The 57671-nt window shown below is 63.1% G+C and carries 52 protein-coding genes (1 of these 52 running past the window's edge); 25 read left to right on the forward strand and 27 right to left on the reverse strand.

Going from position 1 to position 57671, the window contains the following annotated elements; genetic code table 11:
- Positions 1-1336, forward strand: a 1336-nt coding sequence (locus J9885_RS09450; RefSeq protein ID WP_246876894.1) for an autotransporter outer membrane beta-barrel domain-containing protein, incomplete at its 5' end; no start/stop codon positions are given.
- Positions 1337-1386: 50 nt separating this feature from the next.
- Entirely contained in the window at positions 1387-1935 is a 549-nt protein-coding gene (locus J9885_RS09455; protein WP_134696838.1) for an NAD(P)H nitroreductase, read from the forward strand.
- A gap of 599 nt (positions 1936-2534) precedes the next feature.
- Here J9885_RS09455 and J9885_RS09460 read toward each other — a convergent pair.
- From J9885_RS09460 to J9885_RS09490, 7 genes are all read right to left on the reverse strand, one after another.
- Positions 2535-3119 (reverse strand): sugar O-acetyltransferase, encoded by a 585-nt coding sequence (locus J9885_RS09460; protein ID WP_210549106.1) that lies wholly within the window; start codon positions 3117-3119, stop codon positions 2535-2537.
- A gap of 58 nt (positions 3120-3177) precedes the next feature.
- Positions 3178-4155, reverse strand: a complete 978-nt coding sequence (locus J9885_RS09465; protein ID WP_210549108.1) for a D-2-hydroxyacid dehydrogenase family protein — start codon at positions 4153-4155, stop codon at positions 3178-3180.
- 155 nt (positions 4156-4310) lie between these two features.
- A complete protein-coding gene (gene eutC, locus J9885_RS09470; RefSeq protein WP_210549110.1) occupies positions 4311-5126 on the reverse strand; it encodes an ethanolamine ammonia-lyase subunit EutC in 816 nt (271 codons plus the stop codon).
- A complete protein-coding gene (locus J9885_RS09475) occupies positions 5127-6518 on the reverse strand; it encodes an ethanolamine ammonia-lyase subunit EutB (protein ID WP_210549112.1) in 1392 nt (463 codons plus the stop codon).
- A gap of 83 nt (positions 6519-6601) precedes the next feature.
- Positions 6602-7987, reverse strand: a complete 1386-nt coding sequence (gene eat / locus J9885_RS09480) for an ethanolamine permease (protein ID WP_210549114.1) — start codon at positions 7985-7987, stop codon at positions 6602-6604.
- 330 nt (positions 7988-8317) lie between these two features.
- Complete coding sequence (prmA, locus tag J9885_RS09485) at positions 8318-9196, reverse strand: 50S ribosomal protein L11 methyltransferase (protein WP_210549116.1); 879 nt, start codon at positions 9194-9196, stop codon at positions 8318-8320.
- A gap of 528 nt (positions 9197-9724) precedes the next feature.
- Complete coding sequence (locus J9885_RS09490) at positions 9725-10741, reverse strand: zinc-binding alcohol dehydrogenase family protein (protein WP_210549119.1); 1017 nt, start codon at positions 10739-10741, stop codon at positions 9725-9727.
- A 99-nt stretch (positions 10742-10840) separates the two neighbouring features.
- Between J9885_RS09490 and J9885_RS09495 the strand changes: the two genes are divergently transcribed.
- Positions 10841-11713: a LysR family transcriptional regulator gene (locus tag J9885_RS09495; RefSeq protein WP_210549121.1), complete on the forward strand. Its 873-nt coding sequence runs from the start codon at positions 10841-10843 to the stop codon at positions 11711-11713.
- Here the strand turns inward: J9885_RS09495 and J9885_RS09500 are convergent, their stop codons facing one another.
- The 12 genes from J9885_RS09500 to torC form a co-directional block, all read right to left on the reverse strand.
- Positions 11714-13138, reverse strand: a complete 1425-nt coding sequence (locus tag J9885_RS09500; RefSeq protein ID WP_210549123.1) for a PTS transporter subunit EIIC — start codon at positions 13136-13138, stop codon at positions 11714-11716.
- An 87-nt stretch (positions 13139-13225) separates the two neighbouring features.
- On the reverse strand, positions 13226-14683 hold the full coding sequence (gene panF / locus J9885_RS09505) for a sodium/pantothenate symporter (protein ID WP_210549124.1): 1458 nt from the start codon (positions 14681-14683) through the stop codon (positions 13226-13228).
- Positions 14673-14936, reverse strand: a complete 264-nt coding sequence (locus J9885_RS09510) for a YhdT family protein (RefSeq protein ID WP_043762296.1) — start codon at positions 14934-14936, stop codon at positions 14673-14675. The genes panF and J9885_RS09510 overlap by 11 nt, the downstream gene beginning before the upstream one ends.
- Before the next feature lie 116 nt (positions 14937-15052).
- Positions 15053-16393 carry an acetyl-CoA carboxylase biotin carboxylase subunit gene (accC, locus tag J9885_RS09515; RefSeq protein ID WP_043762282.1) on the reverse strand — a complete coding sequence of 447 codons (1341 nt, stop codon included), beginning with the start codon at positions 16391-16393 and terminating at the stop codon, positions 15053-15055.
- A 15-nt stretch (positions 16394-16408) separates the two neighbouring features.
- The gene (accB, locus tag J9885_RS09520; RefSeq protein WP_043762281.1) at positions 16409-16870 is read right to left on the reverse strand and encodes an acetyl-CoA carboxylase biotin carboxyl carrier protein; all 462 of its coding nucleotides are present in this window, start codon (positions 16868-16870) and stop codon (positions 16409-16411) included.
- Positions 16871-16906: 36 nt separating this feature from the next.
- Positions 16907-17356, reverse strand: a complete 450-nt coding sequence (aroQ, locus tag J9885_RS09525; protein ID WP_042078169.1) for a type II 3-dehydroquinate dehydratase — start codon at positions 17354-17356, stop codon at positions 16907-16909.
- Positions 17357-17641: 285 nt separating this feature from the next.
- Positions 17642-19588 (reverse strand): acetate--CoA ligase, encoded by a 1947-nt coding sequence (acs, locus tag J9885_RS09530; protein ID WP_043762280.1) that lies wholly within the window; start codon positions 19586-19588, stop codon positions 17642-17644.
- Positions 19589-19757: 169 nt separating this feature from the next.
- Positions 19758-21545, reverse strand: a complete 1788-nt coding sequence (locus J9885_RS09535) for a GGDEF and EAL domain-containing protein (RefSeq protein ID WP_210549126.1) — start codon at positions 21543-21545, stop codon at positions 19758-19760.
- A 106-nt stretch (positions 21546-21651) separates the two neighbouring features.
- A complete protein-coding gene (locus J9885_RS09540; RefSeq protein ID WP_210549128.1) occupies positions 21652-22020 on the reverse strand; it encodes a hypothetical protein in 369 nt (122 codons plus the stop codon).
- A gap of 7 nt (positions 22021-22027) precedes the next feature.
- A complete protein-coding gene (torD, locus tag J9885_RS09545) occupies positions 22028-22696 on the reverse strand; it encodes a molecular chaperone TorD (protein WP_210549131.1) in 669 nt (222 codons plus the stop codon).
- 98 nt (positions 22697-22794) lie between these two features.
- Positions 22795-25287 carry a trimethylamine-N-oxide reductase TorA gene (torA, locus tag J9885_RS09550; protein WP_210549133.1) on the reverse strand — a complete coding sequence of 831 codons (2493 nt, stop codon included), beginning with the start codon at positions 25285-25287 and terminating at the stop codon, positions 22795-22797.
- Positions 25288-25314: 27 nt separating this feature from the next.
- On the reverse strand, positions 25315-26481 hold the full coding sequence (torC, locus tag J9885_RS09555; protein ID WP_139431608.1) for a pentaheme c-type cytochrome TorC: 1167 nt from the start codon (positions 26479-26481) through the stop codon (positions 25315-25317).
- 155 nt (positions 26482-26636) lie between these two features.
- On the opposite strand from torC, the gene torR reads away from it, so the two are divergent.
- Positions 26637-27350 carry a two-component system response regulator TorR gene (gene torR, locus J9885_RS09560; RefSeq protein ID WP_210549135.1) on the forward strand — a complete coding sequence of 238 codons (714 nt, stop codon included), beginning with the start codon at positions 26637-26639 and terminating at the stop codon, positions 27348-27350.
- Between the two features lie 20 nt (positions 27351-27370).
- Here torR and J9885_RS09565 read toward each other — a convergent pair whose 3' ends face one another.
- Entirely contained in the window at positions 27371-27775 is a 405-nt protein-coding gene (locus J9885_RS09565; protein WP_210549137.1) for a GFA family protein, read from the reverse strand.
- 22 nt (positions 27776-27797) lie between these two features.
- The gene (gene torT, locus J9885_RS09570) at positions 27798-28856 is read right to left on the reverse strand and encodes a TMAO reductase system periplasmic protein TorT (RefSeq protein WP_210549139.1); all 1059 of its coding nucleotides are present in this window, start codon (positions 28854-28856) and stop codon (positions 27798-27800) included.
- A 70-nt stretch (positions 28857-28926) separates the two neighbouring features.
- Between torT and torS the strand changes: the two genes are divergently transcribed.
- Positions 28927-31746, forward strand: a complete 2820-nt coding sequence (gene torS, locus J9885_RS09575; protein WP_210549142.1) for a TMAO reductase system sensor histidine kinase/response regulator TorS — start codon at positions 28927-28929, stop codon at positions 31744-31746.
- 28 nt (positions 31747-31774) lie between these two features.
- On the opposite strand, the gene J9885_RS09580 is transcribed toward torS, so the two are convergent.
- A complete protein-coding gene (locus J9885_RS09580; RefSeq protein WP_210549144.1) occupies positions 31775-32062 on the reverse strand; it encodes a hypothetical protein in 288 nt (95 codons plus the stop codon).
- A gap of 339 nt (positions 32063-32401) precedes the next feature.
- On the opposite strand from J9885_RS09580, the gene glyA reads away from it, so the two are divergent.
- The 13 genes from glyA to J9885_RS09645 all read left to right on the forward strand — a co-directional run bounded on the left by glyA (position 32402) and on the right by J9885_RS09645 (position 46386).
- Positions 32402-33655: a serine hydroxymethyltransferase gene (gene glyA / locus J9885_RS09585; protein WP_210549146.1), complete on the forward strand. Its 1254-nt coding sequence runs from the start codon at positions 32402-32404 to the stop codon at positions 33653-33655.
- Between the two features lie 154 nt (positions 33656-33809).
- Positions 33810-34259 (forward strand): transcriptional regulator NrdR, encoded by a 450-nt coding sequence (gene nrdR / locus J9885_RS09590; protein ID WP_005298086.1) that lies wholly within the window; start codon positions 33810-33812, stop codon positions 34257-34259.
- 56 nt (positions 34260-34315) lie between these two features.
- Positions 34316-35425 carry a bifunctional diaminohydroxyphosphoribosylaminopyrimidine deaminase/5-amino-6-(5-phosphoribosylamino)uracil reductase RibD gene (gene ribD, locus J9885_RS09595; protein ID WP_210549148.1) on the forward strand — a complete coding sequence of 370 codons (1110 nt, stop codon included), beginning with the start codon at positions 34316-34318 and terminating at the stop codon, positions 35423-35425.
- Positions 35426-35525: 100 nt separating this feature from the next.
- Complete coding sequence (locus J9885_RS09600; protein ID WP_210549151.1) at positions 35526-36179, forward strand: riboflavin synthase; 654 nt, start codon at positions 35526-35528, stop codon at positions 36177-36179.
- Between the two features lie 135 nt (positions 36180-36314).
- Entirely contained in the window at positions 36315-37424 is a 1110-nt protein-coding gene (gene ribBA / locus J9885_RS09605) for a bifunctional 3,4-dihydroxy-2-butanone-4-phosphate synthase/GTP cyclohydrolase II (RefSeq protein ID WP_043762260.1), read from the forward strand.
- Between the two features lie 248 nt (positions 37425-37672).
- Positions 37673-38143: a 6,7-dimethyl-8-ribityllumazine synthase gene (gene ribE / locus J9885_RS09610; RefSeq protein WP_010675391.1), complete on the forward strand. Its 471-nt coding sequence runs from the start codon at positions 37673-37675 to the stop codon at positions 38141-38143.
- Positions 38144-38157: 14 nt separating this feature from the next.
- A complete protein-coding gene (nusB, locus tag J9885_RS09615; RefSeq protein WP_010675390.1) occupies positions 38158-38571 on the forward strand; it encodes a transcription antitermination factor NusB in 414 nt (137 codons plus the stop codon).
- Between the two features lie 57 nt (positions 38572-38628).
- A complete protein-coding gene (gene thiL, locus J9885_RS09620) occupies positions 38629-39588 on the forward strand; it encodes a thiamine-phosphate kinase (protein WP_210549153.1) in 960 nt (319 codons plus the stop codon).
- Positions 39585-40073, forward strand: coding sequence for a phosphatidylglycerophosphatase A (locus tag J9885_RS09625; protein WP_210549154.1), 489 nt, complete (start codon positions 39585-39587; stop codon positions 40071-40073). Before thiL ends, J9885_RS09625 begins: the two co-directional genes overlap by 4 nt.
- A gap of 724 nt (positions 40074-40797) precedes the next feature.
- The gene (locus J9885_RS09630; protein WP_043762255.1) at positions 40798-42522 is read left to right on the forward strand and encodes an ABC transporter ATP-binding protein; all 1725 of its coding nucleotides are present in this window, start codon (positions 40798-40800) and stop codon (positions 42520-42522) included.
- 58 nt (positions 42523-42580) lie between these two features.
- Positions 42581-44137 (forward strand): ABC transporter substrate-binding protein, encoded by a 1557-nt coding sequence (locus tag J9885_RS09635; protein WP_210549157.1) that lies wholly within the window; start codon positions 42581-42583, stop codon positions 44135-44137.
- Between the two features lie 227 nt (positions 44138-44364).
- Positions 44365-45339 carry an ABC transporter permease gene (locus tag J9885_RS09640; protein WP_043762253.1) on the forward strand — a complete coding sequence of 325 codons (975 nt, stop codon included), beginning with the start codon at positions 44365-44367 and terminating at the stop codon, positions 45337-45339.
- A 105-nt stretch (positions 45340-45444) separates the two neighbouring features.
- A complete protein-coding gene (locus tag J9885_RS09645; protein ID WP_210549160.1) occupies positions 45445-46386 on the forward strand; it encodes an ABC transporter permease in 942 nt (313 codons plus the stop codon).
- Positions 46387-46517: 131 nt separating this feature from the next.
- On the opposite strand, the gene dxs is transcribed toward J9885_RS09645, so the two are convergent.
- Genes dxs through xseB form a run of 3 tightly spaced genes read right to left on the reverse strand, consistent with a single transcriptional unit; the run spans position 46518 to position 49547 of the window.
- Positions 46518-48383 (reverse strand): 1-deoxy-D-xylulose-5-phosphate synthase, encoded by a 1866-nt coding sequence (dxs, locus tag J9885_RS09650; RefSeq protein ID WP_210549162.1) that lies wholly within the window; start codon positions 48381-48383, stop codon positions 46518-46520.
- 21 nt (positions 48384-48404) lie between these two features.
- Positions 48405-49295, reverse strand: a complete 891-nt coding sequence (ispA, locus tag J9885_RS09655; protein ID WP_210549164.1) for a (2E,6E)-farnesyl diphosphate synthase — start codon at positions 49293-49295, stop codon at positions 48405-48407.
- Positions 49296-49547, reverse strand: coding sequence for an exodeoxyribonuclease VII small subunit (xseB, locus tag J9885_RS09660; RefSeq protein ID WP_043762294.1), 252 nt, complete (start codon positions 49545-49547; stop codon positions 49296-49298).
- Positions 49548-49781: 234 nt separating this feature from the next.
- On the opposite strand from xseB, the gene pomA reads away from it, so the two are divergent.
- From pomA to greA, 3 genes are all read left to right on the forward strand, one after another.
- Positions 49782-50540: a flagellar motor protein PomA gene (pomA, locus tag J9885_RS09665; RefSeq protein WP_043762248.1), complete on the forward strand. Its 759-nt coding sequence runs from the start codon at positions 49782-49784 to the stop codon at positions 50538-50540.
- Positions 50541-50550: 10 nt separating this feature from the next.
- Positions 50551-51450 (forward strand): flagellar motor protein MotB, encoded by a 900-nt coding sequence (locus J9885_RS09670; RefSeq protein ID WP_210549166.1) that lies wholly within the window; start codon positions 50551-50553, stop codon positions 51448-51450.
- Between the two features lie 146 nt (positions 51451-51596).
- Positions 51597-52073: a transcription elongation factor GreA gene (greA, locus tag J9885_RS09675; protein ID WP_042078863.1), complete on the forward strand. Its 477-nt coding sequence runs from the start codon at positions 51597-51599 to the stop codon at positions 52071-52073.
- A 47-nt stretch (positions 52074-52120) separates the two neighbouring features.
- Here greA and J9885_RS09680 read toward each other — a convergent pair whose 3' ends face one another.
- Positions 52121-52714 (reverse strand): PilZ domain-containing protein, encoded by a 594-nt coding sequence (locus J9885_RS09680; protein ID WP_210549168.1) that lies wholly within the window; start codon positions 52712-52714, stop codon positions 52121-52123.
- 105 nt (positions 52715-52819) lie between these two features.
- Positions 52820-53116: a ribosome assembly RNA-binding protein YhbY gene (gene yhbY, locus J9885_RS09685; protein ID WP_010675376.1), complete on the reverse strand. Its 297-nt coding sequence runs from the start codon at positions 53114-53116 to the stop codon at positions 52820-52822.
- Between the two features lie 97 nt (positions 53117-53213).
- On the opposite strand from yhbY, the gene rlmE reads away from it, so the two are divergent.
- The 4 genes from rlmE to glmM all read left to right on the forward strand — a co-directional run.
- On the forward strand, positions 53214-53843 hold the full coding sequence (gene rlmE, locus J9885_RS09690; RefSeq protein WP_043762243.1) for a 23S rRNA (uridine(2552)-2'-O)-methyltransferase RlmE: 630 nt from the start codon (positions 53214-53216) through the stop codon (positions 53841-53843).
- Between the two features lie 45 nt (positions 53844-53888).
- The gene (gene ftsH / locus J9885_RS09695) at positions 53889-55841 is read left to right on the forward strand and encodes an ATP-dependent zinc metalloprotease FtsH (RefSeq protein ID WP_210549170.1); all 1953 of its coding nucleotides are present in this window, start codon (positions 53889-53891) and stop codon (positions 55839-55841) included.
- Between the two features lie 84 nt (positions 55842-55925).
- Positions 55926-56771, forward strand: coding sequence for a dihydropteroate synthase (folP, locus tag J9885_RS09700; RefSeq protein WP_210549203.1), 846 nt, complete (start codon positions 55926-55928; stop codon positions 56769-56771).
- 18 nt (positions 56772-56789) lie between these two features.
- Positions 56790-57671 carry the 5' portion of a phosphoglucosamine mutase gene (glmM, locus tag J9885_RS09705; RefSeq protein ID WP_210549172.1) on the forward strand. The gene runs 453 nt beyond the window's last position, so 882 of the gene's 1335 nt are visible here — the first part of the coding sequence; it begins with the start codon at positions 56790-56792; its stop codon lies off the right edge, out of view.

Consider the following 57671-nt stretch of genomic DNA (forward strand, 5'->3'; position numbering starts at 1 on the left):
CCAGGGGGTGATGCCGACGAGGCCGGGCAGTCTGCTACCCGATCGACCGGGGGGGACACAGCCGCCCATCGGCACTGTGCCGCCCCAGGGGACGATGCCGACAAGGCCGGGCAGTCTGTTGCCCGATCGACCGGGGGGAACACAGCCGCCCATCGGCGCCGTGCCGCCCCAGGGGATGATGCCGACAAGGCCGGGCGGTCTGTTACCCGAGCGGCCGGGGGGAACACAGCCACCCATCGGCACGGTGCCGCCCCAGGGGATGATGCCGACGAGGCCGCCCCTGGGGGAGAGGCCCGCTATCAGGCTGCCGGGCAGGGTTGAGCCGCCGGCGGTCTTGCCGGGTCGGGTGACGGCAGGGCAGCAAGCGAGCGAGCGGGCTCTCGACGAGCGCACCCTGTGCGTGATGCCGGACGAGCGGGATAGCCTGCCCGCAGAGCAGCGGGATCACTATCCGGATTGCCCCTTCAGCCGGGCCGAACTGGCAGCGGGTCAGGTAGCGGCCCAAGAGCCGCCTGCCGCCGTGCAACCGGCAGAGCGGCGCTGGAACCTCTGGGCGGATGAGGTCTACTACGACATCTCGGATCACCGCCACGGGCTCGACATCTCGGGCTCGACCAATGTGTTCAGCCTGGGGGCGGACACCCGGCTGGATAACCGCCTCATCCTCGGCTTCAGCGTCTCCCGGGTCGACAGCAGGGTGGACGCTTTCAATGGCGGCATGCAGCTGGCGGCCGGGGGATACAACCTGGGCCCCTATCTGGCGTACCCGCTGTCGGAGAGCTGGATGCTGGACGGCAGCCTGGTCTACGGCTGGATGGACAATACCCAGGAGCTGCTCTTCCTCTCCGGCGATTATGGGTCGACCTCCCTTGGCGGCAGCCTGGGGGCCACCGGCCAGTACTTCTGGTCCGAGACGTCGGTGCGCCCGCGGCTGGCCATCAATTACAGCCATGACCGCAGCGACGGATACCGGATGGAGGGGGATTACCGAGGGCTGGCGGTGCGGCTGGCGCGGGACAGCGACAGTGACAATCAGGGCAACCTGACGGGCACGGTCGAATTCAGCCGCGTCTATTACACCCGCCAGGGCCGGCCGCTGATGCCTTACGGTGAGCTGGGGCTGGATTATGGCTTTGAACGGCCGAACGATGGCTATATCCTGACGGGCGATCTCAGCTCGGCGCGTACCGATCCCCTCAGCGGGACGGTACGATTGGGCGTGCGCACCCTGATCGGCAGCGAGGCCACCCTGACCACCAGTGCCGGGTACACCAGCATAGGGCAGGATGGGCTCAACATCTGGGAGTGGCGCATCAATCTCTCCAAGCCGTTCTGACCCCATAGACAGGGGCGATACCGCCCCTCACGACCAAGAAGGAGCATCGAATGGATGCACTGACGCTACTGCTCAACCGCCACTCCTGTGGCCGCCTGACCGAGCCGGCGCCGAGCGGCGAGGTACTGGACAATATCCTGAAGGCGGGGCTGCGTGCGCCGGATCACGGCACCCTGACCCCCTGGCAGTTCATCCTGTTTGAAGGGGAGGGGCGCGAGCGCCTGGGCACCCTGCTGGCCGACGCCGCCCGTGCCCGTGGGGAGGATGAGGACAGCGTCGAGAAGTCCCGGACTGCCCCCCTGCGTGCGCCTCTGGTCATCGCGGTCGCGACCCGGTATCAGGCGCACCCCAAGGTGCCGAAACTGGAGCAGGAGCTCTCCGCCGGTTGTGCTCTGATGGCGATGCAGATGGCGGCCCAGGCCCAGGGCTTCAACGGCATCTGGCGCTCCGGCTGGTTTATCTTCGATGCGGGGATCAACGCCGGACTGGGGCTGGCACCGGAGGATCAGCTGGTGGGCTTCCTCTACCTCGGTACCCCCATGCTGGAGGCTCGCAAGCTGCGCGAGCTGCCGATGGCGGACTTCGTGCGCCGCTTCTGAGCCATAAAAATGAAAAGAAAGCCCTGATTATTCAGGGCTTTCTTGTTTTCTGATAGTTCCATCAGGCTGTACTGATAAATGGGCGCTTGCCAAGAGGGGAGTGGGGATTAGCCGGACATTTTTTAAATAGTGAGAGGTTCTTCTCAATCCTGGTGGATTACGCTATGTAAAACGTTTGCGCCCCTTTATTATCCCACTGCCAGTTTAGAAGGGGATCCCTTCTAATTTTCTGCGATGAGAGTCGCAATTCCGTAGCACCTTTTTACAGCCCAACGTCTTGATGACATTGGGCTTCATTTTTTTGGGCATTTTTTAGGTACCGGTACCCTCAACCTCTTAGGACCGGAAAGGTCACCTTTTTACAGGTCATCATGGTTTTGATGACATTGAGCTTCATTTTTTTGGGCGTTTTTTAGGTACCGGTACCCTCAACCTCCTAGGACCGGAAAGGTCACCTTTTTACAGGTCATCATGGTTTTGATGACATTGGGCTTCATTTTTATCCGCGCTTCTCAGGTATTGGTACCCTCAACTCTTTAGGATCGGCAAACCCACCTTTTTACAGGCCATCATGGTCTTGATGGCATTGGGCTTCATTTTTATTGGCGCGGCTCGGTGGGGAGCCCGGGCTCAGCGGCCGCCTTGGCGGGCAGTATCCGGGCCGGGTTGCCCACCACCCGGGCGCCGGCCGGCACGTCCTTGCTGACCACGGCCCCCGCGCCGACGATCGCCTCCCGCCCTATAGTCACCCCCGGCAGCAGTATGGCCCCGCCCCCGATCCAGACCCTGTCTTCGATGGTGACCGGCAGCGCCGTCTCCACCCCCAGCAGGCGCTCATCGGCCTCCAGGGCGTGGGCGGCGGTGTAGATCTGCACGTTGGGTCCTATCATGACCCCGGCGCCGATGCGGATCGGCGCATTGTCCAGCAGGGTGGCCCCCATGTTGATGTAGGAGCCCTGGCCAAGGTGGATGTGGCGACCATAGGTGCAGTAGAGGGGCGGGCAGATGAAGGCTCCCTCCGCCAGCTCGCCGACGATCTCCCGCAGCAGCGCCAGCTGCTCATCCTCCTCGTCGCTGCGGTTGAAGCGGCGGTAGAGGCGCGCCGTCTCCCGGCGCAAGAGATCCAGCTTCGGCGCCATGCAGTTGTAAGGCTGGCTGGCGATCATCTTCTCGTATTCGGTCATGGGGGCTCCTTGTCGGTCTGGTGCTGCAGCTTGGCGGCCGGGCCGCCGGATAACCTGGTCAGCCGCCTGTCACGGGCAGCACCAGATTGGTCGGTCTGCCCTCGGCAAAGGCAACCAGGTTTTCAAAGGCGGCACGAAAGTAGAGCTCGTAGCTGCTGCGCTCCACATAGCCCAGGTGCGGCGTGGCCACCACGTTGGGCAACCCCAGCAGGGGCTCGTTGTCCGGCGTGGCGGGCTCGGCGTCGAACACGTCGACTGCCGCCCGCCGGCTCGGGTTGGCGCTCAGCGCCGCATACAAGGCGCCCGGCTCGATAAGCTCCGCCCGGCTCACATTGACCAGCAGAGAGTCCCCCTTCATCTGTGCGAGATCGGCCCGGGTCACGCAGCCGCGGGTCGCCTCACCGAGGCGCAGGTGCAGGGAGAGGACGTCGGCTTGGCGGAAGAAGGCATCCTTGTCGGGAGCGCTGGCATGGCCATCCTGCTCGGCCTGCCGGCGGGAGGCGTCACTGCCCCATACCAGCACCGACATGCCAAAGGCCCGGCCGTAGCCGGCCACCAGCCTGCCAATCTTGCCATAGCCCCAGATGCTCAGGGTCAGCCCCTGCAGGGTGCGGCCAAGACCCAGCGCGCCGGATTGCTGCCACTGTCCCTGGGCGAGGGCATGGCTGTAGGCCGGAAGGTGGCGGGAGGCCGCCATGATGAGGGCCCAGCAGAGCTCGGCCGGTGCCACCGGGCTGCCGACGCCCTCGGCAACGGCCACGCCGTGGCGCTGGCACAGGAGGGGGTCGATATGCTGGCTGACCTTGCCTGTCTGGCTGATGAGGCGAAGGGAGGGGAGGCGCCTGAGCAGGGTCTCGTCGATGCGGGTGCGCTCGCGGATCAGCACCAGGGCCTCTACCCCTTCCAGGCGGGCGGCGAGGCGCGCAGCATCGGGCTCGCCCTGGTTGAGAATGCGAACGTCGTGCCCCGCCAGCAGGGCAAAGCAGGGGAGGTGGCGCACCTGATCCTGATAGTCATCCAGAATGGCGATCTTCATTTTTATCCTCCAGTTTCCAGTCATTGCGTGCCCTTGGCTGGGCGCTGGCGAGAGTCGCCGATGGCTGGATGACGATGCCTGCAGCCGTATCAAGATTCAAGTGGTTCAGATTGGAATCTCACCGTGGACGAGCCCGGGTGGGCCCGTCCGGATGATCAGGTGGGGCGAGAAGCGGGCAGGGCCGCGTCGTGCTCGATCAGCTGGGAGAGTTCGCCGCTCTCATCCTTGAGGGCGACCCCGGTCAGGCGGCGGCTGAAGGCCTGTTCCAGCAACCAGGCCAGCTTGTGCGCCGCCTGGGGGAAATCCAGGCCTGCCGGCCGCACGTTGGAGATGCAGTTGCGCTCGGAGTCCATGCGTCCGACCCTGGGCTGCCAGGTCAGATAGAGCCCCAGGCTGTCGGGTGAGGATAGGCCGGGGCGCTCGCCAATCATCACCAGCACGGCACGGGCTCCCAGCAGCTCGCCCACCTCGTCCCCCAGTGCCACCCTGGCCTGGCTGGCCATGACCAGCGGGGCGCAGGTCAGCCCCAGGCGCCTGAGATGGGATTGCAGGGACTCGACAAAGGGCAGGGCATTCTGGTGCAGGGCGGTGGAGGAGAGACCATCTCCCAGCACGATGGCGAGATCGACCTCGCTCTGCGGCAGTTGGCTCAGCAGGCAGCGACTGGCGTCGTCCAGGCGCCGGCCCAGATCGGGGCGGCGCAGATACTCCTCCCGGGTGCTGGCGGCGCTGTGCACCGCCAGCACCCGGTGCCCTGCGGACTCGAGAGCCTGAGTCAGCCGGGCGACGTCCAGTGGTTGGTGTACCGCATCCCGGGCCTGGGCGTGGGCCAGGCCAAAGGCCAGCAACGCCTCCGTGGGCAGGCTGACGCCGGTGCGTCCCAGGGCGATGCGGGCCGAGGTGTAGCGCTTTAGCTCAAGCCAGGGGTTCAAGTGCACGATGTCGCTCATGTCATGGGGCTCCTTGCTCATTCAGGCCACCTTGCCACGGGGGCCCAAGGTGGTCAGCAGCGGGTGGCGCAGGCCGGCATCGAGCAGCTGGCCATCCGGGTTGGTGAGCTGCATGCGCACCAGCCAGTCGGCAAATTCAGGTGCGTGCTTGAGGCCGAGCAGCTCGCGGATGTAGAGGGCGTCGTGAAACGAGGTGCTCTGGTAGTTGAGCATGATGTCGTCGGCACCGGGGACACCGATGAGGAAGGTGAGGCCGGCGGTGGCCAGCAGGGTAAGCAGGGTATCCATATCGTCCTGATCCGCTTCGGCATGGTTGGTGTAGCAGACGTCACAGCCGAGCGGCACCCCCAGCAGCTTGCCGCAGAAGTGATCCTCCAACCCGGCGCGGATGATCTGCTTGCCGTCATAGAGGTATTCCGGCCCGATGAAGCCCACGACGGTATTGCACAGCAACGGCTTGAAGTGGCGAGCCACCCCGTAGGCCCTCGCCTCGCAGGTCTGCTGATCCAGCCCGTGGTGGGCATTGGCCGAGAGGCAGCTGCCCTGGCCCGTCTCGAAGTACATGACGTTGTTGCCCAGGGTGCCCCGTCCCAGGCCGAGGGCCGCGTCATGGGCCTCCTGCAGCAGGGCCAGATCGATGCCGAAGCCCCGGTTGGCCGCTTCGGTGCCGGCGATGGACTGGAACACCAGATCCACGGGCACATTGCGCTCGATGAGCTGCAGGGTGTTGGTGACATGGGTCAGGATGCAGGATTGGGTGGGGATAGCGAAACGCTGGATCACCTCGTCGAGCATCTGGTTCAGGCTGGCCAGGACCGGCAGGTTGTCGCTGGCCGGGTTGATGCCGACCACCGCATCCCCGGCACCGTACAGGAGGCCATCGAGCATGGCGGCGGCAATGCCCTGGGGATCGTCCGTGGGGTGGTTCGGCTGCAGCCGCACGCTGAGCCGGCCGGGCAACCCTATGGTGTTGCGAAAGGCGGTGACGACCCGGCACTTTCTGGCGACCAGGATCAGATCCTGATTGCGCATCAGCTTGCTGACGGCGGCGGCCATCTCGGGCGTGATGCCGGGGGCCACGCGCGCCAGGGTCTGGCTGTTGGCCGCCTCCGACAGCAGCCAGTTGCGAAAATCCCCCACCGTCAGGTGGCTGATGGGGGCAAAGGTGGCGCTGTCATGGTTGTCGATGATGAGGCGGGTCACCTCGTCCTGTTCATAGGGGATCAGAGCCTCGTTGAGGAAGGTCTTGAGGGGGAGATCCGCCAGCGCCATCCTGGCGGCCATCCGCTCCTCGGCGCTGCCGGCGGCGACGCCGGCCAGATAGTCGCCGGAGCGGGCTGGCGTGGCCTTGGCCATGAGGGTGCGCAGATCGGGAAACTGATAGCTGTGGTGAGAGAGGTGGGTGCGATACATGGGTGTTCTCGTCGATTCATGGTGGACCGCAAGCGCACAGTGCCTTCGCTGACGCTGTGCGCTTCGGGCAAACGGGGCGGGTATCAACCAGCCTTGACCAGCTCGCCATCGCTGGCGGCGAGCGCTTCGTCATGGGTCAGACGGAAGTAGGCGTATCCCGCCAGCATCAGGCCGCCGAAGATCAGGGCCAGCAGGCCGTTGTAATAGACCATGGCCACCAGACAGAGGATAGCCAGTCCCAGCGCGAGTGCCGGAGCAAAGGGATAGAGCGGGGCCTTGAACGGGCGCTGCAGTGCAGGCTCGGTGCGGCGCAGCTTGAACAGGGCGGCCATCGAGATGATGTACATGACGATGGCGCCAAACACCGCCATGGTCACTATGTTGGCCGTGAGGGAGAGCCCGCCGATGACGATCAGCGAATCGGAGAAGATCGCAAGGATCCCCACCACGCCGCCGGCCAGGATGGCCCAGTGCGGGGTCTGGAAGCGCGGATTGACCGAGGCCAGCGCGGCAGGCAGATAGCCGGCCCGGGCCAGGGCAAAGATCTGGCGGGAATAGCCCATGATGATGCCGTGGAAGGAGGCGATGAGGCCGAACAGCCCCAGCCAGACCAGCATGTGCAGCCAGCCGCTGCTCTCGCCCACGATCATCTTCATGGCCTGTGGCAGGGGGTCGTTGATGTTGGCGAGCTGGCGCCAGTCGCCGACGCCCCCGGCAAACACCATGACCCCCATGGCCAGTACGACCAGGGTGAGGATGCCCCCGATGAACGCCTTCGGGATGGTCTTCTTCGGTTCCTTGGCCTCTTCGGCCGCCATGGCGGCTCCTTCAATGGCGAGGAAGAACCAGATGGCGAATGGAATGGCGGCAAAGATGCCGGAGACGGCGCCGAGGCTGAACTCCTGTTGACCCGCCCAGCCGTTGAGCATGAAGTTGCTGGCGCTGAAGCCCGGGCTGACCACCCCCATGAAGACCAGCAGCTCGAAGATGGCGAGCAGGGTGACCAGCAACTCGAAGGTGGCGGCGATACCCACTCCGATGAGATTGAGGGTCATGAAGACGAGATAGGCGCTCACCGCCACCCACTTGGGATCGATGGCCGGGAACTGCACATTGAGGTAGGCGCCGATCGCCATGGCGATGGCGGGCGGGGCGAACACGAACTCGATCAGGGTGGCAAAGCCTGCGATGTATCCCCCGACCGGGCCAAAGGCGCGGTAGGCATAGGCAAAGGGCCCCCCCGCATGGGGGATGGAGGTGGTCAGCTCGGTGAAGCTGAAGATGAAGGCCGTGTACATGGCGGCCACCAGCAAAGAGGTGACCAGAAAGCCCATGGTGCCCGCCTGCGCCCAGCCGTAGCTCCAGCCGAAATATTCCCCCGAGATCACCAGCCCCACGGCGATCCCCCACAGCTGGAAAGCCCCCAGAGTCCGTTTCAGTGCCGGTTTTGCACAATCCTGATGCTGCATACGCTTCTCCAAATGACATTCAAAGGTGAAAGTCTCTGAAGAGCGGGTTTGCAAGGGGCATACCACTCAGCCACATGGCACGCTATGTCATTACTTTTCAAGTGGTTGTATGGCATCCATGCTGAAGGCCGCCGCACAGCCATTGCGTCATTGTGGTGCAGCGGCACCACTATGCCCGGCTGGTGGCTGCATGCCTGGATGGGGAGGCTGGGGGAGCACAGAGAGAGTGCGCAGTAAGATGGGGGAAACGGGCTGGCAGAAACAACAAGGGCACCCTGGGGTGCCCTTGTTGTCATCCGTCGTGCTGGAGGCGGGACGGGAGATGTCTGCTTAACCGTGCTTGCGACCGGAGAGGCGGCACCACTCCTCTTTCACTGCGGTCGGGTCCATCTCGAACCACTGGCCGTAGATGATCTCCAGCTCCGGCGCCTGGCTCTCCAGCACGCCGGAGAGGGCCATCAGGCTGCCCGCCTTGCCGTGGCCTGCGATGAGCGGGGCGAGTTCCCGCAGCGGGCCTGCCAGGATGTTGGCCACCACCACGTCCGCTTCGACATCTTGCGGCTGATCCGCCGGCAGGTAGAGCTCGATCTGATCGGCGACGCCATTGCGCATCGCGTTGTCACGGCTCGCCTGGATGGCCTGGGGATCGATGTCGATGCCGATGACCCGGGCGGCCCCGAGTTTCAGTGCCGCGATGCCGAGGATGCCGGAGCCGCAGCCAAAGTCGACCACTGTCTTGCCGGTCAGATCCAGCCCGTCCAGCCACTGCAGGCAGAGCGCCGTGGTGGGGTGGGTACCGGTACCGAAGGCCAGGCCCGGATCCAGCATGACGTTGACCGCCTCGGGGTCCGGTACGTCGCGCCAGCTCGGGCAGATCCAGAGCCGCTCGCCGAACTGCATGGGGTGGAAGTGATCCATCCACTCGCGCACCCAGTCCTTGTCCTCCAGCTGCTCCACCTTGTAGCCCACGTCTTCCCCGAAGATCTGCTGGAAGAAGGCAATGGTGGGGGCCGGATCGGTTTCGGCATCGAACAGGCCCATTACTTCGGTCTCGCCCCAGAGCGGGGTCTCGCCCGGCATGGGTTCATAGACGGGCACATCCTTGGCATCCATAAAGGTCACCGCCTGGGCTCCACGCCCCAGCAGCATGTTGCTCACCTTGTCCGCCGTCTTGGCGGTGGCGTTGATTCGAATTTGTATCCAGGGCATGGCGTCGACTCTTCATAAATGTGAAACCGCGGGATTCTACCATCATGGGCCTGTGCTGTCGTGGTTTGCCCGTGGCGGCAGGGGAGAGGAAGGCAACCCTGCCAAGTTGGCACGGTTAATGTATTCCTTACTGGGTGACGGGAAGCAACTTGTTCCCGCTGAATGCTTTGCTCTATGAAGTTCCGTCATCTTTTTCAGCCACCCTCGGGTGGCTATTTTTTTGGAAAATCGGCAAATATCGGCGATCAGGCGAGAAAAACAAGAAATTGGCACGTTATCTGCAAAGGTAGGAATGTCCTGCATAAGGATGTGTGTGTGATTGTTACCCCAACGTTCAGGTTTTTAGGGCCATCCCAACGGGATGGCCCCTTTTTTTATGGTTTTTGCCGGGAAAGCCCCGTCATCTGGGGGCAGGGCCTGCTGCGGCTGTGCACTGTTGGGGCTTGTCACTGGTGATTTCACCCCATGATGGTGCATTTTCTTACCCATTAGGGAATAGGAGGGGGGAAGGGGGTGGGGCGAGTTGCCTCAGCGATCGAAATTTTTCATGTCGATCACCAGCTTGCCTATCATGCGGCCCGCCTCCAGCTCGCGATGGGCCTCTGCCAGGGTGGCGGGGGTCAGGGCGGGCAGCGTCTTGGTGAGGGTGGTCTTGAGCACTCCTTCCTCCACCAGGGTGGCGACCCGGCCGAGCAGGTGGTGCTGCTCGATCATGTCCGGGGTCTGGAACAGGGAGCGGGTGAACATGAACTCCTGGCTGAAGGTGGCGCTCTTGGACTTGAGCAGGGCCAGATCCCAGGGCTCGCTGGACTCGGCGATGGTGCAGATGTGGCCGAAGGGGCGAATGAGGCTCGCCATGGCCCCCCAGTGCTGCTCGGTGGCATTGGTGCAGAAGATGGCATCGAGCTGGCGGATGCCAATGGCGGCCAGCTCCGCCTGCAGGTCGTGGTGGCTCACGACCTGGTGCGCCCCCATGGCCAGGCACCACTCTCGGGTTTCGGGGCGCGAAGCGGTGGCGATCACCTCCATGGCGGTGAGCCGGCGGGCCAGCTGGATGGCGATGGAGCCGACGCCGCCGGCCCCGCCGATGATGAGCAGCCTGCCTGTGCTCTCGCGGGTGAGGCCAAGGCGATCGAACAGGGTTTCCCAGGCGGTGATGGCGGTGAGCGGCAGGGCGGCGGCTTCCACATCGCTCAGGCTGGTGGGGGCGAGGGCGGCGATGCGCTCGTCCACCAGCTGCAGGGCGCTGTTGCTGCCGGGGCGGCTGATGTCGCCTGCATACCAGACCCTGTCTCCGGCCTGGAACAGGGTCACCTCGCTCCCGACGGCAACGACGTCACCGACGGCGTCCCAGCCCAGCACGCGGGGGCTGCTCTCCACCTTCTCCTTGGGGGCACGCACCTTGGTGTCGACCGGGTTGATGGAGGTGGCGTTGACCCGCACCAGCAGGTCGCGCGGGCCCGGCGTCGGGTCGGCTAGATTGACCTCGATAAAGCAGTGGGGGTGATCGCTTGGCAGATAGTGGGTCAGGGCGATGGCTTTCATGGCATTTCCTTTCAAATGGAACAGGTAGGATTGCCAGCCAGTCTAGTCTGGTTGATTATTCGTATTAAGGTGGGTAATTGGTAAAGACTGTTTGAATAGATGAACAATATCGAACTGGAATTGATGGGGCTGTTCGCTACCGTGGTCGAGCAGGGCAGCTTCACCCGGGCGGCCGAGGTGCTCGGCATGCCCAAGTCCTCGGTGAGCCAGAAGATCTCGCGCCTCGAGTCCAGGCTCGGGGTGCGCCTGTTGCAGCGCACCACCCGCAGGCTGAGTCTGACGCCCCAGGGGGAGGTCTATGTGGAGCATTGTCAGGGGCTGCTGACCCTGGCCCGCAGCGCCAATCTGGCGATGGCCAGGCTGAGATCCGCCCCGGCAGGCCGGGTGCGGATCACCGCCCCCGAGGCCACCGGCACCCTGCTGCTCGGCCGGATCCTGGCGGAGTTTCGCGCCCTCTATCCCGAGGTGGTGCTGGAGCTGACCCTGTGCGACGAGCAGCTGGATCTGGTGGGGGAGGGTTACGATCTGGCGCTGCGGGCGGCGCCCCTGAAAGACTCCAGCCTCATCTGTCGGCGCATCGGTCAGGTGGCGCGCCATCTGGTGGCCGCCCCGGGTTACCTGGCGCGCCACGGCACGCCGCAGCAGGTGGCGGATCTGGGCGGGCATGCCTGCCTGGTGCACGGATCGCTGCCGGTGTGGCCGCTGCAGGAGGGGGGATGGCGGCCCCGGGGGGCTTGCCTCAGCAACAGCCTGCTGGCGCTGCGGGAGCTGGCGCTTCACGAAGGGGGCATCGCCCTGTTGCCGGCCCACGTCTGCCGGGAGGCGCTGGCGGCAGGGCAGCTGCACAAGGTGCTGCCAGACCACCCCATTCCTCCCAATCCCTTCTATCTCATCTACCCGAGTCGGGAGCACCTGGCCCCCGCCTTGCGCAGCCTGATGGACTTCGTCGCCGAGCGCCTGCCCTTCGCCTGATCACTGGTGCTGGCCGAGGGGGGCCTGACCGGGTTCGAGGCCGAGGGGCACCGACTGGCGCTCCGCCAGCATGCGGATCTGACCCTCTATGAGGCCGGCATTGGGGCCGAGGACCAGCACCAGCTGGTGCTCGTTCAGGACGATCCAGGAGAGGCAGCCGAGCCTGGCCAGACAGGACTGATCCACCAGCGCCATCTCCCGCACCCGCAGGCTGAGACGGGTCAGGCAGACGTTCATGGCCTGCAGGTTGTCCATGCCCCCCAGCGTCTTGAGGTACTGGATAGCCAGCATCTGGGGATCCGTGGGGGCCACGGTGGCGAGCTGGGGCAGATCCTCGGCGATGGGCTTGCCCGGCAGGCTGAGGGGCGTGTGCTCCAGCAGCCGGGAGAAGAGCAGGGCATAGAGGACGAAAAACAGGATGCCAAGGGGGATGAGCCAGAAGCTGTGATGGCCGCTGGAGTAGCTCAGCACCATGTCCAGCAGGCCCGCCGAGAAGTAAGTGCCCACCTGGATGCCGAGGGCGCTGCAGATGGCCAGCGACAGCCCGGTCAGCAGGGCGTGGGCCAGGAACAGCCAGGGGGCGGTGAAGGCGAACAGGAACTCGATGGGCTCGGTGATGCCCACCAGCGCCGAGGTGAGCGCCAGGGTGAGCAGCAGGCCTCCCTGCGGCACCTGCCGCATCCGCTGGCGATGAAGCCAGATGGCGAAGCAGGCACCGGGCAGGCCGAACATGATGACGGGGTAGAGGCCGGCCACATAGCCCTCATGGAGTGGCTGGGCGGTGGAGAGGGCCTGCAGGTTGCTCTCCCCCAGGCCCATGAGGCTGCCCAGTACCTGGTGCAGACCGAGCGGGATCAGCAGCCGGTTCAGCACGCCGTAACAGAAGGCGCCGATCGGGGTGGTAAGCAGGTCGGAGGCGAGCAGGGTGATGCCCTGCTCCAGCAACGGCCAGAGGATGGAGAGGGGGATCACCAGCAGCAGGCAGGCCAGGGCCGAGAGCAGCATGCCCGGCAAATCCTCCTGCAGGGGGCGCAGCCAGCCCGGCAGGCGCAGGCCGCGAGCCCATGAGCAGACCACCGCCGTGGTGAGGCCGGCCAGCAGGCCGCAGATCATGTCTGCATGGAGCCCTGGCACCAGGGTGTTGAGCGCCGAGCCGAGCAACAGGAAGTTGACCGCCCCGGCCAGGGCCTGGGCCCCTTGTCCCTGGCGGCTCAGGCCGAAGGCGATGGCCACCGCATAGATGAGGGGCATCTGGCTGAAGAGGGCCTGGCCTGCGAGAGAGAGTACGGCGAGATCCAGCACGTCCGGCTGGCCGAGGCGATGGAGCAGGGCGGCCAGAGGCAGGATGGAGACGGGCAGCAGCAGGGCATAGCCGAGCCGTTGCAAGGACTGTGTCAGGATCTTTCTGGCGTTCGTAGCGGGCATGGGTGAACTGAATTTTGTGACTTGGCGCACATTTTACCCGCATGCCCCCATTTGGGAATAGGTGAGGGGGCTTTATCGCCCCCTTTCTTAATTTTGATCAAACAATCGGCGAACCGACTGATCCGGGGCCGGTGTCAGCAGGCTGACCAGCACGAAGGCGACAAGCCCCAGCCCCAGGCTCGGGACGATGGCGTGCAGGCCGGCCAGCTTGATCCCCCACTGGCTCAGGGCGGTATAGCAGAGGATGCCACAGACCATGCTGGCCAGGGCTCCGGGCCCGTTGGCCCTGGACCAGTAGAGGCCGAGCACCAGGGGCCAGAGGAACACCGCCTGCAGACCGCCGAAGGCGAGCAGGTTGAGCCAGATGATCATCTCGGGGGGCTGCAATGCCGCCACCAGCACCAGGGAACCCAGGATCAGGGTGCAGAGCAGGGAGAGCCGGGGGATGCGCACCTCCAGCTTCTCCTGCCTCGGGTTGAGGTAGTTGAGGTAGAGATCCTTGACCAGGGTGGCCGAGGCCTGGATCAGCTGGGAGTCGATGGTGGACATGATGGCCGCCATGGGAGCCGCGAGGAAGACCCCGGCCAGCCAGGGAGGGAGCACCTCCATCATGAGGGAGGGCATGATCTTGTCCGGGCTGTCCATGCCGGGCAGGATGGCGCGACCGAGGGCCCCGGCCAGGTGCATGCCGAACATCAGCAAGGCGCAGACGATGGTGCCGATGAGAATGCCGCGGTGCAGCGCCTTGCTGTCGCGATAGCCGAAGCAGCGCAGGGCGGAATGGGGCAGCCCCACCACCCCGACGCAGACCAGGATCCAGAAGCTCAGCATGAAGGGTTGGGTCAGCATGTCGCCGGCCCCTTGCGGGCTCACCAGCTTGGGGTCTATCTCCCTGAGCTGGTGGATGAGGTTTGGCAATCCGTCACCGGCCACCAGGATCCCCGCCAGCAGGGCCCCGGTGCCGATGAGCATGACGATGCCCTGGAGCGCATCCGTCATCACCACGGCGCGAAAACCGCCGATGACGGTATAGAGCAGCACGCAGCTGGCAAACAGCAGCAGCCCTTGCTGGTAGGAGAGGCCGGTCGCCGCCTCCAGCAGGCGGGCGCCGCCGATGAACTGCACCACCATGGTCGCGATGAAGGCGAGGATGATGGTGACGGAGCCCAGGATCACCACGGCCCGGCTCTGGTAGCGGGCCCACAGCATGTCGTTGATGGTCACCGCATTTACCCGGCGGGCGATGATGGCGAACTTCTTGCCAAGGACACCCAGGGTGAGCCAGACGGTGGGTAGCTGGATCATCGCCAGCAGCACCCAGCCAAGACCGACCTTGTAGGCCGCCCCGGGCCCGCCGATAAAGGACGAGGCGGAGGTGTAAGTGGCCACCAGCGTCATAGCCAGCACCAGGCCGCCCATGCTGCGGTTGCCGATGAAGTACTCCTGCACGAAGTCGCCGCCGATCCGGTGACGGCTGGCCCAGAATCCCACCCCCAGCACCAGCACCAGGTAGACCACCAGCGGCAGCAGCAACTCAAGATTCACGGGGAGGCTCCTTGTCATCGAGGGATGGAGAGTCGAGGGGGATGTCCACGAACAGGCGGTCCACCATGAGGGCGCAGAGGCCGATGAACAGCAGCGGCATCAGGATGCAGCTGAGCAGAAACCAGAGCGGCATGTTCCAGAGCTCGAGCTCTTCCGGGATGAAATAGGCCGAGCCATACCAGGCAATGAAATAAAGCAGGGTGAGCAGCAGGCAGAGGGCTGCTTCACGACGGGCGAGTGCAAAACGGTTCACCTTGGCCTCCGACAAGTGAGCGGGGCGCAAGAATAACAAAAAAGGGCCATGTCGCCATGGCCCTTTTTTACGTTGCCGATCCGGGTGGATCGCGCATTTTCCCGACGAAGGCGTCCTTACAGACCCAACTTCTTGTGCAGGTAGTGGATGTTGGTTCCACCGTGCTGGAAGTTTTCGTCCTTCATGATCTCTTTTTGCAGGGCGATGTTGGTCTTGATGCCTTCTACCACCAGCTCGTCGAGGGCGTGACGCATGCGGGCGATGGCCACGTCACGGTTCTCGCCGTAGCAGATCAGCTTGCCGATCATGGAGTCGTAGTAAGGCGGTACCTTGTAACCCGCATAGATGTGGGATTCCCAGCGCACGCCCAGACCGCCCGGCGCGTGGAAGCGCTGGATGAGACCGGGAGAGGGCAGGAAGGTAGCCGGATCCTCGGCGTTGATCCGGCACTCGATGGCATGGCCACGAAGACGGATGTCCTGCTGGGTGATCGACAGGGGCTGGCCGGCGGCGATGCGCAGCTGCTCCTTGATGAGGTCGACGCCGGTGACCATCTCGGTGACCGGGTGCTCGACCTGGATACGGGTGTTCATCTCGATGAAATAGAACTCGCCGTTCTCGTACAGGAACTCGAAGGTACCCGCACCGCGGTAGCCGATCTCGAGACAGGCGCGCACGCAGCGCTCGCCGATGAACTTGCGCATCTCGTCGGTGATGCCGGGAGCCGGCGCCTCTTCCACCACCTTCTGGTGGCGACGCTGCATGGAGCAGTCCCGCTCGCCCAGATAGAGGGCGGTGCCCTGGCCGTCAGCCAGCACCTGGATCTCGATGTGGCGCGGGTTTTCCAGGTACTTCTCCATGTAGACCATGTCGTTCTTGAAGAACTGGCCTGCTTCGGATTTGGTCAGCGCGATGGCGGCAGCCAGCTCGGCCTCGTTGCGCACCACGCGCATACCGCGACCACCACCGCCACCGGCGGCCTTGATGATCACCGGATAGCCTATGCGCTTGGCGATGGCGGCGTTGCGCTTGGCATCGTTGTCCACCGGACCGTCGGAGCCGGGTACGCAAGGCACGCCCGCTTTCTTCATCGCCTCGATGGCGGAGACCTTGTCACCCATCAGGCGAATGGTCTCGGCGCGCGGGCCGATGAAGATGAAGCCGGATTTCTCGACCACTTCGGCAAAGTCGGCGTTCTCGGAGAGGAAGCCGTAGCCCGGGTGGATGGCGACGGCACCGGTCACCTCGGCGGCAGCGATGATGGCCGGCACGTTGAGGTAGGACTCACCGCTGGCAGGTTTGCCGATGCAGATGGTTTCGTCCGCCAGGAGCACATGCTTGAGCTCCCGATCGGCAGTGGAGTGAACGGCCACTGTCTTGATCCCGAGCTCTTTGCAGGCGCGCAGGATCCGCAGGGCAATTTCACCGCGGTTGGCGATGACTACTTTGTCCAACATGGGTGGCATTTTCCCTTATTCGATGATGAACAGCGGCTCGTCGAATTCGACTGCCTGACCATTTTCAACCAGGATCGCTTTGATCACGCCGGCCTTGTCAGACTCGATTTGGTTCATCATTTTCATGGCTTCGACGATGCACAGGGTGTCGCCGACATTGACGTGCTGACCGACTTCCACGAACGGCTTGGCTTCCGGGCTGGAAGAGCGGTAGAAGGAGCCCACCATGGGGGAGCGCATCAGATGACCGCTCGGGGCGGCATCGGCAGCGGGCGCTGCGGCAGCGGCCGGAGCAGCGGCAACAGGGGCGGCAACGGGAGCGGCGGCCTGCGGCATGATCATCTGCGGGGCAACGCTAACCTGGCCGGAGAAATTACGGCTGATGCGAACGGACTCTTCCCCTTCGGAGATCTCCAGCTCGGCGATGCCGGACTCTTCAACCAGTTCAATCAGCTTCTTGATTTTGCGGATATCCATTAGCATTCTCTTTCTTCTTTATCAGATAAGTGATTATCAAGCCGCGCGCAACTGATGCACGGCCGCGGTTAAAGCGAATTGGTAGCCATCGGCACCCAGCCCGCAGATCACCCCTTTGGCGACATCAGACAGATAGGAGTGATGACGGAAGGGCTCCCTGGCATGGACGTTGGACAGGTGAACCTCGATAAAGGGGATGGCCACACCCAGCAGGGCATCGCGAATGGCGACGCTGGTGTGGGTGAAGGCGGCCGGGTTGATGATGATGAAATCCACCTGACCCATGGCCTGATGGATGCGGCCGACCAGCTCGTGTTCGGCATTGGATTGCAGATGTTCCAGGGTGACACCGAGTTCGCTGGCGCTGTGCACCAGATCGGCGACGATCTCATCGAGCGTCTTGCTGCCGTAGATTCCCGGCTCCCGCTTGCCCAGCAGATTCAGGTTGGGACCGTTGAGCAGAAGGATTCGGTGATGTTGCGACATATTGAGTACATCCTCGATGATTATGCTGCTATCTATCAGCTATCTGTGGACAACCAGAAATCTAGCCAATTTTTGCACAATTCGGTGTGCCCTAGCACACAGATTTCGCAATTATATTGATTTCGTGAAAATTAGCAGCATTTTACTGGTCTAATCTCTACATCTGGCTATTTATTGGCCTTTCTCCTCCCGCTCCCTGCCGCGCCGTCGTTCCCTCTGCTGCATGAGCCCCAGACGCAACAAAGCCGGCACTGGGCCGGCTCTGCTGTGGAAGCGGAAGTGGACTTAAGCCGCTTCTGACTTCTCGCGGATCAGCTTGTCCACGACACCCGGATCCGCCAGGGTGGAGATATCCCCCAGGCTGTCGGTCTCGCCGGTGGCGATCTTGCGAAGGATACGGCGCATGATCTTGCCGGAGCGGGTCTTGGGCAGCCCCTCGGCCCAGTGGATCACGTCCGGGGTGGCGATGGCGCCGATCTCCTTGCGCACCCACTCTTTGACCTCTTTATGCAGCTCGCGGCTCGGCTCTTCCCCGGCGATCAGGGTGACATAGGCATAGATGCCCTGGCCCTTGATCTCGTGGGGGACGCCGACCACGGCCGCTTCGGCGATCTTCGGATGGGCCACCAGGGCCGACTCGATCTCTGCCGTGCCCATACGGTGGCCGGAGACGTTCAGTACATCATCCACCCGACCGGTGATCCAGTAGTAGCCATCCTCGTCGCGACGGGCACCGTCGCCGGTGAAGTAGCGGCCGGGGAAGGTGGAGAAGTAGGTCTGCTCGAAGCGATCGTGATCGCCGAACACGGTGCGCATCTGGCCGGGCCAGGAGTCGGTGATGACCAGGTTGCCCTCGGTGGCGCCTTCCAGCGGCTCGCCCAGGTTGTCCACCAGGGCCGGCTGCACCCCGAAGAAGGGGCGGGTGGCGGAGCCGGGTTTCAGTGCGGTCACGCCGGGCAGCGGCGTGATCAGGATGCCGCCGGTCTCGGTCTGCCACCAGGTATCGACGATGGGGCAGCGTTCGTCGCCTATGGTGCGGTAGTACCACTCCCAGGCTTCCGGGTTGATGGGTTCACCCACGGATCCCATGATGCGCAGGCTGGTACGGGAGGTGCCTTCGATGGCCTCCTTGCCCTTGGCCATCAGCGCGCGGATCGCGGTGGGGGCGGTATAGAGGATGGTGACCTGGTGCTTGTCCACCACCTGGCTCATGCGATTGGTGGCCGGATAGTTGGGCACCCCTTCGAACATCAGGGTGGTGGCGCCGTTGGCGAGCGGCCCGTAGACCAGGTAGGAGTGGCCGGTGACCCAGCCCACGTCGGCGGTACACCAGTAGATGTCCTCCTCGTGATAGTCGAATACGTACTTGAAGGTGAGCGCGGCATAGACCAGGTAACCGCCGGTGGTGTGCAGCACGCCCTTGGGCTTGCCGGTGGAGCCCGAGGTGTAGAGCACGAACAGGGGATCTTCGGCCCCCATGGCCTCGGGCGGGCAATCCGGGCTGGCGGCGGCGACGGCGTCGTGCCACCAGATGTCCCTGTGGCCGTGCCAGGCCACGTTGCCGCCGGTGCGCTTGAGCACGATCACCTTGTTGACCCGGGTATCCGGGTGGGTGAGCGCCTCATCGACGTTTTTCTTGAGGGGGATGGGACGACCGCCACGCAGGCCTTCGTCGGCGGTGATGACGATGGTGGCCCCGGAGTCGATGATGCGACCGGAGAGGGCTTCCGGCGAGAAACCGCCGAAGACGATGCTGTGGACGGCGCCGATGCGGGTACAGGCCAGCATGGCGATGGCGGCTTCAGGCACCATGGGCATGTAGAGGCACACCATGTCGCCGCGTTTCACCCCCTGAGCCTTGAGCACATTGGCAAACTTGCACACCTCGCCGTGCAGCTCACGGTAGGTGATCTTGCGATCCTCGGCCGGGTTGTCCCCTTCCCAGATGATGGCGACCTTGTCACCGCGTTCGTTCAGATGGCGATCCAGGCAGTTGGCCGAGACGTTGAGCAGACCATCCTCGTACCACTTGATGGAGACGTGGCCCGGATCATAGGAGGTGTTCTTGACGCGGGTGTAGGGCGTCATCCAGTCGAGGATCTTGCCCTGCTCCCCCCAGAAGGCGTCAGGGTTTTGCACCGACGCCTGATACATGGCTTCATAACCATCCTTGTCCAGCAGGGCGCCGTTGCCGATGTGGGCCTTGACCGGATAGACCTTGCTCTCGCTCATCTTTCACTCCTGTGAATACATTTTCTTAATGATTGAGTAACAACTTATACCTTTGGTTCCCGAGGGCAATTAGACTTTTGGATAGCGACAAAGGAAGAAGAGTGGCCATCAGCAAAAAGAGAAGGGAGCCCGGTGCTCCCTTCTCTTTTATCCGTGACTCACCCCTGGTTCATCCGTGTCCATGGGGGAGCATGGCGGCCATGTGGGGTTCGGCCAGGGGGTGGCTGAACAGATAGCCCTGGCCCTCCTCGCAGTGCAGGGATTGCAGAAACTGGCGCTGGGGCTGGGTCTCGATGCCCTCCGCCGTGACCGCCATGCCGAGGGAGCTGGCCAGCTGGACTATGGTGCGGCACAGCTCGCGACTGTGCTTGTCATCGGGCAGCGCCTGTACGAAGGCCCTGTCTATCTTGATGCGATCGATGGGCAGGCTCTTGAGCAGGCTCAAGGAGGAAAAGCCGGTTCCAAAGTCGTCGATGGCGATCTGCACCCCCAGCGCCTTGAGGCGGGTAAAGAGGCGCAGGCTGTGATCCACGCTCTGGATGATGCTCTCGGTGACCTCTATCTCCAGCCGCTCGGCGGGGAAGCCGGTCTCGGCCAGGATGGCGGTGACCCTCTCCACGTAGTCGGGGGAGCGCATCTCCCTGACCGACACGTTGACGGAGAGCCGGGGGACCGCGAAGCCTTCTGCCAGCCACTTCTGGCCTTGCTGGCAGGCGGTGCGCATCACCCAGGCACCGAGCTGCTCGATGAAGCCGCACTCTTCGGCCACCGGGATGAAGCGAGCCGGTGAGATGATGCCCATGCAGGGGTGCTGCCAGCGCACCAGGGCCTCGAGACCGCTGAGGCTGCCATCGGCGAGATCTGTCATGGGCTGGTACAGCAGACGAAACTGCTGCTGCTCCATGGCCTTGAGCAGCCCCTGCTCCAGGGCCATGCGTTCCCTGGTCTGTGCCGTCATGTCCGGGGAGTGGAACAGATAGCCGTTGCGACCACGGCGCTTGGCCTCGTGCATGGCATTGTCTGCCGCACTGATAAGGCTGTCCGGGGTATAGCCATGTTCCGGATAGAGGGAGATGCCGATGCTGGCGGAGAGTCTCACCCGCTCCTGCCCGATGTCGGCCGGCTCGTGCAGCCTCTGCTGCAACCGCTCGATCAACCACACCAGCTCTTCCAGTTTCCCCATGTCGGGGAGTAGCACCAGAAACTCGTCGGCCCCCAACCGGATGGCGACGTCCCCGGTGCGCAGGCAATGGCGGATGCGATCCGCCGACAGCTTGAGCAGCAGATCTCCGGCGCTCTGCCCCAGGTTGTCGTTGATGAGTTTGAAACCGTCGAGATCGATGAACAGCAGCGCCAGAGTGTGCCGGTTCAGGCGGGCCATCTCGATCTCCAGGGTGAGGCGCTCCTGCAGCAGGCTGCGATTGCCAAGATCGGTGAGGGGATCGTGATAGGAGAGGTGCTGCAGCCGTGCCTCCATCTGGGACAGCTGCCGCACCTGATGGCCGGACAGCTCCGGGGCTGATACCGCCAGTGTGGGGTGGGCGGCAGGCATCAGGGGCAGATCCCGGGTGATGAGGAAGAGGCCGTTGAAGATGCCGTCGTCATCCAGCACCGGGCCGCAGCTCAGGTGCCAGCGTGTCGAGGACGCGGGATGGGGGGCGCCCGTGTCATCCAGCTCCAGCTCGACCCGCTGTGCTCCATGAAGCAGCTGCTGTAGCAGGGGAGCCAGCATGGGGGCACGGGCCGGGCTGATCTCAAACAGGGTCTTGCCGGGGTGATCCGACCTGGCGAGCCCGCTCAGCTGGGCAAAGCTTGCGTTGACCTCGCGGCATCTGAATTCACGATCGAACATGGCAATGCCAAAAGGAGCCTGATCGAACAACTGCTGCAATTCGTGGATGGTGAGCGGGCCTGACAGATGCAGTGTCTGAACCGATTCGGGTAGCACTCTTTCCATATAGGCTCCTGAATTGATTTTCTTATCATTTGCGCGACTGTGTCAGTATGGCATGAAGTTTCAGGAGGGAAAGAAAGTGGGGGAATGGCGTGAAATCAACAGGATATCAGCCTTTCTGGCGACCAAATGCCTGAAGGCCTCGCACGAAGACCAGCCAGCCTACCAGGTGAAAAGGCAGGGCCATGGCGTAGAGCAGCAACCAGTGACTCTCCGTGCCGCTGCTGTTGATGAAGTCGATCCAGGAAGCCAGCAGGGCCAGCATGCCCGCTATCTGGAAGCGGCGGCGCAGCACCACCTCGACGCCGAGGTTGGCAAGGTAGAGGGTCAGCAGTATGCCGGCGAAGCCGGTGAGCTGGGCGGTGCCGTAGAGTGTCCGATCCGGGTTCAGCAGCAGCGCGGCGAGGGGAGTAATGCCCTGATCCAGCGGGATCAGGGCCAGCAGCCAGCATGCGATCAGGAGCAGGGCTGTCTTCATGCCGGGCTTAGTCGGCGGCTTGCGCCGGTTTGACCAGGCTGAGGTAGTTGGCATCCATCTTGAGGAATACCCCCAGCAGTCGGGCACTGGCGCCGTAGAAGCCAAACTGGTCGGCGGCGCGGCAGGCGCTCTCGAACTTGTCGAACCAGCCGAGCAGGTGGCCGTGCAGCAGGGACTCCTGCTCGCTGAGCCAGGTTTCGCGCTGTTCGGCGGTGGTTGCCTCGGCGGCGCGGATGATGAGGTTGCCCATCAGATCCAGCTCGATGGCCAGGTGATCGGCAGGCTCCTTGTATTTGTCGCTGACGTTGATGCCCAGGCGTTCGAGGCGCGCCTGCATCTCGCTCATGGGGGCCTGCATCAGCAGCTTGCCATCGCCGCGATAGAGCGACTCGTAGGGCAGGGCCCCCTGCTTGGGATCCACCAGAAACAGGCCGGCGAAGTCGGCGGCCAGCTCCAGCTGGCGATCCGGGCGCACCAGCAGGCGGGCGATGGCCTCGTTCAGCTCGGCCACGGCTTCGCGCATGGGGTCCAGGGTAGAGAGGCTCTTCAAGAAGCTGCGCACGTCATAGGTGTCGTATTCAGCAATCTGTGCATCACTGAGTTCGGCAGCGAACAGGGTGGAAAACCACCAGTAAAGCTCGGCCCGGCGTTCGCTGGTAGCCATAAATTCCTGCATTTTTCCTCCGTGGATGACAATCGGGAGCCATAGAGGCTCCCGATTCTAACGACTTTAAAAATAAAGGAAACTCAAGGGGGACTTTAGTCCCTTCGGGGTCAGAGTGCCGGGAACATGGGATCGATGCCCTTGGCGGATTCCGGTGCCCCGAAGGCGGTGACGGCCGGCGCTTGCCCGCGGAATTTCTCGATCTCCACCAGGGCGGTGTGGGCCGTGGTGGCCTGGGCCAGGCTGGAGGAGCCGATGTCCGCAGTCAGCACGTTGGGATCGCCATAGGTACACAAGGTCCCCACCTTGCCGCCCTCCTGCGGGCCGTACCAGGCCCCTTCCTGGATGCGCACCACGCCGGGGGCGTAGTCGTCGCTCACCACCAGACCGGCCAGCACCTGACCGCGGCCGTTGAAGACCCGCACCAGATCCCCGTCCTTGAGCCCGCGCGCTTTGGCGTCCTGCGGGTTCATGTAGACAGGCTCGCGCCCCTGCACCGTGTAGGTAGCACGGTAGGCATCGGAGGAGCAGAGCTGGCTGTGCAGGCGCTTGTCCGGGTGACAGGATTGCAGGTGCAGCGGGAACTGCTGGCTGCCATGGCCGCCGTGGGAGCGCTCGTAAGGCTCGATCCAGACCGGGTGGCCCGGGCAATCTGCGTAGCCGTAGTCGGCGATGGTCTTGGAGTAGATCTCGATGAGGCCGGACGGGGTGCCCAGCGGCTCCAGATCCGGCTCCTGACGGAACGACTCGTGACGCACCCAGGGCTGGCCCGCCGGGAAGCTGACGAAACCTTCACCGTGCCAGAACTGGCTGAAGCGGGGCAGGCGGATACCGATGCCGCGGCCCTGCAGGCGGGCGTCGTCATAGATGCTCTGGATCCACTCCAGCTTGGTCTTGCCACCGGTGAACTCGGCCTCGCGATCGAAGCGGCGGCACAGATCGGCGAAGATGTCGTAGTCGTCGCGCGCCTCGAACAGCGGCTCGACCACCTTGTGCATGGCCAGGATGCCGGCGTTGGAGTGGGAACCCCACTGCTCGATGTCATCCCGCTCGTAGGTGGTGGTGGCCGGCAGCACGATATCGGCGAAGCGGCAGCTGGCGGTCCACTGGTGATCCACGCTCACCACGGTTTCCAGCTTGCGCCAGGCGGCGATCATCTTGTTGCGATCCTGCTGGTGGTGGAACGGGTTGTTGCCACAGAACACCGCCATCTTCATCTGGGGATAGGTGATGGTCTGACCGTTGAAGGCGATGCGCTTGCCCGGATTGAGGATGCAGTCGACGAAACGGGCCACCGGGATGAATTTGGAGTAGCCCTTCCAGTCGCCGTCGTGCAGCGGCTTGATCCCGGGAATGACGGAGCTGAAGCCGGACATGATGGGGCCGCTGGAGGTGATGGTGCCCGCGCCGTTGTAGTGCCAGCCAAAACCGTAGCCGCCCCCCGGCAGGCCGATCTGGCCCAGCATGGAGGCCAGTACCACCAGCATCCAGGCGTATTGTTCGCCGTGGTGCATGCGCTGCACGCACCAGCCGCCGATGAGCTGGGTGCGGCCGCTGGCCATGGTGCGCGCCAGCTCGCGAATGGTCTCGGCAGGCACGCCACAGATGGCGGAAGCCCACTCGGCATCCTTCACCTGACCATCCTTGGTGCCCAGCAGGTAGGGCAGGAACTTGTCAAAGCCGGTGGTGTAGTTCTTGAGGAAGGCCTCGTCGTGACGCTTCTCGCTGTAGAGGGTATGGGCGATACCCAGCATCAGGGGTACATCGGTCTGCGGGTTCAGGGTCACCTGATCGCAATTGAGGTACTTCTGGGTTTTGGACTTGACCGGGTCGACGCTGATGACCTTGATCTCGCCCCTGGCCACTTTCTCTTTCAGCTGTGCCCAGTATTCGTAGACGCTGTGATCCGGCACCAGCCAGCCCACCTGCAGGTTCTTGATGGGATCGGAACCCCAGATGACGATGGTCTTGCTGTGTTCCAGCACCAGGGGCCAGGAGGTCTGCTGTTCGTATACCTCCATGGCGCCCGCCACGTGGGGCAGGATCACCTGGGCGGCGCCGGTGGAGTAGTCACCGGCCTTGGCCAGATAGGTGCCGTGCAGGTTCATGGCACGGCCCAGCATGGCGCCGGCGGAGTGCAGCTTGCCCACCGACTGCCAGCCGGAGTGACCGGCGTAGAGGGCGCTCGGGCCATGGGTCTTCTGCACCCGTTCCAGCTCGTGATAGAAGAAGTCCAGCGCCTGGGACCAGGTCACCCGCACGAAGCGGTTCTGGCCGCGTTCGCTGGTGTCTGACTGGTGGCCCTTGCGCAGCCAGTCCAGACGTACCATGGGGTAGCGGATGCGGGAGGGGTTGTAGACCACTTCACTCAGGGCCTTGAGCATCTCGGTCGGATGCTTGTCATGCTCGAACGGCAGGGTCTCGACCCAGCGGCCGCCCACCACACGGGCGCGGAAGGCGCCCCAGTGGGAGCCGGACTGCACCAGTTTGTCGCCAGACTCGGCGGCCATCACGGCGCGACCGAGCAGAGAGGGGCCGATCAGGGCGCTGGCACCGCTGGCCAGCAAGCCACCCAGAAAACCACGACGGGAAATATTGATCATCTTGTTATTCCTTTCTCGAATCCGGAATTAGTGGCTGCCCTGACCACCGGTATCGGCGGCATGGTTTTGCAGGTACTTGAGCAGGGTGCGCTCCTCTTCCTTGCTCAGGCGGTAGTAGGCGGACATGGCCTTGAGACCCGAGATCCAGCCGTTGGCGGTGAAGTGAGCCGGATCCGGCGCCGCGTGGCAGGAGTTGCAGGTGGACTTGTACATCTCGCCGGCATAATCCCAGATCGGTTTGAGGGAGGATTCGAGGCCCTTGCCATCGACCCAGGCCTGCACCTGCACCTGTTCCCATTTGATATGGGTGGCGCTGTCGGTTTCCTGTTTCAGGATCTGCTCGTTGGCCCTGAGCTCGTCACGGATGGTGGCCACGAAGACTCGCTTGCCCATGTACTCGCTCAGCACCCGGCCCTTGCCTTCGGTTTCGCGCCAGCCTTCGATGGTCACCTTGAGGCGATCGCCGCTGCGGGCCACGACGTCGATGCGGGAGGCGGGCAGCAGCTTGCCGACCGGCTCGGTACTCTCTTCGCTTTCGTAGAGATCCTTCTCGCCCAGGGTGTAGAGGGTCTCGGCGGCCGGTGCCTCTTGCGCATCGCTTGCCAGGGTGGCGTAGGTGGCACGGAAGCCGCCCGCCATGTTCGGCAGCTCGTGGGCGATGCCCTTGTGGCACTCGATGCAGTTCATGTTCTTGGCGGCGGCATCCTTCATCGCCAGGGCGGCGGCGGGGGACTGCTTGGCGTGGTCCATGTTGTCGTAGCTGTGGCAGGACTTGCAGGTCTTGGAGTTCTGGCTGCTCATGCGCGCCCACACCTTCTCGGCCAGATGCAGACGCCTGTCTTCAAACTTCTCCTGGGTGTCGATGCTGTGGCCTATGTACTGCTGATAGAGGTCGTTGGCCGCCTCCATCTTGCGGGCGACCTTGCCGACGAAGTCCTTCGGCTGGTGGCAGTCGGTACAGATGGCCTGGACGCCGGAGGCATTCTTGAAGTGAACGGACTCCTTGTACTCGGGGTAGACGGTGTCCTTCATGGTATGGCAGGAGATGCAGAACTCGAGGGTACTGGTCTTCTCGAAGCCGTAGTGCAGGCCGACGCTGCCGGCCAGGGTGACCCCGACGCCCGCCAGCACCAGCGCCAGTACCGACCAGCGGCGGCTGGGGGTGCGCAGGAAATGCCACAGTTTTTTCATCATGTTCTCTCACATCGCTTTTTTGATGGAGGCCATGATAGGGAGGCGTTGTGAACAGGGCTGCCGCCGAAAATTAACGAAATAGGGGTATTTATGAAAAATTATGAATAGAATAATCCCCCTATGTTGAACTCTGTCGAACCCTGCGGACCCTGCCCATGAGCCACCACATTCTGGTTGTTGAAGACGATGCCGTGACCCGCGAGAAGCTGACCTGCTATTTCGAGCGGGAGGGCTATCGGGTGACCGCGGTCGAGAACGGCCAGGAGATGCGGGCCGTGCTGGCAGAGCAGGAGGTGGCCCTGGTGATGCTGGACATCAACCTGCCGGGGGAGGATGGCCTGCTGCTGACCCGCGAGCTGCGCGCTCGCAGCACGGTGGGGATCATCCTGGTGACTGGCCGCAGCGATGCGGTGGACCGGATAGTGGGCCTCGAGATGGGGGCCGACGACTATGTCACCAAGCCGTTTGAGCTAAGAGAGTTGCTGGTGCGGGTCAAGAACCTGCTGTGGCGCATCTCGTTGGCCGCGGCCCAGCCGGGCGAGCCGGCGGTGGCCGACGATGCGGTGCGCTTCGGCCCCTGGCGCTTCGACATTCCCCGTCGCCAGCTCAGCCGTGACGGGGTACCGGTGCGCCTGACCAAGGCAGAATATGAGGTGCTGGTGGCCTTCATCGCCAACGCTGGGCGGGTGCTTAGCCGGGAGCGGATCCTGGCCCTCACCAGCCACCGGGGCGATGGCCCGAGCGATCGCACCATAGACGTGCTGATCCGCCGCCTGCGGGGCAAGATGGAGCAGGATCCCCGTGACCCGCAGCTGTTCGTCACCGTACACGGTGAAGGTTATCTGTTTGCCGGCGAGCTGGCCGCCTGATCCTCAGCTTTGCGAGGCGCTCAGGCCGATGGCCGGGTATCGAACTGCGGGCAGTCATCCCCTATCTGGTGCCAGGGCGCCTTGGAACCGACGAAGATGTGAAACGCGGGCTTCTGGCTCGGCGCCTCGTCCAGTATCCCCAGCCTCAGATTGATCTTGCCCGTGCTGCGCTTCTGGCTGTAGAGGCTGGAGCCGCAGTGGCGACAGAAGGCGAGGCTGGTCTCGTCCGATTTCTGGTAGCGGCTGATGGCATCGCTCCCCTTCACGATGGTCACCTTGTCGCCATCCAGCCCGCCGACCGAGGCGTAGTCCGCCCCGGAAAACTTGCGGCATTCGGAGCAATGGCAGTTGCCCATGTAGTCGAACTGATCCGGCAGGGTCAGGGCCACGGCGCCGCACAGGCAGCTCGCATGCAATGTGTTCATCTCTATCTCCTTGAGTGCTTGGTTAGTTGCCGCTGGCGTCGACGCCGACCCGGTAGACGGGGCGAAAGGTGCCATCGGACAGCGAATCGGTGGGATTGGCCAGGGGGGCCTCCAGGGTCAGGATGGGGGGCCCCATCACCCGCGGGCACTGCTGCTCGCCGGCCTCGGGACTTTGCAGCAGGCAGACTGCCTGGGCCAGCGCGAGGCGCCCCTGCTGGCGCATCTGGTCGCTGTTGGCGGCCAGAACCTTGCCCCGGCGCAGGCCGCGCTGCACCCCGTGGCTGAAGTAGGTGCTCAGCACTTTGGGACGATCGCGTTGGCGCTGCGCCAGCTCGTTGACCGCCACCTCGGCGGCGATGGCGCCCCCCACCAGATAGTCGAGATCGGGGTGGCGGGCCAGGGTCTGCTGCACCAGGGTGCGCTGGATCTCGCGGCTGTTGTCACCGCGCGCCGTGGTGACCAGCCTGATGGCGCTCCCCTCGATGCCGTCGGCAAAGCCCGGCTCGACGAAATTGTTGCCACCGCTCGCCTGCGGGCCGGGAAAGAGCGCCACCGTCACCGGCGGGCTGCCGGCAGGGTGGCGCTTGGCCAGCCACTGGCCCATCTGCCAGCCCATCTGATACCAGGAGACCCCCACCTTGGCCTTGACCAGTCCGGCGGGCAGATCGTTGACCAGGCCGAACACCGGCAGCGGACTGGCGCTGATCGCCTCGTCCAGCCCGTCGTAGCTCACCGCGCCGAGCAGGATGGCATCGCTCCCCTCGCTCACGCACTGCTGCAACTGCTGGCGCTGTTCGGCAAGGGCGCCGTAGCCCCCCGCCTCATGGATGCGCAGCGTCACGCCGAGCCGTTTTGCCTCCTCCACCATGCCCTGATTGACCGACAGCCAGTAGGCGTCGCGCAGGTGGGGATAGAGGGCGCACAGGGTCAGTGGGCGCGTGACGGGGACGGGGACGGGCCCTTGCCAGTTCAAACGGGCCGGTTGGCCGCCGAAGGCACCGTCCGGCCAGTGATCCACCTCGAAGGCGAGAACGGAGGCCGGGAGCAGGATGAGCAACAGGGAGAGACAGACGCTTCGCATGGGCGGGGGTTTTGTTAAAGTGTGGGGCCATATTATCCGGTCAAAGTCGACCACAACCAAGGTACTTCCCGTGAGAATCTTTTCCGGCCTGGGCGGCAAGCTGTTGCTGGCCTTCTCCCTGATGGCGCTGTTGACCCTGGGGGCCTCCCTGCTGGGGTGGTTCGGGCTCACTCATCTGCGCCAGCTGGAGCAGGGGGTGCAGCAGACCCTGGCGGATCAGGAGCTGGCCCGCACCCTGGCGCGGCTCGGCGGCGAGATCCAGAGCTCCTCCCACCTGCTGGCCTCCGCGACCAGCGAGGAGGAGTGGGAGCATCAGGGGCGGCTGCTCACCCTGCAGGGGCAGCAGATGCAACAGGTGCTGGAGCAACTGGGCCATGGTGGCGGCAAGGCGGCGTCTGACGAGCTGCATCGCCTCAGCCAGACCATCATCGGCAACCTGGGCCAGCAGGGCTGGCTGGTGGGAGAGCGGCTCACGCTGATGGCCGAAGGAGGCGCGTTGCGTTCCCGGCTGGTGACGGCCGCCGGTCAGGTGGCGGAGCTGGCCCGCAGCCAGATGGAGAACGCCGAAACCGTGATGGTGGCCGGGCTCGGCTCTCTCTATTCGCTGCAGGGGCGCCCAGCAGATGGGGCGATCGACCGGCTGCTGGAGCAGGATCTCGACTGGCTGGAGCAGATGACGGAGCTGCGCCACCGCACCCTGATGCAGCAGCAGCGCATCGAGGAGATCTGGCGCAGCGACCGGCAGGCCGGGCTGCTGACCCTGCTGCAGGAGGTGCGTCGTGAGCTGGCCATCCTGCGGCTGCGCGCCGGGGCGGTGACGGATCCGGCCCGTCGCCAGGCGGTGGAGCAGGCGCTGACCGTGCTGGAGCAGAGCGACCGACTGGTGCAGCTGCGCAGCGACTGGCTCGGCAAGGGGGAGGCGCTGCGGGTGCTGGCCGCCGCCAACGAGGCCCTGATGGAGAGCCTCAACCGCGAGGTCGGCACCCTGGTGAACCAGGCCCGGGACTCCCTGGGAGAGAGCCAGCAGGCTCTGAGCCAGCGCCTCAAGCTGCTGGAGCAGGCCCTGATGGTGATCGGCCTGCTTACCCTGGTGCTGCTCATCCTGCTGATGTGGCGCATGGTTTATGGCCGCATCGTCTGGCCGTTGCAGCATGCGGTCGCCGGGATGAGCCGGTTGGCCAGGGGGGATCTGGCGCCCCTGACGCCGGTCGGGGAGGCGGGGCGCGACGAGCTGGCTGAGCTGGCGCGGGCGCTGCAGGTGTTTCGCGACAACGCACTCGAGCTAGGCCGCTACCAGCGGGAGCTGGAGTCGCGGGTCGAGGAGCGCACCGAGCAGCTCAGCCACGCCAATGCGCGCCTCAACGAGGAGGTGGAGAAGCAGCGGCTGGCTCGCGCCGAGGCGGAGCAGGCCAACCGTGCCAAGTCGGTGTTCCTCGCCACCATGAGCCACGAAATTCGCACCCCCATGAACGGCATCCTGGGCGGTCTCACCCTGCTGGAGGATACCCATCTCAGCGAGACCCAGCAGCGCTACCTGGCCGCCATCGAGCAGAGCGGCGAATCCCTGCTGGAGATCCTCAACGACATTCTCGACTACTCCAAAATCGAGGCGGGCCACGTGGAGGCGCGCCGCGAGCCCTTCTCCCTGCGCCCGCTGGCCGAGGAGCTGATCGCCCTGTTCGGGCCGAGGGCCGACGCGAAAGGGGTGACGCTGGCGCTGGAGTTCGCCCCCTCGCTCCCTCCCGTGGTGGAGGGGGATCTGGGCAAGCTGCGCCAGGTGCTCGCCAACCTTCTTGGCAATGCGGTCAAGTTCACCGTCAAGGGGCGCATCACCCTGGTGGTGGCGCCGCTCGCCTGTGCGGGTCCCTGCGCCGAGCCCTGCATCCATTTCATGGTGAAAGACACGGGCCCCGGCATCCCGTCCGGGGAGCAGGAGGCGGTGTTCGAGGCCTTCCACCAGCGCAAGCGGGACATGGGGCATCAGGGGGGCACGGGGCTCGGGCTTGCCATCAGCCGCCGGTTGGTGGCCGCCATGGGGGGGGAGCTCACGCTCTCAAGCGAACCGGGGCAGGGGTGTGAATTCAGCTTCAGCCTGCCGCTGCAGCGCTCGGCGGCCCGGCTGCCGGCCAGCGCCCAGCCGGTGCGCCTCGGCCAGCCGCGGGAGATCCTGCTGGTGGAGGACAACGAGATCAACCGGCTGGTGGCCCAGGGCATGCTGGTGCGCCTCGGCCACCGGGTCACCCTGGCCGAGGACGGGCGCAGCGCGCTGGCGCGGGTGACCGAGCGCCCCTTCGAGCTGGCCCTGCTCGACATCAACCTGCCGGACATGGATGGCCTGACCCTGCGCGAGGATCTGGTGGCCATCAGCGAGGAGGAGCATGGCCGCGACCTGCCCGCCATCGCCATCTCGGCCCAGATGTACCCGGAGGATGTGCGCGCCTGTCTGGCGGCGGGGTTTGCCGATTTCGTCGGCAAGCCGGTACGGCTGGCGGCGCTGGCTTCGGCCATCGACCGGCTGTATCAGGGTGAAGAAGGGGGGGAGATGCCGGACGTGCCGGGCGGCTCCGGGAGTGCTCCGGACATGGCGAACCCGATACTGGAGGCGGATCTGGCCCTGCTGGGCGGCCCGCGCATCCGCCAGCTGATCGGACTGTTTGCCTCCCAGGGGGCGGCCCTGGTGGCCGAGCTGGCAAGCAGCGAGGGGGAGGCGCGGCGGGCGCTGGCCCACAAGCTCAAGGGGAGCGCCCTGGCGCTCGGGCTGGACACCTTCGCGGCGCAGTGCGCCGCCGTGGAGGAGGGGGGCGGTGACCCGGCACGGCTGCCCATGTACTTTGACGAGGCAATAGCCGGTCTAGAGGCGTGGCAGGCGCGGCACCTGCCGCCGGCATAAGCAATCCCGTGGCGCCAGCTCTCGCGGGCTATTCCGCCTCGCGATAGAGCTCCTGCTTGCAGCGGGGGCAGATGTGCTGGCGCCGGTAATCCAGCTGGTGCACCAGACCGACCTCCAGCTGCTGGTGGTGACCGCAATGAATGCAAAAGACGATGTCGCCATCGGCGGCGCCGGGGTGGGCCGCCAGGTACTGCTCCCGGGTGGGCAGCGACTCCCAGCGGGTGACGCAGGCACCCTTGCGGCTGCCGGTGTAATAGACCCAGTAGAAGAGAGCGAAGACCGCGACAATCAAGAACAGCATCAGGTGATCCATCATGGTGTTTCCCCTTGTGGTCCGGGATGAAAACGCATGGCGTGTGCCGCATCGGGCCGGGCGGATGCGACGCTCAATAAAATGTTATCTGTTAATAACCGCTGCAACCTTGATCTGGCTCCGGTTTTGCGGCCTGCGCGGGAGAGGGGGGCGAATCGGGGACCGCTGGGTGGGTGCCGGATGACTCGAACCTGGAGGCCATGCGGATTTCGAGATTTGCGACGTATTTTACATTTTATAAACATTTTTTTGGGTGGTCGGACTGTCTCTTTGATCCAGCTCACGTTACAATGCGCGGGCCCACTTCACCTATCGCGCAAACGATTTTCAGGAGATAAACGGATGTTGAAACGTGACATGACCATCGCCGGCTATGATCCCCAGCTGTGGCAGGCCATCACAGACGAGACCCGTCGTCAGGAAGAGCACATCGAGCTGATTGCGTCTGAGAACTACACCAGCCCCCGCGTCATGGAAGCCCAGGGCTCCCAGCTGACCAACAAGTATGCCGAAGGTTACCCGGCCAAGCGCTACTACGGTGGTTGCGAGTATGTGGATGTGGTTGAAACCCTGGCCATCGAGCGCGCCAAAGAGCTGTTCGGTGCCACCTACGCCAACGTGCAGCCTCACTCCGGCTCCCAGGCCAACAGCGCCGTCTACATGGCTCTGCTGCAGCCGGGCGACACCGTGCTGGGCATGAACCTGGCCCACGGCGGTCACCTGACCCACGGCTCCCCCGTCAACTTCTCCGGCAAGCTGTACAACATCATCCCCTACGGCATCGACGAGTCCGGCAAGATCGACTACGACGAGATGGAGCGCCTGGCCGTTGAGCACAAGCCGAAGATGATGATCGGTGGCTTCTCCGCCTACTCCGGCATCGTCGACTGGGCCCGTATGCGCGAAATCGCTGACAAGATCGGTGCTTACCTGTTCGTGGACATGGCCCACGTGGCGGGTCTGATCGCCGCCGGCGTCTACCCGAACCCGGTGCCCCACGCCCACGTGGTCACCTCCACCACCCACAAGACCCTGGCCGGTCCGCGCGGTGGTCTGATCCTCTCCGCCGCTGACGACGAAGATCTGTACAAGAAGCTGAACTCCTCCGTCTTCCCGGGCGGCCAGGGCGGCCCGCTGATGCACGTCATCGCCGGCAAGGCTGTGGCCTTCAAGGAAGCGCTGGAGCCCGAGTTCAAGACCTATCAGGCCCAGGTCGTGAAGAACGCCAAGGCCATGGCCGCCACCTTCATCGAGCGCGGTTACAAGATCGTCTCCGGCGGTACCGACAACCACCTGATGCTGGTTGACCTGATCGGCCGCGAGCTGACCGGTAAGGATGCCGACGCTGCCCTGGGCAAGGCCAACATCACCGTCAACAAGAACTCCGTGCCGAACGACCCGCGTTCTCCGTTCGTGACCTCCGGCGTGCGTATCGGCACCCCGGCCATCACCCGCCGCGGCTTCAAGGAAGCCGAGTCCATCCAGCTGACCAACTGGATCTGCGACGTGCTGGACAACCACGACAACGACGAAGTGCTGGCCACCGTGCGCGAGAAGGTGCTGGACATCTGCCGCCGCTTCCCGGTCTATGCCTGATAACGGCTTACGCCCGGTTTGAGACCAATGCCACCTTCGGGTGGCATTGTTTTTTCTGGGCTTTTACCGGTTTTCCATGGCCGTGCTACACTGGCGGGCCAATTATCCTGGCCCTGTGGGGCCGGCGCCCTTTTCCGTCAACGCCGGAGGTCCGATGCATTGCCCTTTCTGTAGTGCCGTTGATACCAAGGTGATCGATTCCCGTCTGGTGGCCGAAGGCCATCAGGTGCGCCGCCGTCGTGAGTGCCTGCTCTGCCATGAGCGCTTCACGACCTTCGAGATGGCCGAGCTGGTGATGCCACGGGTCATCAAGTCCAATGGCTCCCGCGAACCCTTCAACGAAGACAAGCTGCGCGCCGGCATTCTGCGGGCGCTGGAGAAGCGGCCGGTGAGCATGGAGGCCATCGAGAAGGCGGTCAACCACATCAAGTCCCGCCTGCGGGCCACCGGCGAGCGCGAAGTCGCCTCCGAGCTGGTGGGCAACCTGGTGATGGACGAGCTGAAGGGACTCGACAAGGTGGCCTATATCCGTTTTGCCTCCGTCTATCGCAGCTTTGAAGACATACGTGAGTTTGGCGAAGAGATCGCCAAGCTGGAGAAGTAAGCCTGCGTCAGGCTCTGTGTATAGACCCTCATTTCTCGCCTGTAACGGGAGCCCAGATGTTTAGTCAAGACGATTACCAATGGATGAGCCGGGCCCTCGAACTGGCCCGCCGTGGCCGTTACACCACGGCCCCCAACCCTTGCGTCGGTGCCGTGCTGGTGAAGGCCGGCGTGGTGGTGGGGGAGGGCTGGCACCAGCGTGCCGGCGAGCCCCATGCCGAGGTCTACGCCCTGCACGCGGCCGGCGAAGAGGCCCGCGGCGCCACCGCCTACGTGACCCTGGAGCCCTGCTCCCATCACGGGCGCACGCCCCCCTGCGCCGAGGCGCTGATCAAGGCCGGGGTGACCCGGGTGGTCGCCGCCATGGTGGATCCCAATCCCCAGGTGGGGGGGCGCGGGTTGCGCATGCTCTCCGAGGCGGGGATCAAGACCGACTTCGGCCTGCTGGCCGCCGAGGCCGAAGCCCTCAACCCGGGCTTCTTCAAGCGGATGCGCACCGCCTTCCCGCAGGTGACGGTCAAGCTCGGCGCCAGCCTCGATGGCCGCACCGCCATGGCGAGCGGCGAGAGCCAGTGGATCACCTCCCCGGAGGCGCGCCGCGACGTGCAGCGGCTGCGGGCCCGCCACGATGCGGTGCTTTCCAGCGCCGAAACCGTGCTGGCGGACAACGCCTCCCTGACCGTGCGCTGGGATGAGCTGCCCCCCTCGGTCAAGGCCGCCTATCCCAGGGAGGTCCTGCGCCAGCCGCTGCGGGTCATCGTCGATTCCCAAAACCGGCTCACCCCCGACCTGCCGCTGTTCCAGAGCGAGAGCCCGATACTGCTGGCCCGCCACAAGGCCGCTGGCGACTGGCCAGCCTGGGTGCAACAGCTGGAAGTGCCGCTCCTGGATGGCAAGCTGGATCTGGTCAGCCTGTTCATGCTGCTGGCCAAACAGAACATCAACTCGGTGCTGGTGGAGGCGGGGCCCCGCCTGTGCGGCGCCCTGCTGGAGAAGGGGCTGGTGGACGACCTGGTGCTCTATCAGGCGCCCAAGCTGATGGGGGATGAGGGGCGCGGCCTGTTCCATCTGCCCGGGCTCACCCGGCTGTTCCAGGCACCCAAGCTCAACATCAAGGATGTGCGCATGGTTGGCCAGGATATTCGCATCAGCGCCAAGGTGGCGTGAGGCGCCCGGGCCCGGCCGGCGAGGAGCCTCGTCGTCGCCAGCTGGCCCGATCTTTCAACGTTCAAGGGGGCGAGTCCCCCTCATCAGCAAGGTGATCTGCATGTTTACCGGAATTATCGAAGCGGTGGGAACCCTGGCCGAGCTGCGCCGCCAGGGGGAGGACATGGCCCTCACCGTGCACGCGCCCACCCTGGACTTCAGTGACGTCAAACTGGGGGATTCCATCGCCACCAACGGCGTCTGTCTCACCGTGGTCGCCCTGGGGGACCAGCGCTACACCGCCGACGTCTCCCTGGAAACCCTCTCCCGCACCGGCTTTGCCGCCGCCAAGGTGGGGGACCCGGTCAATCTCGAGAAGGCCTTGATGCCCACCTCCCGCCTCGGCGGTCACCTGGTCTCCGGCCATGTGGACGGCGTCGGCGAGGTGAAGAGCAAGTCATCCAGCGGCCGAGCCATCGAGTACTGGATCAAGGCGCCGACGGAGCTCTCCCGCTACATCGCCGAGAAGGGGTCCATCGCGGTGGATGGCATCAGCCTGACGGTCAACGCCGTGCAGGGGGAACTGTTTCGCCTGACCATAGTGCCCCACACCGCCCAGGAGACCACCATCTCCCGCTGGAAGCCGGGGTATCGCGTCAACCTCGAGGTGGACCAGATCGCCCGCTATCTGGAGCGGCTGATGATGGGCAAGGGGCAGGAGAGCACGACCTCCACCCTGACCCTGGAGAAGCTGGCCCAGTCCGGCTTCCTGTGAGGACGCGGCAGAAAAACGCGGTTCTGTGATCCCGCTCGGATTGAAAGCGGGCCCAGAGCCCCCATCTAGAGCCACATAAACCCAGGTCGAGTCGAGCCCCAGGCTCGCTCCCCACGCACATTGATGGAGTAGCCCATGGCGCTGAGTACAACCCAGGAAATCATTGCCGATATCAAGGCTGGCAAGATGGTGATCCTGATGGACGACGAAGACAGGGAGAACGAAGGGGACCTGATCATGGCCGCCTCCTGTGTCCGCCCGGAAGATATCAACTTCATGGCCCGCTACGGCCGGGGGCTCATCTGCCTGACCCTGACACGGGATCGCTGCAAGCAGCTGGCGCTGCCGCTGATGGTCGACCGCAACAATGCCCAGTTCTCTACCGCCTTCACCGTCTCCATCGAGGCGGCCGAGGGGGTGACCACCGGCATCTCCGCCGCCGATCGCGCCGTCACGGTGCAGGCCGCCGTTGCCCCCAATGCCAAGGCCGCCGATCTGGTGCAGCCGGGTCACATCTTCCCGCTGATGGCCCAGGATGGCGGTGTGTTGACTCGCGCCGGTCACACCGAAGCCGGCTGCGATCTGGCACGGCTGGCCGGGTATGAGCCTGCGTCCGTCATCGTCGAGATCCTCAACGAAGACGGCACCATGGCGCGCCGCCCGGATCTCGAGCTTTTCGCCGAGCAGCATGGCATCAAGCTCGGTACCATCGCGGATCTCATCGAGTACCGCAACCAGCACGAGACCACGGTGGAGAAGGTGGCCGAATGCAAGCTGCCCACCGAATACGGCGAGTTCGACCTCGTCACCTTCCGTGACACCATCGACAACCAGATCCATTTTGCCCTGAAGAAGGGGGAGGTGAAGGCCGATCAGCCGACCCTGGTACGGGTGCACCTGCACGACGTGCTGAGCGATCTGCTGCTGACCGACCGTCACAGCGCCCGCAGCTGGCCGCTGCCCAAGTCCATGGCCCGCATCGCCGACGAGGGCGGTGTGCTGGTGATCCTGGGGGCGGAAGCCCATGGCGCCGAGCTGCTGGCCAGGGTCAAGGGGTTCGAGGCTGCGGACAAGGGGCTGGCACCGGAAGGGGCCAAGTGGCAGGGCACCTCGCGCCGGGTCGGCGTGGGCTCCCAGATCCTCAAGGCGCTGGGTGTGGGCAAGATGCGTCTGCTGAGCTCCCCCAAGAAGTATCACGCCCTCGGTGGCTTCGGCCTGGAAGTGGTGGAATACGTCGGCGAATAAGCCGATTCGGCAGGCAGTCAATCTGTGACGGCTGGACTCACCGAAGAAATATCACTATGTCCCAGTGGCTTCGGACTGGAAGTGGTGGAATACGTCGGCGAATAAGCGCCCCGTCAGGCTGACATCCCGATCATGGCCGCCCGTTGCGGCCATGGTTTTTTGTCGCGGGTCTGTTGTGCTAGAATGTGCGCACTTTTGGCCGCGGCCCCATTGACGGCCCTACTGATTGCACAGAGACAGGATTTCCAATGAAGATTATCGAAGGAAATATCGCCGCTCCCGAGGCGCGTGTTGCTATTGTCGTTGCCCGTTTCAACAGCTTCATCAATGACAGCCTGGTGAACGGTGCGCTGGACGTGCTGAAGCGTCAAGGTCAGGTCCAGGAGAGCAATCTGACCCTGGTACGCGTACCGGGTGCCGTTGAAATCCCCCTGGCGGCCAAAAAGCTGGCCAAGAGCGGTCAATACGACGCCATCGTCGCGCTCGGCACCGTCATTCGTGGCGGTACCTACCACTTCGAACTGGTGGCGAGCGAGAACGGCAAGGGTCTGGCCCAGGTAATGATGGAATACGACATTCCCGTTGCCTTCGGCGTGCTGACCACAGAAAACATCGAACAAGCCATCGAGCGCGCCGGTACCAAGGCGGGTAACAAGGGTGCAGAGGCTGCACTGAGCGCGCTCGAAATGATCAACGTCCTGAAACAACTGGACGTGTAACGAGGAGAAATGCATTGAAACCGTCCGAGCGCCGTAAGGCCCGCCATTGCGCCACCCAGGCCATCTACCAGTGGCAGATGACCCAGGCCAATGTGGGCGACATCGAAGAGCAGTTCAAGATCGATCAGGACACCAAGGGTGTGGACCTGAACTATTTCCGCGATCTGCTGTTCGGGGTTGCGGTCCACTGCAACGAGCTGGACAAGGTGTTCGCACCTTTCCTCTCCCGTCCGCTGGAAGAAGTGGACATGGTGGACAAGGCGATCCTGCGTCTGGCGACCTACGAGCTGACCCGTCGTGAAGATGTGCCGCCCCGCGTGGTGATCAACGAAGCGATCGAGCTGGCCAAAGCCTTCGCCGCCGATGACAGCCACAAGTTTGTCAATGGCGTACTGGACAAGGTGATCAAGACGCTGCCCAAGCGTTGATCCCGCTGTCCGTCAGCATTTAAGAGAGGAGCCAGCTTATTGCTGGCTTTTTACTGTATGGGTGAATTCGAGCTGATTGAGAAGTACTTCAAGGTCCCCCACGCCCGCAAGGACGTGGTGATGGGCCCTGGAGATGACTGTGCCCTGCTGACCCTGCCCCCCGACACCCAGTTGGCGGTGAGCACGGACACCCTGGTGAGCGGCGTGCACTTCTTCCCCGACATGGATCCGGTGGATCTCGGCTACAAGGCGCTGGCGGTCAACCTGTCCGATCTCGCCGCCATGGGGGCCGAGCCGCGCTGGGTCTCCCTGGCCCTGACCCTGCCCGCCGTCAACGAGGCCTGGGTCGCCGGCTTCGCCGAGGGATTCCTCGAGCTGGCGGAGTATTACAATGTGGCCCTGGTGGGCGGTGACATGACCCGGGGGCCGCTCTCCATCACCGTCTCGGTGAAGGGATCCGTGCCGGCCGGTCGCGCCCTGATGCGCAGCGGTGCCAAGGTCGGGGATGGCGTCTATGTGACCGGTACCCTGGGTGATGCCGCCCTGGCGCTCTCCCACCTGCTGGGCAAGCGCACCCTCAACGAGAACCAGCTGGCGGCGGTGCTGCCGAGGCTCGACCATCCCCATCCCCGCATCCTGGCCGGCCAGGCCCTGCGCGGGCTGGCCAGCAGCGCCCTGGATCTCTCCGACGGTCTGGCCTCGGATCTCGGTCACATCCTCAAGGCCTCCGGCGTGCGGGCACAGATCGATCTCAATCTGCTGCCCCTCTCGCCGGTACTGCAGGATGCGGTGCCCGCCATGGATGCCTGGCAGCTGGCGCTGGCTGGTGGCGACGACTACGAGCTCTGCTTCACCGTGCCCCAGGAGCATCACGGCGCCCTGGACACGGCGCTCGCCAACTGCGGCGTCAGGTTTACCCGCATCGGCCGCATCCTGGCAGGGGAGCCCGGCATCGACTACCTGCAGGATGAGCAGCCAGTCGAACTTCACCTCAAAGGCTGGGACCACTTCGCATGACGTTTATCAAGATAAAGCCCGAGCTCAAACGGCTGAACCTGACGAACCCGCTCCACTTCCTGGCGGTGGGCTTCGGCTCCGGCCTCTCCCCCAAGGCACCGGGCACCATGGGCACCCTGGTGGCCATCCCGCTCTACCTGCTGGTGAGCGGCCTCTCCACCCCCTGGTTCATCGCCTTGCTGGTGGTGGGCTTCGTGGCGGGGATCCGCATCTGCCAGAGCGCCACCGATGCCCTCGGTATGCCGGATCACGGGGCCATCGTCTGGGACGAGGTGATCGGTTTCGGCGTCACCATGATAGCGGCACCCGCCGGCTGGGAGTGGGTGCTGGCCGGCTTCGTGCTGTTCCGGCTGTTCGACGTGCTCAAACCCTGGCCCATCTCCTGGTTCGATCGCCGTATCCACGGCGGCCTGGGCATCATGCTGGACGATCTCATCGCCGGCCTGTTTGCCCTGCTGTGCATGCAGCTGCTGGCACGCTGGTAAGGCTGCGGGTGAGGGAGCGCCAGCTCTCTGCCCCGTTCTGCTGTCACCGCGCCTGTCGCCCCAAGTGGGCGGCAGGCACGCTCAGATGTTGCCTCTCTCGTGTCTCTCTCGGGCCTGATGGCCTCTCGGCCCTTGGGCGGGAGGGTGGCTCCTGAATACCTCATCAGACCCCGAACCGTTTTGTATGCAATCTCCCCCGGCTGGTACCGTGACCCTGTGTCGGGCGCTGGTTGAAGATCCTGGATTATCACTATTTATCTCTGCTTAGTTTTCCTTCCACCAGATATGCTCTCGTCAAAAAAACATTTCACATAAATATTCACTACTCATTCGAAGCTTGCTAGTTTGTTCCCTATAGTGGAAATAACGGCTTGTTATCATTTTGTTGAAACATAAATGGAAAGAAGTCTCGCATTGCCATCTTAATCTCTGGCAATGTGACTTTTGACAACATATTTAGCCCGCAAAGCCGGCATGAACTCGGCAAAGTATTGCGAAATTGTATAACTGGATCATTTACACCTGCGGGCAAACCGACTAACTTACTCGCGGGTTATTCCAAAAAAATGCAAAAAACCCGCCCGGATCGCTGGTTTGGCTGCCTCATGGATTGAGCGTTTATTACACAGAGAAGCTCTCAACAGAAGTACCCAAGGCACAACCAGCATCTGCGGCTGATTTACGGACGAATTATTTGGGACGGATGTCCCCCGCAGAGGTAACCATGTCCTTGCTTGAAGTCAAAAACTTGCGGATCGAGTACCCCTCCCGCTACGGGGTGCTGGCCGCGGTCAAGGATCTCTCTTTTTCCGTGGAAAAGGGCGAGATCGTCGGCGTTGTCGGTGAATCCGGCGCCGGCAAATCCACCATCGGCAACGCCGTCATCGATCTGTTGAGCCCGCCCGGTCGCATCGCCCGCGGCGACATCTACCTCAACGGTGAACTCATCTCCGGCAAGAGTCAGAACGAGATGCGGGCCATTCGCGGCTCACGCATCGGTTTCATCTTCCAGGATCCCATGACCTCCCTCAACCCGCTGTTCACCGTGGAGCGGCAGCTGGTGGAGACCATACTCGCCAACACCGATCTCGACCGCGAGGCGGCCTTTGCCAAGGCCCTCGAGCTGATGGGGGCGGTGGGGATCCCGAACCCGGAACTGCGCATCAAGCAGTATCCGCACCAGTTCTCCGGCGGCATGCGTCAGCGGGTGGTCATCGCCATCGCCCTCTCCGGCGATCCCGAGCTCATCATCGCCGACGAGCCGACCACGGCGCTGGACGTTTCCATCCAGGATCAGATCCTCCAGCTCATCCGCACCCTGTGCAAGGAGCGTCAGGTAGGCTGCATGCTGGTGACCCACGACATGGGCGTGGTCTCCAACGTCACCGACAAGGTGGCGGTCATGTATCGCGGCGATCTGGTGGAGTTCGGCACCACGGAACAGGTGCTGGGCCGCCCCAACCATCCCTATACTCGTAGCCTCATCTCGGCGGTGCCCCGCTCCGATGTCAAGCTGGTGCGCTTCCCCCTGGTCTCCTATATCGAGGATGCCGGCGCGGCGGATACCAGCATCGATCTGAAGACCCACTGGCTCGGTCAGAGCCAGGACGAGCGCAGCTATGAAGGGGCCCTGCTGCGAGTGGAGAACGTGGATCTGAAGTTCGTCACCAAGGATTCCTTCTTCCCGAGCCGCCGCCAGTACGTGCGCGCCTGCAACAACATCAGCTTCGAGATCTTCGAAGGGGAAACCTTCGGTCTGGTGGGGGAGTCCGGCTCCGGCAAGTCCACCATCGCCCGGGCCATCACCGGCCTCTATCCGCCCGATGCCGGCAAGATCGTGTTCGAGGGGATCGATCTCACTGCCCTGAAGGGAGAGCACGAGCGTCGCCCGCTGCGCCGCCAGATGCAGATGGTGTTCCAGAACCCCTATTCGTCCATGAACCCGCGCATGAAGGTACGTGACATCATCGCCGAGCCGATCCGCTTCCACCGCCTCGCCGAGAGCGAGCGGCAGATTGAGCAGATCGTGGCGGACCTCCTCGACCACGTCGGTCTGGGCAGCGGAGCAGGGGTCAAGTATCCCCACGAGTTCTCCGGTGGTCAGCGCCAGCGCATTTCCATCGCCCGCGCCCTGGCGACCCGGCCGCGCTTCCTCATCTGCGACGAGCCCACCTCGGCGCTGGATGTGTCGGTGCAGGCCCAGATCCTGAACCTGCTCAAGGATTTGCAGCAGGAACTTGGCCTCACCATGCTGTTCATCAGCCACGATCTGCCGGTCATCCGCCAGATGTGCGATCGCATCGGGGTGATGCAGCACGGCAACCTGGTGGAGGTGGCCGAGACCGAGAAACTGTTTACCAATGCCGAGCATGAGTACAGCCGCAAGCTGATCTCCCTCATGCCGGAATTTAAGGGAATGTCCCGCGAGGGGCTGGAAATCGCAAGCTAGGAAAGCACCGGTTCGCCGGTTTGTCTGTCAATAAAAAGCCAAAAGCATGGAGAAAGACATGAAGAAAGGATTATCCAAGATCGCCATGGCGCTGTTCGCCGCTGGTCTCGCGTTCAACGTTTCCGCTGCCGACATCAAGGTCGCCGTCGCCTCCGACGCCACCTCGCTGGACCCGCAGGAGCAGCTGTCCGGTCAGACTCTGGAGATGTCTCACCTGGTATTCGACCCCCTGATGCGCTACACCCAGGACCTGCAGTTCGAGCCGCGTCTGGCCGAGAAGTATGAGCGCATCGACGACAAGACCGTCCGCTTCCACCTGCGCAAGGGTGTCAAGTTCCACTCCGGCAATGACTTCACCGCCGACGACGTGGTCTGGACCGTCAACCGTCTGAAGGCCTCCCCGGACTTCAAGGCGATCTTCGACCCCATCGCCGAAGCCAAGAAGGTGGATGATTTCACCGTGGATCTCGTCACCGCCAAGCCGTTCCCGCTGGTGCTGCAGACCGTGACCTACATCTTCCCGATGGACTCCAAGTTCTATACCGGCAAGACCGAAGCGGGCAAGGACAAGGCCGAGATCGTCAAGAACGGTGACTCCTTCGCCTCCACCAATGTCTCCGGTACCGGTCCGTTCAGCGTCAAGTTCCGCGAGCAGGGCGTGAAGCTGGAGTACGTGCGCAGCGCCAACTATTGGGACAAGGCCTCCAAGGGCAACGTCGAGAATCTGACCGTGGTGCCGATCAAGGAAGACGCCACCCGTGTGGCTGCCCTGCTGGGTGGCGACGTGGACATGATCTACCCGGTTGCCCCGAACGATCTGGAGCGCGTGAAGAACGGCAAGGATTCCCAGCTGGTCACCCTGTCCGGTACCCGTGCCATCATCATCGAGCTGAACCAGAACACCAACCCGGCGCTGAAAGACAAGCGCGTGCGTCAGGCGATCAACTACGCCATCAACCAGGTGGGTATCGTCGACAAGATCAACAAGGGCTTCGGTACCCCGGCCGGTCAGCTGAGCCCGAAGGGCTACGCAGGCTACAACGAGGCGCTCAAGCCCCAGTATGATCTGGCCAAGGCCAAGGAGCTGATGAAGGAAGCCGGTTACGAGAAGGGCTTCAAGATGAGCTTCATCTCCCCGGCTGCCCGCTACGTCAACGACGTGAAGATCGCCCAGGCCGTCTCCGCCATGCTGTCCAAGATCAACATCAAGGTGGATCTGAAGACCATGCCGGTGGCCCAGTACTGGCCGGAGTTTGACAAGTGCGCCGCTGACATGCAGCTGATCGGCTGGCACTCCGACACCGAAGACAGTGCGAACTTCTTCGAGTTCCTGACCTTCACCAAGGATGCCAAGACCGGCATGGGTCAGTACAACTGTGGCGGCTATGCCAACGCGGAAGCTGACAAGATGGTGATGGAAGCGAACACCGAGACCGATCCGGCCAAGCGCGCCGCCATCCTGCAGAAGGTGGAAGCCATGCTGATCGACGACGCCGCCTATGTGCCGCTGCACTGGGAAGACCTGGCCTACGGTGCCAAGAAGAACGTCGACATCAAGCCGGTGGTCAACGTGATGAACTTCCCTTACCTGGGTGACCTGGTGGTCAACAAGTAAGAACCTGCTCACGTTCTTGCTGCGACGCCGTGATCAAGGCTCATGTGCTGCTCGGAATCCTCATGTGTCATTACACACTCCGGTTCCTGCACTGCTCTTCACCTTGCTGACGGCCTCTCGTCACAGACCGTGAACAGGTTATGAAGGAAGGACCCGGCGGGGCGCCTCAGGTGCCCCGCCATTAACAGAAGCCTGTGCCAAGACACAGGCCACGTAGAAGGACAAGCATGTTTACATTCCTGCTGAAACGGTTCTATCAGGCCGTGATAGTGATGTTCGTCATCAGCCTGGTCGCCTTCTCCATCCAGGACAATCTGGGGGATCCGCTGCGCGAGCTGGTGGGACAATCCGTCTCCGAGTCCGTGCGCCAGGAGCTGCGCGACAAGATGGGCCTCAACGACCCCTTTTTGGTGAAATACAGCCGCTTCCTGCAAAACGCAGTGCAAGGGGATCTGGGCACCTCCTATTTCTTCAAGCGACCGGCCCTCGAGGTGATCCTCGACAAGCTGGTGGCTACTCTTGAGCTGGTGTTTGCTGCCGCGCTCATCATCGTCGTGGTCTCCATTCCGCTGGGGGTTTATTCGGCGATCAGGCCTCGCAGCATCCTCACCAAGGTCATCATGGCGGTGAGCAGCATCGGCATCTCGATCCCGGTCTTCCTGACCGCCATCATGCTGATGTACCTCTTCTCCATCCAGCTGGGCTGGCTGCCGGCCTATGGCCGTGGCGAGACCGCCAACGTGCTGGGCTGGGAGTCAGGCTTTTTCACCTGGGACGGCATCCTGCACCTGATCCTGCCGGCAGTGTCGCTCTCCTCCATCATGCTGCCGCTGTTCATCCGGCTGGTGCGCTCCGAGATGCTGGAGCAGCTCTCCTCCGAGTACGTCAAGTTTGCCCGTGCCAAGGGGCTGGACAACAACAAGGTCTACTACCAGCACGCCCTTAAGAACACCATGCTGCCGGTCATCACCGTCGGCGGCGTGCAGATCGGCACCATGGTGGCCTACACCATACTGACCGAGAGCGTGTTCCAGTGGCCGGGGACCGGTTTCCTGTTCCTCGAGGCGATCCACCGGGTCGATACCCCCCTCATCACCGCCTACGTCATCTTCGTGGGCCTGATCTTCGTGGTGACCAATACCCTGGTCGACCTGCTCTACGGGTTGATCAACCCGACCGTCAACTTGACCGCCAAGGGGTAAGCACATGAGTAATGCAGTAACTGCGAGCCCGAGCTGCCGTTTGGCACGCTGCGAGAGTGCCGGCATGCTGGCGAACCCGACTATTCACCCAACTGGGGTAAACGCATGAGTAACGTTACAACTGCGAGCCCGAGCCGCTGGGCACGCTTCAAGAACTCCGACATCGTCTACTACTTCCTGCGGGACAAGGTAGCCATGTTCAGCTTTGCGGTCTTCGTGGTCTTCGTGCTGGCGGCGATGCTGGCACCCTGGCTCGCGCCGCACAACGTCTATGACCAGACCAGCTTCGATCTGATGGATGCGGAGCTGCCCCCCTCCTGGCTGGAAGGGGGCGAGGAGCGCTTCTGGCTCGGCACCGACAACCAGGGCCGCGACATCTGGAGCACCATCCTCTATGGTGCCCGCATCTCGCTGACCATCGGCCTGTTCGCGGTGGGGCTGCAGCTGGTGCTCGGCATCGTCATCGGCCTGATGGCCGGCTACTTCGGTGGCCGCATCGACAACCTGCTGATGCGTTTCGCCGATGTGCAGCTGTCGTTCTCCACCATGATGGTGGCCATCATCATCTCCGCCATCTTCCAGGCGACCTTTGGCTCCGAGTTCTACTCGCGCTTCGCCATCGTGATGCTGGTGGTGATCATCGGCATCGCCGAATGGCCCCAGTACGCCCGGACCGTGCGCGCCTCCGTGCTGGCGGAGAAGAAGAAGGAGTATGTGGAAGCGGCCAAGGTGATGGGCTTCCGCGCCCCGCGCATCATGTTCCGCCACATCCTGCCGAACTGCCTGTCGCCCATCCTGGTCATCTCCACCGTGCAGGTGGCGAACGCCATCATGAGCGAGGCGGCACTCTCCTTCCTCGGGCTCGGCATGCCGGTAGATCAGCCGTCACTGGGGTCGCTGATCAGCGTGGGCTTCAACTACATCTTCTCCGGCTCCTGGTGGATCACCGCCTTCCCGGGCATCTGCCTGGTGGTGCTGGTGCTGGTCATCAACCTCCTGGGTGACTGGCTGCGGGATGTGTTCAACCCGAAGATTTACAAGGGCTGATGGTGTCCTGTTCACCGGGCCGCAGCGGCCATGGGGGAACAGGCATCAGAGGATGAATGACAAGAAGGGCGCCACTATGGCGCCCTTCTTTATTGCTCGCGGTTCAGGTCAGGCTGCTGCCAGCCCTTGCATCAGGCTTTTAGCCAGCCTTGGATGCTGGCCAGGATGCCAACACCGTCCAGCCCCAGCTGGGCGTAGATCTCTTCCTGGGTGCCCTGCTCGATGAAGCGGTCGGGCAGGCCCAGGTTCAGCACCGGCTTGCACTGCTTGTTGCGCATCAGCAGCTCGTTCACCGCGGAGCCGGCCCCGCCCATGATGGCGTTGTCTTCCAGGGTCACGAAGTGATCATGGGTGGCGGCCAGGGAGAGCACCAGTTCTTCATCCATCGGCTTGACGAAGCGCATGTCCACCAGGGTGGCGTCGAGGGCTTCGGCGGCCGCTCTGGCCTGTTGCAACAGGGTACCGAACGCCAGGATGGCGGTACCCTTGCCCTGACGCACGATCCGGCCCTTGCCGAGCGCCAGCGCCTGCATCTCGCTCTCGGCCTGGATGCCGGTGCCGCTGCCACGGGGATAGCGCACCGCCGCAGGCCCGTTGCACAGGTAGCCGGTGTAGAGCATCTGGCGGCACTCGTTCTCGTCGGACGGGGCCATCACCACCATGTTTGGCACGGTGCGCAGGAAGCTGATGTCAAACGCCCCCTGGTGGGTGGGGCCATCGGCCCCCACCAGGCCGGCCCGGTCGATGGCGAACAGCACCGGCAGGTTCTGCAGTGCCACGTCGTGGATCAGCTGGTCATAGGCCCGCTGCAGGAAGCTCGAATAGATGGCGACCACAGGCTTCTTGTCGGCGATGGCGAGGCCGGCGGCGAAGGTGACCGCATGCTGCTCGGCGATGGCCACGTCGAAGTAGCGATCCGGATACTGCTGGCTGAACTTCACCAGACCTGAGCCCTCACGCATGGCGGGAGTGATGCCGACCACGCGCTCGTCCCTGGCTGCCATGTCGCACAGCCACTGGCCGAAGATGGCGGAGAAGGTCGGCTTGCCACCGGCGCTCTTGGGCAGGGCGCAGTCGTCCGGGTTGAATTTGGGCACGGCATGATAGCCGATGGGGTCTTTTTCCGCCGGTTCGTAGCCCTTGCCCTTCTTGGTCTTGACGTGCAGCAGCTGGGGACCCTTGAGGTTGCGCATGTTGCGCAGGGTTTCGACCAGGGCGTGGATGTCGTGACCGTCGATGGGGCCGATGTAGTTGAAGCCGAACTCCTCGAACAGGGTACCCGGCACCACCATGCCCTTGAGGTGCTCCTCGGCCCGCTTGGCCAGCTCCTTGACCGGCGGCAGGCCCGCCAGCACCTTCTTGCCACCCTCGCGGATGGTGGTGTAGAGCTTGCCGGACATCAGCCTGGCGAGGTGGTTGTTCAGGGCCCCCACGTTCTCGGAGATGGACATCTCGTTGTCGTTGAGGATCACCAGCATGTCCTTGTGGACGTCGCCGGCGTGGTTGAGGGCCTCGAACGCCATGCCGGCGGTGATGGCGCCGTCACCGATGACAGCGACCACCTTGCGGCCAAGGCCTTCGCTCTCGGCGGCCACCGCCATGCCGAGCGCAGCCCCGATGGAGGTGCTGGAGTGGCCCACGCTGAGCACGTCATATTCGCTCTCTTCCCGCCAGGGGAAGGGGTGCAGGCCATCTTTCTGGCGAATGGTGTGAATGCGATCCCGCCGTCCGGTCAGGATCTTGTGGGGATAGGCCTGATGGCCCACGTCCCACACCAGGCGATCGAAGGGGGTGTTGTAGACGTAATGCAGGGCGACCGTCAGCTCGACGGTACCAAGGCCAGAGGCGAAGTGGCCGCTGGAGCGGCTCACGGAGCGCAGCAAGTACTCACGCAGCTCGTTGCACAGCACAGGCAGCCGCTCGAAGGGGAGGGATCGCAACTCGACCGGCGTGTCCGCGAGGGCCAGGTTGGGGAAATCGCTAATATCAACGCTCATTTTGTTACTGTTATCCAGCGTTTAGTGGGTTCGCTCGATGATGTAATCGGCAAACGCTTCCAGAATGTCGGTATTGTAGGGCAAGGATTGCAGGGCTGTTAAGGCCTTGTCATGCAGTTCGCGAGCCAGCTCACGGGCATTGTCGAGTCCGAGCAGGGCCGGATAGGTGCTCTTCTCCTGCGCCAGATCCGAGCCTTGCGGCTTGCCCAGGGTGGCGGTATCGCCGGTGATGTCGAGGATGTCATCCTGCACCTGGAAGGCCAGCCCGATGGCGGCGGCATAGGTCTGCAGGGCGGCCAGGGTGGCGTGTTCCACGTCAGCCTTGCACAGGGCGCCCAGGGTGACGGCGCACTCGATGAGGGCCCCGGTCTTGTGGCGGTGCACCTGCTCCAGCTCGGCGAGGCTGATCTGGCGGCCCTCGGCCTCCAGATCCAGCGCCTGTCCGCCGCACATGCCCAGATAACCGGAGGCGCGGGCCAGGGCGCTCAGCATCTTGACCCGGTTGGCCATCAATTCGTCGGGCAGCGGGTGATCGGCCAGGATGGAGAACGCCAGGGTCTGCAGGGCATCGCCGGCCAGGATGGCGGTGCCTTCGTCAAAGGCCTTGTGCACCGTCGGTTGACCGCGACGCAGGTCGTCGTCGTCCATGGCGGGCAGGTCGTCGTGCAGCAGGGAGTAGGCGTGGATACACTCCACCGCGGCGGCCGGACCGTCCAGCAGCTCGCTCTTGACGCCCAGCATCTCGCCCACGGCGTAGACCAGGAAGGGGCGAACACGTTTGCCGCCGAGCAGCAGACCATATTTCATCGCGTCCCGCAGACGCGGCGCCATGGCGGGCAAGGCTTCAAGCTGTGCCGAGAGGCAGGCGTCGATACGCTGTCGATGCTGGCGGGAGAAATCGTCCAGGGTCACTCACTCCTCTCCTTGCTCTGACTGAAAGGGGACCGCCTGCTCGCTGCCGTCGGCCTGGGTCAGCAGGATCTGGATCTTCTGTTCGGCCTGCTCCAGCTTCTGCTGGCCGGCACGCACCAGATGGATGCCCTGTTCGAATTGTTTGAGTGCCTCCTCGAGGGGGAGCGAACCCTGTTCCAGTTGATGCACTATGCTTTCCAGCTCTTCCAGGGTGGCATCAAAACTCAGACGGTCGATTTTTTTACTGGCCATGTCCATCCTCGGGGATTGAAAAAAACGGCTCATCTTAACATCGACCGGCCACAGGGGGGAGGCAGAAAAACGCGGCCTCCTCAAACTATCCTGACCCTGGCCGATAAGAACCGGCATGCAACCAGGTATTGCCGATCGGCGATTGAGGCGTACCGGGCTTGCTGCCGGGGACGCAATAGCAGAAAATTCAACGCAATATAATTAGACGGCACGTTCGGCGACAGGAGTAGGGGTGTGGATTTAGGGAGTCTTATAGGCATAGTGCTGGGGTTCGGGGTCGTGGTGTACGGCATGCTGCTGGGCGGCCCCATGAGCATGTACGTGGACATGCCGTCGGTCTATATCACCATTCTGGGGTCTGTGTTCATCTGCATGATGAAATTCAACCTCGGCCAGTTTCTGATGGCCTTCAAGGTGGCGGGCAAGGCCTTCATGTACAAGGGGGACAAGCTCGATGACCTGATTGCGAAGGCGGTGGAGCTGGCGGATGCGGCCCGCAAGGGGGGCTTCCTGGCCCTGGAGGCGGCGGAGATCCCCAACACTTTCATGAAGAAGGGGATCGACATGCTAGTGGACGGCCACGATGCTGACGTGGTGCGTGCCGTGATGGAGAAGGACATCGAGCTGACCGCGGAGCGCCATGCCATCGCCATCAAGGTGTTCCGTTCCCTCGGTGACCTCGGTCCTGCCATGGGCATGATAGGTACCCTGGTGGGCCTGGTGGCCATGCTGGCCAACATGAGTGACCCCAAATCCATCGGTCCGGCCATGGCGGTGGCCTTGCTGACGACCTTGTATGGTGCCATCGAGGCCAACATGATCGCCATCCCCATCGCGGACAAGCTGGAACTGCGCAGCGGCGAGGAACAACTGAGTCGCACCTTGATCCTCGACGCCATCATGGGGATCCAGGATGGACAGAACCCGAGAGTGATCCAGGCCATGTTGCAAAACTACCTGAATCAGTCCAAACGCAACAACGGGACCGAATAGGAGCGCACAGATGGCAAAGTGCAAGTGCCCGCCTCCCGGATTGCCCGGTTACATGGGAACCTTCGCGGATCTCATGTCCCTGTTGATGTGCTTCTTCGTGCTCTTGCTCTCCTTTGCCGAGATGGATGTGCAGAAGTTCAAGCAGATCGCTGGCTCCATGGAGAAGGCGTTCGGGGTGCAGAACATCCTGGAGGTCAAGGATATTCCCAAGGGAACCTCGGTCATCGCCCAGGAGTTCCGGCCTGGTCGCCCTGAGCCGACCCCTATCGACACCATCATGCAGCAGACCATCGACATGACCCAGACCGAGCTGGATTTCCAGCCCGGGGATGCGGACAAGGCGGGGGGGCATGACAAGACCGATGGCCAGCAGAGTGGCGGCGACAGCACCCAACAGGCCCAGGAGCAGAAGGCGCAGGAGCAGTCCAATGCCCTGGCGAAGGCGCTGGCGGAGCAGATGCAGGCCCAGATCCAGGATGGGGCCATCGAGATAGAGGCGCTGGGACAGCAGATCATCATCCGTATTCGTGAGAAGGCGGCCTTCCCGGCGGGATCTGCCTTCCTCCAGCCCCAGTTCTGGCCGGTGATCCGCAAGGTGGCGACCCTGCTCAAGGACGTGCCCGGGGAGATCACCGTCTCCGGCCACACCGACAATGTTGCGACCGAAGACGAGCTGTTCCAGTCCAACTGGGAGCTCTCGTCCCAGCGCGCGGTGGCGGTGGCCCATCAGATGATCAAGGTGCCCGGTTTTGACGGCAATCGACTGGTGGTGCAGGGCATGGCGGATAGCCAGCCGCTGGTGCCCAACAACAGCCCGGAAAACCGGCGCATGAACCGGCGAGTCGAGATCGCCATCATGCAGGGCAAACCGACAGTGTCGGCCCCCATCGGGGTATCCGAACCCAAGTAGTCTTTGCCGGGAAGCGGGATCCCCCTCGCAGGGGCTGACATGGATTTTGTGGCGGCTTCATATTAAGATGCCCCATCCGAACCGACAGCTGCGGCTCTCTTTTGATTGCCGCAGCTTCTCTTTATAAAGCAACCCAGGTTTCGACTATGAATCATACTCCGATGACTGTTCGTGGCGCCGAAAAGCTGCGTCAAGAGCTCGACTATCTCAAGACCGAGCTGCGTCCCCAGATTATCGAAGCGATTGCTGATGCCCGTGAACATGGTGATCTGAAAGAAAATGCCGAATACCATGCCGCCCGTGAGCAGCAAGGGTTTTGTGAAGGCCGCATTCAGGAAATCGAAGGCAAGCTCTCCAACGCCCAGGTGATCGATGTCACCAAGATTGCCAATAATGGTCGCGTGATCTTCGGAGCGACCGTGACCCTGCTCAAAAGCGAAACGGAAGAAGAAGTGGTGTATCGCATCGTGGGTGACGACGAGGCGGATATCAAACAGAACATGATCTCCGTGAACTCCCCCATTGCCCGTGCGCTGATCGGCAAGGAAGTGGATGACGTTGCCATCGTCAAGACCCCTGGCGGCGACGTGGAGTACGAGATCCTGGAAGTCGCCTACCTCTGATCGCAGGGGCGGGGAAGAGACAGGGGAGCCGGGCTCCCCTGTTGCATTTACTCTCCCTGATAGGCCTGGATGAAGGCGTCCTGATGGCGCTGGAAGAGCCAGTCCCGCAGTAGCTCCTGATCCTCCTTGTTCAGCCGGATTTGGACGGCCCAGTCGTGAAGGCTCTGGTTGGCCTCCACATGCCGGATCAGGGTTCCCGCCATCGTCAGGTGGGGGAGTCCCTCGATGCAGAGGGTGCCGTTCAGGGTATCGCCCTTGATCATGGACACGGGCAAGCCGGCCACGATGAGGCCGCCAAGGGAGAGGCTGTATACCTCGTACTCTGCGTCTTCGGTACAGAGCACGGCCTTCTCGTCGAGTCGCCAGGCGCGTAGATGGGGCGAACCCAGTTCAGTAATGGTCGGCGCGGCGATGCGCAGTTCGGCGAGACCCTCCGCAGCCAGGGTACAGTGCAGCGGGAAACGCAGCTGGTGGCCGGCGATGCGGGCCTCGAGCGTCAACGGGGTGGCGCGTTGCAGCAGGCTTTGCAGAGGAAGGGACAGATTGCCGTGCAGAAACTGGCTGACAGTCATGTCCTCGGCGTTGCCCAAGTCCCGCAGCATGGCCAGTTCTTCATCGGTGAGGAGCTGATGCTTGTCCATAGTGGGTGTCCGCGACTATTCATCGCAGGTTAAGGGCCTGACCGCTATGTTGGCAAGCGACTTGGGAAGAGGGGAAATGAAGGAAAGAGCGAATGCTCTTTCCTGTTACTTGCGCGGCAACTGGATTTTGGGTTCTTTGGCCTGACGATAGATGGTCAGGACATGGCCCATGCTCTGTACCTTGATGGCGCCGGTCTCACGGACAATGGCATCCATAACCAGCTGTTTCATCTCACGATCTTCAGACGCAACCTTAACCTTGATCAGTTCGTGGTGGTTCAGCGCCAGATCGATCTCGGCCAGCACCCCTTCGGTCAGACCGTGTTGTCCCAGGAGGACGACCGGCTTCAGACTGTGGGCAAGGCCCTTGAGGTACTGTTTCTGTTTATTGTTGAGAATCATGGCAATTTCTTCATAAGTCAGGGTTGAAAGGGGCGTATTCTACCCCCACTTAGCCCTTAATACTAATAACCCTTGTGGTTTTTTAAAGTCGACAATCATGACCCAGAAAAAACGTTCCCCCAGTTCAACCCGCTGGTTAAAAGAACATTTCGACGACCAATACGTCAAGAAAGCCCAGAAGCTGGGGCTGCGCTCCCGTGCCGTGTTCAAGATTGACGAGATCCAGGGTAAGGACAGACTGCTCAAGCCCGGCATGACGGTGGTTGACCTGGGGGCTGCCCCTGGCGGCTGGTCCCAATTTGCCATCGATCAGGTTGGCGAAAAGGGGCGTGTGATCGCTTGCGACATTTTGCCGATGGATTCCATCGCCGGTGTCGATTTCCTGCAAGGAGACTTTCGGGAGGAAACTGTACTCGGCGCCTTGCTGGAGCGAGTCGGTCCGGGCAAGGTGGACGTGGTCATGTCTGATATGGCGCCCAACATGAGTGGCACCCAGCAGGTGGATCAGGCCCGCGCCATGTATCTGGTCGAGCTGGCACTGGACATGTGCAATCAGGTCCTGAGCAGCAATGGCAGCTTCGTGGTCAAGGTATTCCAGGGGGAGGGGTTTGATGCCTATCTCAATGAAATACGTAGACTTTTCTCTGTCGTCAAGATTCGAAAACCAGACTCGTCCCGTGCCCGTTCACGAGAAGTCTACATTGTGGCTACCGGTTTTAAACTGTAGTACCCTAACCCTCATCGTTAACTGTCAGTCTGCGAGGTCATTGATTTGAGTGACATGGCGAAAAACCTAATCCTGTGGCTGGTCATCGCCGTCGTGTTGATGTCGGTGTTCAATAGCTTCAGCCCCAGCGATACCACCAGTCGCCAGCTGGACTATTCCAGCTTCGTGAAAGAAGTGACCCAGGAACAGATCCGTGAAGTGCGGATGGACGGCAAGGTCATCAATGGCGTCAAGCGCACCGGTGAACGTTTCACCACCATCATCCCTGCGCCGGATCCCCAGCTGCTCAACGACATGCTCAACCACAACGTCAAGGTGATGGGTGAGAAGCCGGAAGAGCCGTCTTTGATCACCTCTATCTTCATCTCCTGGTTCCCGATGCTGTTGTTGATCGGCGTCTGGGTCTTCTTCATGCGTCAGATGCAGGGCGGCGGTGGCAAGGGTGCCATGTCGTTTGGCAAGAGCAAGGCTCGCCTGATGAGTGAAGATCAGATCAAGACCACCTTCGCCGACGTCGCCGGCTGTGACGAGGCCAAGGAAGAGGTCAAGGAGCTGGTCGACTATCTGCGCGACCCGAGCAAATTCCAGAAACTGGGCGGCAAGATCCCGACCGGCGTACTGCTGGTAGGTCCTCCCGGTACCGGTAAGACCCTGCTGGCCAAGGCCATCGCAGGCGAGGCCAAGGTGCCCTTCTTCACCATCTCGGGTTCCGACTTCGTCGAGATGTTCGTGGGTGTGGGCGCCTCCCGTGTCCGCGACATGTTCGAGCAGGCCAAGAAGTCCTCCCCCTGCATCATCTTCATCGACGAGATCGACGCGGTCGGTCGCCAGCGTGGCGCCGGTCTGGGCGGTGGTCACGACGAGCGCGAGCAGACCCTGAACCAGATGCTGGTCGAAATGGATGGCTTTGAAGGCAACGAGGGCATCATCGTCATCGCCGCCACCAACCGTCCAGACGTGCTGGACCCCGCGCTGCTGCGTCCGGGCCGCTTCGACCGCCAGGTGGTGGTCGGACTGCCGGATGTGCGCGGTCGCGAGCAGATCCTGAAGGTACACATGCGCAAGGTGCCGCTGGCGGATGACGTCAACCCGGCCCTGATCGCCCGCGGTACTCCCGGTTTCTCCGGTGCGGATTTGGCCAACCTGGTCAACGAGGCTGCCCTGTTCTCTGCACGCGAGAGCCGCCGCGTGGTCTCCATGCTGGAGTTCGAGAAGGCGAAGGACAAGATCATGATGGGGGCGGAACGCCGCTCCATGGTGATGAAGGAATCCGAGAAGGAGATGACGGCCTATCACGAGGCGGGTCACGCCATCATCGGTCGTGTGGTACCGGATCACGATCCCGTCTACAAGGTGTCCATCATTCCGCGCGGCCGTGCCCTGGGTGTGACCATGTACCTGCCGGAGCAGGATCGCTGGAGCCACTCCAAGCAGCACCTGGAGTCCATGATCTCCAGTCTGTACGGCGGTCGTCTGGCGGAAGAGCTGATTTACGGTGCCGAGAAGGTATCGACCGGTGCGTCCAACGACATCGAGCGTGCCACCGACATTGCCCGCAAGATGGTCACCCAGTGGGGCATGTCCGAGCGTCTCGGCCCCATGCTCTACGCGGAAGAGGACGGTGAAGTCTTCCTCGGCCGCAGCATGGCCAAGGCCAAGCACATGTCCGACGACACCGCACGCATCATCGATGCCGAGGTCAAGCAGGTCATCGACCGCAACTACGACCGTGCCAAGCAGATCCTGCTGGACAACATGGACGTGCTGCACACCATGAAAGATGCGTTGATGAAGTACGAGACCATCGATGCCAAGCAGATCGATGATCTGATGGCTCGCCGGGAAGTGCGTGCCCCCAGCAACTGGCACGATGAGCACGGTGACACCCCGCAGGGTGGTGCCAGCGCGAGCAGCGGACCCGACGTCAAGGCTCCGGCCGATGAGAGCAATGCGCCGCTCAACGACATCGACAAGGCGAACGATGTCCCGGCCAAATAAATTGTCATGATTGAAACCCCGGGCTTGCCCGGGGTTTTTCTTTGTACGGACGGTCAGACGTTCTTGTTACAGGTAGATGAAATGATGCAACTAAGCAGCAAGGGGCGCAGCCTTTCACTGGAACGCCCTCATGTCATGGGCATTCTCAACGTGACGCCAGACTCCTTCTCCGATGGCGGCCGATTCAAGCGGATCGATCTGGCGCTGAGCCATGCCAGCGAGATGGTGGCCGATGGGGCGACCCTTATCGATATCGGTGGCGAGTCGACCCGCCCCGGAGCGCCCGACGTGAGTGAGCAGGAGGAGCTGGACAGGGTCATCCCCGTTGTCGAGCGCATGGCGCGTGAGCTCGACGTGATGATCTCCCTCGATACCTCCAAGGCCGTGGTGATGAAGGAGGGCTGCGCCGCTGGCGGGCACCTGATCAACGACGTTCGTGCCCTGCTAGAGCCGGGCGCCTTGCACGTCGCCGCAGAGGCAGGGGTACCCGTGTGCCTGATGCACATGCAGGGCCAACCCAGAACCATGCAGGCCAAACCCCATTACGACGACCTGCTGGGGGAGGTGAGGGCTTTTTTTGACGAGCGGATCGCCGCCTGTCTGGCGGCAGGGATCCCGCGCGAGCAGCTGCTGCTGGACCCGGGCTACGGCTTTGGCAAGACACTGGCGCACAACTACCAGCTGCTGGCCGAGCAGCACAAGTTGCTTGATTACTGTTTGCCGCTCTTGGTGGGCATGTCGCGAAAGTCTATGATAGGCAACCTGCTCGCTCGCCCGGTGGATGAGCGACTGGCAGGCAGCCTGGCCTGCGCCCTGATCGGGTTGCAGCAAGGGGCCAGGATCATCCGGGTACACGACGTGCGCGCCACCATGGATGCGCTGCGTGTCGGCTGGATGACCATGACGGGACAAGATTTCATATCCAAATAGAAAAACGAGAAACAGGCAATGACCAGAAAGTATTTCGGCACCGACGGCGTGCGCGGCAAGGTAGGGGAATACCCGATCACCCCGGATTTCGTGATGAAGCTGGGCTGGGCTGCGGGCAAGGTGCTCTCCCAGAAGGGGACCCGAAAGGTACTGATTGGCAAGGACACCCGGATCTCCGGTTACATGCTGGAGTCAGCCCTGGAAGCGGGTCTCTCCGCCGCCGGTCTCAAGGCCATACTGATGGGCCCCATGCCCACTCCCGCCGTTGCCTACCTGACCCGTACCTTCCGTGCCGAGGCAGGCATCGTCATCAGCGCCTCCCACAATCCCTATTACGACAACGGCATCAAGTTTTTCTCCGCAGATGGCACCAAGCTGCCCGATGATGTCGAGCTGGCCATCGAAGCCGAGCTGGACAGCGAGCTCAAGTGCGTGGAGTCAGCGGAGCTTGGCAAGGCACAGCGCATCGACGATGCGGCCGGCCGCTACATCGAGTTCTGCAAGAGCACCTTCCCGAGCAACCTCAGCCTGGAAGGGCTGAAGATGGTGGTGGATTGCGGTCATGGCGCCACTTATCACATCGCCCCTTCCGTGTTCCGCGAGCTGGGGGCCGAGGTGATCGCCATCGGTTGCAGCCCGGATGGTCTCAACATCAATGATGGTGTCGGCTCCACCGCCCCGGAGGCGCTGGCGGCCAAGGTGCTGGAGTGCAAGGCCGACCTCGGTGTCGCCTTCGACGGTGACGGCGATCGCTTGGTGATGGTGGACAGCACCGGCTACATCATCGACGGGGACGAGATCCTCTATATCATCGCCCGGGATGCCCTGCGCAACGGCCGCCTCAAGGGGGGGGTTGTCGGCACCCTGATGGCCAACATGGGTCTGGAGCTGGCGCTGCAG

Source organism: Aeromonas sp. SrichE-2G (genome assembly GCF_017939565.1).
Classification (GTDB): Bacteria; Pseudomonadota; Gammaproteobacteria; order Enterobacterales; family Aeromonadaceae; genus Aeromonas; species Aeromonas taiwanensis.

Coding starts and splice junctions, on each gene's coding strand:
- J9885_RS09455 (WP_134696838.1), top strand. CDS start 1,387: ATGGATGCACTGACGCTACTGCTCAACCGCCACTCCTGTGGCCGCCTG.
- J9885_RS09460 (WP_210549106.1), bottom strand. CDS start 3,119: ATGACCGAATACGAGAAGATGATCGCCAGCCAGCCTTACAACTGCATG.
- J9885_RS09465 (WP_210549108.1), bottom strand. CDS start 4,155: ATGAAGATCGCCATTCTGGATGACTATCAGGATCAGGTGCGCCACCTC.
- eutC (WP_210549110.1), bottom strand. CDS start 5,126: ATGAGCAAGGAGCCCCATGACATGAGCGACATCGTGCACTTGAACCCC.
- J9885_RS09475 (WP_210549112.1), bottom strand. CDS start 6,518: ATGTATCGCACCCACCTCTCTCACCACAGCTATCAGTTTCCCGATCTG.
- eat (WP_210549114.1), bottom strand. CDS start 7,987: ATGCAGCATCAGGATTGTGCAAAACCGGCACTGAAACGGACTCTGGGG.
- prmA (WP_210549116.1), bottom strand. CDS start 9,196: ATGCCCTGGATACAAATTCGAATCAACGCCACCGCCAAGACGGCGGAC.
- J9885_RS09490 (WP_210549119.1), bottom strand. CDS start 10,741: ATGAAAGCCATCGCCCTGACCCACTATCTGCCAAGCGATCACCCCCAC.
- J9885_RS09495 (WP_210549121.1), top strand. CDS start 10,841: ATGAACAATATCGAACTGGAATTGATGGGGCTGTTCGCTACCGTGGTC.
- J9885_RS09500 (WP_210549123.1), bottom strand. CDS start 13,138: ATGCCCGCTACGAACGCCAGAAAGATCCTGACACAGTCCTTGCAACGG.
- accC (WP_043762282.1), bottom strand. CDS start 16,393: ATGTTGGACAAAGTAGTCATCGCCAACCGCGGTGAAATTGCCCTGCGG.
- accB (WP_043762281.1), bottom strand. CDS start 16,870: ATGGATATCCGCAAAATCAAGAAGCTGATTGAACTGGTTGAAGAGTCC.
- aroQ (WP_042078169.1), bottom strand. CDS start 17,356: ATGTCGCAACATCACCGAATCCTTCTGCTCAACGGTCCCAACCTGAAT.
- acs (WP_043762280.1), bottom strand. CDS start 19,588: ATGAGCGAGAGCAAGGTCTATCCGGTCAAGGCCCACATCGGCAACGGC.
- J9885_RS09535 (WP_210549126.1), bottom strand. CDS start 21,545: ATGGAAAGAGTGCTACCCGAATCGGTTCAGACACTGCATCTGTCAGGC.
- J9885_RS09540 (WP_210549128.1), bottom strand. CDS start 22,020: ATGAAGACAGCCCTGCTCCTGATCGCATGCTGGCTGCTGGCCCTGATC.
- torD (WP_210549131.1), bottom strand. CDS start 22,696: ATGCAGGAATTTATGGCTACCAGCGAACGCCGGGCCGAGCTTTACTGG.
- torA (WP_210549133.1), bottom strand. CDS start 25,287: ATGATCAATATTTCCCGTCGTGGTTTTCTGGGTGGCTTGCTGGCCAGC.
- torC (WP_139431608.1), bottom strand. CDS start 26,481: ATGATGAAAAAACTGTGGCATTTCCTGCGCACCCCCAGCCGCCGCTGG.
- torR (WP_210549135.1), top strand. CDS start 26,637: ATGAGCCACCACATTCTGGTTGTTGAAGACGATGCCGTGACCCGCGAG.
- J9885_RS09565 (WP_210549137.1), bottom strand. CDS start 27,775: ATGAACACATTGCATGCGAGCTGCCTGTGCGGCGCCGTGGCCCTGACC.
- torT (WP_210549139.1), bottom strand. CDS start 28,856: ATGCGAAGCGTCTGTCTCTCCCTGTTGCTCATCCTGCTCCCGGCCTCC.
- J9885_RS09580 (WP_210549144.1), bottom strand. CDS start 32,062: ATGATGGATCACCTGATGCTGTTCTTGATTGTCGCGGTCTTCGCTCTC.
- glyA (WP_210549146.1), top strand. CDS start 32,402: ATGTTGAAACGTGACATGACCATCGCCGGCTATGATCCCCAGCTGTGG.
- nrdR (WP_005298086.1), top strand. CDS start 33,810: ATGCATTGCCCTTTCTGTAGTGCCGTTGATACCAAGGTGATCGATTCC.
- ribD (WP_210549148.1), top strand. CDS start 34,316: ATGTTTAGTCAAGACGATTACCAATGGATGAGCCGGGCCCTCGAACTG.
- J9885_RS09600 (WP_210549151.1), top strand. CDS start 35,526: ATGTTTACCGGAATTATCGAAGCGGTGGGAACCCTGGCCGAGCTGCGC.
- ribBA (WP_043762260.1), top strand. CDS start 36,315: ATGGCGCTGAGTACAACCCAGGAAATCATTGCCGATATCAAGGCTGGC.
- ribE (WP_010675391.1), top strand. CDS start 37,673: ATGAAGATTATCGAAGGAAATATCGCCGCTCCCGAGGCGCGTGTTGCT.
- thiL (WP_210549153.1), top strand. CDS start 38,629: ATGGGTGAATTCGAGCTGATTGAGAAGTACTTCAAGGTCCCCCACGCC.
- J9885_RS09625 (WP_210549154.1), top strand. CDS start 39,585: ATGACGTTTATCAAGATAAAGCCCGAGCTCAAACGGCTGAACCTGACG.
- J9885_RS09630 (WP_043762255.1), top strand. CDS start 40,798: ATGTCCTTGCTTGAAGTCAAAAACTTGCGGATCGAGTACCCCTCCCGC.
- J9885_RS09635 (WP_210549157.1), top strand. CDS start 42,581: ATGAAGAAAGGATTATCCAAGATCGCCATGGCGCTGTTCGCCGCTGGT.
- J9885_RS09640 (WP_043762253.1), top strand. CDS start 44,365: ATGTTTACATTCCTGCTGAAACGGTTCTATCAGGCCGTGATAGTGATG.
- J9885_RS09645 (WP_210549160.1), top strand. CDS start 45,445: ATGAGTAACGTTACAACTGCGAGCCCGAGCCGCTGGGCACGCTTCAAG.
- dxs (WP_210549162.1), bottom strand. CDS start 48,383: ATGAGCGTTGATATTAGCGATTTCCCCAACCTGGCCCTCGCGGACACG.
- xseB (WP_043762294.1), bottom strand. CDS start 49,547: ATGGCCAGTAAAAAAATCGACCGTCTGAGTTTTGATGCCACCCTGGAA.
- J9885_RS09670 (WP_210549166.1), top strand. CDS start 50,551: ATGGCAAAGTGCAAGTGCCCGCCTCCCGGATTGCCCGGTTACATGGGA.
- greA (WP_042078863.1), top strand. CDS start 51,597: ATGAATCATACTCCGATGACTGTTCGTGGCGCCGAAAAGCTGCGTCAA.
- J9885_RS09680 (WP_210549168.1), bottom strand. CDS start 52,714: ATGGACAAGCATCAGCTCCTCACCGATGAAGAACTGGCCATGCTGCGG.
- yhbY (WP_010675376.1), bottom strand. CDS start 53,116: ATGATTCTCAACAATAAACAGAAACAGTACCTCAAGGGCCTTGCCCAC.
- rlmE (WP_043762243.1), top strand. CDS start 53,214: ATGACCCAGAAAAAACGTTCCCCCAGTTCAACCCGCTGGTTAAAAGAA.
- folP (WP_210549203.1), top strand. CDS start 55,926: ATGCAACTAAGCAGCAAGGGGCGCAGCCTTTCACTGGAACGCCCTCAT.